Below are 57,671 nucleotides of genomic sequence, written 5' to 3'. Positions count from 1 at the left end.
CAAGCCAAAACAGATGATTCGCTGATACGCGTTTACCTGAAGGCCAACCCTCAGATCAAAGTGCAGAAACACCCCTCCGGTATTTATTACCAGGTTTTATCCGAAGGTAAGGGGAGGAATCCTAACGAAAATTCGTTGGTCACTGTAAATTATACCGCCGCATTGTTAAATGATATGGTAGTTGATAAAGCAAGCGGTTTTTCAAGCTCGTTAGACCGTTTGATTAAAGGCTGGCAAATAGGCATCCCGTTGGTAAAAGCGGGCGGCACCATATTGCTCATTGTACCCTCGGGCCTTGCCTATGGTGCCAATGGCGTAGGCCGCATCCCCGAAAATTCGGTATTGGTGTTCACTGTCGATTTAACAGAATTTAACTAATCTTCCCAAAATAATTTCAATTATTGTAGCGTTCTGTAGCTTTTGCGCGTCAAATTAATCCAAACAGAAACAGAACTATTAACTAATGAAGAAATTTCTATTATTCGTATTCGCCCCATTGGTGATCCTAACCTCGTGCTCAAAAGACAAATTCGATGCCTCAAAACAGGCAGCCACGGATGATGCCGCAATTAAAGCTTATGTCGGTACCGACACTGCTTTTCATGCTACAGCTGATGGATCTGGTGTTTATTACAAGATAGTAACCCAGGGAACAGGTGCAAATCCAACCACTAACTCGACCGTTAAAGTAACCTATACCGGCAAACTATTGGATGGAACTACATTTGACTCGGGCACCATAAACCAAAGCCTGCAGGGCCTTATTAAGGGTTGGCAATCGGGCCTGCCGTATGTCAAAACCGGCGGTCGGATTATTTTGGTGATTCCCTCAAGAGAAGGCTACGGCAATAGTGCGGCCGGAAGCATCCCCGCAAATTCGGTTTTGGTATTTACAATTGATCTGCTTAGTTTTAGTTGATTTAACTAATGCTATAGAAAAACCTTGCTGGTATGGTTTTTACTGCCGGCATGATGTGCTAAACACGGCAACCGGTACTCATACCGGATCAAGCGCCAATAACGAAGGCTATCCCATAAAGATGGTCTTCATTTTTTTATTTCCACGGTAAAAATACCTTTTACCTTTCGCCTTTAACCTTTCACCTCCAAAAACTATCTTTGTACTGTGAGTGAGAAAACCATCCTAAAACTGCAGTTGCCTACCGATCCGCTTTGGGTTAAAAACGTGGTAGAGAGCAATATTGAAGAAATTTTGACCGATCATGCTTTTTGTGAACAAAAGGCTGCCAGCAATGCCATTACCCTTATTGTTCAAAACCCAAACCTGAGCGAATTGGTACAGGAAATGGCCCTGCTGGTGCAGGAAGAAATGGATCATTTTAAACGCGTACATGATATTATATTGGAACGCGGTTATATCCTCGGCCGCGAGCGGAAGGATAACTATGTGAACGAGCTCAGAAAATTTATCATCACCGGCGGTGGCCGCGAAGCCCAGCTAATTGACAGGCTGCTGTTTTCGGCCATGATAGAGGCCAGGAGCTGCGAACGCTTCAAAGTGCTGTCCGAAAATATTAATGATGAACAACTGGCCACTTTTTACCACGAACTAATGGTAAGCGAAGCAACCCACTACTCCATGTTTATTCGGCTGGCCAAAAAATACGCTGAAGAAATTGATGTTGAAGCCCGCTGGAAACAATTTCTGGAATATGAAGCCCAGGTAATTCAGAACTACGGTAAGAGTGAAACTATTCATGGGTAAGTTTTGAGTCAGAAGTCGAAAGTCTGAAGTGTTGATCTGTATACTACCTTGCGACTTAGAACCATAGACTTTTAACTTAAGACTGTTCATAGCCTTTCCACTGTTTTTTTAAATACCCCCGGGCCAGTACAAATATGGCGTAAGCAAGCGCGAACCTGCTGCTATTTATAGCAGGATTAATATTAATGAGCGCAATATTTCATTTTACTGCAAAAACCGGGTCTTTGGTGTACGGCAAAGAGATTACCAGGGTACCGGCATCGGCATAAACATCATCAAACAGCGCATGGAATATTTATATTCCGGCAAGCATTTGTTAAATATAAGCAGCCTGAATAATGAGTATATTGTTCAACTTACTTTACAAACTTAAATTATGGTGCTTAAATGTATCGCCATTGATGATGAACCGCTGGCCTTAAGGCTTGTAAGCGAATATGTATCACGCTTCCCGGCATTGCAAATGGTTAATACTTTTGAAGATGCTATAACCGGCGCCGAATTTTTAAAAAACACCCCAATAGATCTTCTTTTTGTTGATATCAACATGCCCGATGTTACCGGCATTGAGCTTGTGCGCTCTTTGCAGGCAAAACCCATGGTAATATTTACTACCGCCTATAAAAAGTTTGCGTATGAGGGTTTTGAACTGGAAGCGATTGATTATATTTTAAAACCGATAGATATTAAACGCTTTACCAAAGCCGTTGAAAAGGCCATTGATTATTACAAGTACAAAAATAAGCCCGCCGACGACGAAACTGACGAAAGCCTGTATGTATACTCCGAATACCGCATGGTTAAAATAGACCTGGATACTATTGAATATATTGAAAGTATGGAGGATTATATCAAGATCCATATCACTAATGATAAAACCGTCCTTACGCTGATACCCATGAAAAAGGTATTGGAGAAATTGCCCTCCGCCAAATTTCAGCGCATTCACCGCAGCTATATCGTACCTGTTAATAAGATCCGGTCTATCCAAAACCGTAAGGTGCGGCTTACAAATGTTGAGCTCCCGGTAAGCGAAAGCTACAATGATTTTGCACGCAACTGGTCAAAACAGAAGTAAAATGAGCGCAATTCTCTTAATCGGCTTATCAATAATATTAATCAATTGGCTTTAAGCTTTACGCATTTGGCTTTTATATAAATGACTTTAGCAAACAATAAAACAAGGCAACATATTCAGCAGGTTGATTATATCAGGGCAATAGCTTCATTGGCGGTAGCTTTGTTTCATCTTGGCGGCAAATCATTGCCCGGCTTACACTATGGCTGGCTGGGCGTGCAGATGTTTTTCCTGTTATCCGGTTTTATAATTTGCTGGGCTATTCCTGAAAATTATAGCTGGGCCTTATTCCCCAAATACATTTTAAAAAGAATAACACGCATTGAGCCCCCTTACATAGCCTCCATATTATTGACCATTTTGGCCGGGTATTTATTAAACACAAATTACCGGCCCGATATCAGTAACATATTAACCCACTTAGCTTATATCAACAATTTTATTGGTCGCCCTTATTTGAACCCCGTTTACTGGACGCTGGGGATTGAGTTTCAATATTACCTGTTCATCGGTGTTTTCTTTCCAATTATTATAAAAAAGTGGGGCGCCATCTCCCTGCCCCTGATTTGCTTACTGCCTTTATTTATACCCGTGCCCGGATCAACACTGTTAAACGTTTTTCCGTTTTTTGCTCTTGGGATATTATATTACCTGTACCTAACAGGTAAAAGAGGGTTAACTGAAGTTTTGATATATGGCGTAGCTGTAACTGCCATTGGTTTTTATAGTGCAGGGTGGCTTCCTATGGTTGCCGGCCTTCTGGCACTTGTCCTTTTAATACTGCCTTTAAAGCGCCACCCTGCTATTGCCTTTTTTTCCAAAATCTCTTTTTCGCTATACCTTACTCATGATGTTGTTGGGAGTAGTCTTGTAGCTTTTATGGGTATGCACCTGCCAAAAACATTTGGATTCAGGGCGTTTGAGTTTTTAACAGGCATTGCTGTGAGTATCAGTTTTGCTTACCTGTTTTATCGCATGGTGGAGCTGCCCTGTTTACAGCTATCCAAACGGATCAGGTACTGATTACCTGGTTATTTACAGGCGGTTTAAACTTTTTTCCAATCCTTTTTACATTCACCAATACAAAAGCGCTATTCATCGATACATTATTGATAAAAACCGGCTTTGCCCCCATATTTATATCATAAACCAATTATAACCCCATAAATGGTTTATTAGTACCCCTTTTCATAATAGTTGCGATAGTAGCGTCTGTGTGTTAGTAGTTACATGCAGGCGCTTTTTTAAAAACAGTACTCCGTTGGAAGCAAAAAAGTTACTCCCCCTAATCAGCTTTTTTCTCATTTTATTAGTTCGTAAAACAAACGCGCAAAGCCTCGGCGATCCTGTGGTGAGCATCACCTTTGGCTCAGGCAGTTCAACACATTCTGGTGCCTTGCCTGCAGATTCGGGCTCAACCAGTTATACATATAGCAGTGCCAATTTCCCCAGCGACGGCTCTTATACCATTGAAAACACTACCGCGGGTGCAGGCAATGTCTGGTGGTCGGCCACAGACCATACAGGCAATACAGGCGGCTATATGATGGTGGTAAATGCCAGCGTATCCAAAACCGATTATTTTTATAAGCGCGCCATTACCGGTTTATGTTCCAATACCACCTACCAGTTTTCGGCCTGGGTGGTGAATTTGTTAAGAAGCAATGATATCAGCCCGCCTAACATCACTTTCGCCATCGAAAAAACTGATGGAACAATTATTCAAAGCTTTAATACCGGCACCATTGCCCGTACAAGCAACAATTATCAATGGGTGCAGGAGTCGTTCAATTTTACACTACCGGCTGGTGTCGGCGATGTCGTGATCAAAATGATCAATAACAGCGCCGGCGGTGCCCCTGCCAATGACCTTGCCATTGATGATATTGTTTTCAGGCCTTATGGCCCTGTGATAGAGGCCAGCTTCAGCACTTCAAGCTCAGCCAATACAGCATCGGCCTGTTCAGATGTTCCGCAAACCTATACACTCAACACAACCATCCCCAGTGGCTATACCGTTTTATGGCAATACAAAAACGGCAGTGGGGCCTGGACGGATCTTACCGGAGCAAACAGCACCAGTTCAAGTTACCAGATAACATCGCCGTCAGTGGCTGGTACTTATTACTACCGGGCAGTAACGGCGCAGGCGGGTAATATTAATTCGGCACTTTGCCGGTCAGCATCAAATGTGCTTACACTTACGGTTGGCGCACCGCCTCAATCAACAGCAACGGCCAATACACCGGTTTGCGCAGGCACAACGTTAACGCTAAGTGCATCAACCGGGGTGAGTTATCAATGGACAGGGCCAAATGGTTTTACATCGGCCATTCAAAGCCCAACTATCGATAACGTTACTGCTGCAGCAGCGGGTACATACACGGTTACGGTTAAATCATCCTCGGGATGCGAAGTCACAGCAACCGTGCCGGTTGTAGTGAACGCCCAACCTGTTGCTGCTGTTGATGCGGTTGAGCCAATTTGCGAGGGGAGTTCGGTTACATTAAACGCCAGCGGAGGCTCAACCTATTCATGGTTGCCGGCAACGGGCCTTTCAGATGCCAGTATCGCTAACCCGGTAGCCAGCCCAACAGATAATACACTTTATACTGTAACAGTAAGTAACGGCACTTGTACCTCGACAGCCACAGTACAAGTAGATGTTATAAAAAAGCCTATGGCCAATGCCGGGCCCAACAGGTACATTACTCAGGGCCAGTCAACAACACTTAACGGCAGCACCAAAGGAACCAACGTAAGCTATTACTGGACGCCGACCGATAACCTGAGCAGCAGCCTTGAACTTACGCCTACAGCTGCACCAATGGAAGATATCACCTACACCCTGCATGTGGTATCAAACTCAGGCTGCGGTGACGAAGCAACCGACCAGGTATTTGTACGTGTTTATAAAAAAGTAGTTATTCCCAATACTTTTACACCCAATGGTGACGGGGTTAATGATACCTGGGCAATAGAGGCGCTGAATACTTACCCAACCTCGACAACGCAGGTATTTAACCGCTATGGCGGCCTGTTGTTTAAAAGCACAGGCTATCCTGAAGCCTGGGATGGCAGATCTAACGGCCAGGGTATTCCGTCAGGAACTTATTATTATGTGATAGATTTAAAGAATGGGAATGTAATGAGCGGCTGGGTGATGGTGGTTTATTAGTTCATGGTTGATGGTTCATAGTTCATGGCGAAAATACGCAGGCAGGAACAATTCGCAGGCAATCATGATCTATGAACCATGAACGATGATCGGCTTCACCCCCACTACATTCAGTAAATAATTATCCATCATATCAATATCGACCACATCATTTAAAAAACCGATATGCATATCCGGACGGGTGATGAGTGCTTTTTTTTGGTTTTCTTTGATGGCGAAAGCATCGAAAATGTGTTGATTTTTTGTCGAAGGCGGCAGGTAAAAAAAGTTGAGACTGGCCCCATAGTTTTGGGTTATCCATTTGGCGATGGTAAACAGGTCGAGCTCTTTGAGCTTGCCTAAACAGATGAGCGTAAAACCCGGTTTATTGCACCATTCATGCAGATCGGTTTCCACCTCCCGTTTTTCGTCGAAAACTTTGAGATAAGGTAGCCTGTCGCCTGCTTTGATGTGGCTGGCATGGCTTAAGTTAAGGTTTATGGCGCTATCGCGATAGGAGACACCGGTTTGCGATACCCGTTTAAAAAAGGCTTCGCGAAGGTTGGGTTTACTCCATACCCATTTTAAAACAACAGGCAGCAAATATTTCTTCAGTAAGTTAATGAACCAGTTACGCGACAGGATCATTTTAAAGATCCTGTCGGTAGTATTAAGGAGCTCTTTTGCTACCGGCATCCTTTCCTGCGCATAGCTATCTAACACCGATACCTTAAGCTGGTTATTAACCACACCTGCCAGTTTCCAGGCCAGGTTATTGGCGTCCTGCAAGCCGGTATTCATCCCCTGTCCGCCAACCGGCGAGTGGATATGCGCGGCGTCACCAATTAAAAAGCAGCGCTGCTGCCTGAATTTATCGGCCATGCGGTGATGCAGACGGTAGGTAGTGAACCAGTTGGTATGTTCAACAATGATCTGTTGTTGGGTTACATTCCGCAAATGAGGTAACACCTCTTCAATTTGAAGCTCGTCTTTTTTATCAAACTCATCGGGCAGGTTGCCTACCACACGATAGCTCCGTTCATCAGGCATGGGGAAAAAGCCCGCGAAACCTTTTTTTGAGAGGAACAGGTTAACCTTATCGCCAAAGTCGGCCTCTATTTTTATATCGGCCAAATAAAATTGGTGTTGGTAGGTATCGCCATTAAAAGGAATGCTCAGTTGCTTGCGCACGGTGCTATGGGCACCATCTGCCGCAACCAGCCAATCGCAGGTAATGGTTTGTTTATCCTCGCCGCTTTGCAGCTTCAATGTTACCTTACCGGTATCCTGGCTTAGTGACAGCAGCGATGTGTTCCAGTATACCGGGCAGCAGTTGAGGGTAATAAAATCCAATAATAACCGCTCATTTTTGCTCTGCGGGTACATCTGGATAAATGGAAAAACCGTTTGCATTTCGCCAACATTGGCAAGCGAAAGACTGGCAACCTCTTCACCGTCCTGGTTAAACTGTACACCTCCTCCCCGTTTACCATCATTGAGCACTTTATCGATGATGCCCATCTGCCGGTAAATCTCCATAGACCGTGCCTGAACGGCAAGCGCCTTTGAATGCGTGGTTGGCCCCTGCTTGCTATCAATAATTACCGGCTGAACACCATGGCGTAAAAGCTGGGCGGCCATCATCAAACCTGACGGACCGGCGCCCACTATTACAACCGGGGTATGCTGCTGGCTTATGGTCATTTATTGCCGTGATAAAGTAAAAAGATTGTTGGGCGTTTGTGCAGATCAGGCACTTTCTTTTGCCATTCGGCAATGGTTTTGGTTTGCACAAACTCGGTTGCGGAGGTAAGGTCGCAGGCAATGCAAAGCTTGGTTTTGGGATTACCCGCTTTCAGGATCTCCTCAAGCATGGGGTTATTGCGGAAAGGTGTCTCGATAAACATTTGGGTTTGATCAAGCTTTATGGCTGTGCTTTCCAGCTCTTTGATCTTTTTAGCACGAAGCACCTTATCAATGGGCAAATAGCCGTGAAATGCAAAACTTTGTCCGCTGAAGCCCGAAGCCATCAGCGCCAGCAAAATAGAGCTTGGCCCAACCAGGGGTATAACCTTAATGCCCATGCGGTGGGCTTTATCCACAATTTCAGCACCGGGATCAGCAACACCCGGACAGCCAGCTTCGCTCATCAGCCCAACGTCATTACCTGCTTGCAGGCCTTTAAAAAAGTCAGCCTTGCCCATGTCGCGGTTATGCTTGCCATAATCATGGATTACCAGCTCGCTTTGCGGGGTTTTCAAGCCGGCCTCTTTTAAAAAGCGACGGGCGGTTTTTTCATTCTCCACGATGTACTCTTTGATACTGTTTATGGTATCAGTAAGGTATGGTGTAAATGATTTTGCAGCCGCGTCATCGGCCAGCGGTACAGGAATTAAATAAAGGGTTCCATAGGGCATATTGCAAAGTTGGTGTTTTTTGTTTAATTTAAGCTATCAAAAGGAGGCGAAAAAATGAGGCAATTAGGCGCAAACTGGTTTATTGAAGGTCATATTGATTTTGAATACAAAAAATATATCCTGTTAAGTTACCTTCAGGAGATTAACAGTCACTTTGATAACAGCCGGTTATATCCCAACCTGGCCGACCTGATATTTCATTACAGCAACCTCATCGATTTTAAAAAGAATAAATCGCTGTTACAGCAGGCTTTTCCTCAACGCTTAACACAGGCTGATATCGACGCGGTAAAGCTTACTTATCAAAAGATCATTATGGATGATCAAAGCATGCAGGAGATAGAGCAGATCATTACCTATGCCTTAGGCAAAATGGACCCGGCTATAAAAACCGGCAGGGATATTTATGATTTTGTAGAAAGCCATGTGAATATCGATCCGGTGGGCATTACCCCTCTAATGCCTTATCACGGTTATTTTTCGTTACAGAATGGCAAGGAACGCACCAACCGGATCTACGAGTACCAGATCACTATTTTTGAAGGCAAGGATGATAAATACCGCGGCATTAACGTAGCTTTTATTGATGCCTACGAGCAAAGTATTACCAATACCCCAGAAAGCATTAAACTGCATCTCATAAACCGTAACAAGTTTATGCCCAATCCTGCGGTTTATTATGTACGCAGCGATATCACTTTTCCGCTTGAACAAACGCTGCTGCCGGTGGCCAAAAGAAGCCTGGTGAAGTATATTTCGAATGCTGCGTAAGAGCTTATCAAATTATTTTCATTCCGGGAGCAGCGGTAGTGCCGTTGTCCATTACTTTCCCTATCGGGCAAGGATAAAAGCCGGGCAGTTAACAGCGTTACACCCACTTAAGTCTTTGCAACGTTGAAGAGTTTATGACAAGCCCCGGCATTTTAAGATGAGAGTTTTATGAACCGGCCGGAAGGGGAATCATACCCTGGCCGAAATTCAACCTTGAAGGCCCCAACGGGTGGTTAAAAGTGGCCGGTTCAATCGGCACATGTTCGCACATGTCGGGCTCCCACTTTTTTAGCTCCTATTTATCTACCCTTACTTATCTGTAACATACTATCTCTTAGTAAGATCCGAATCCTCTTTGTAATTATTGCTGCTAATTGCTTTTCATATGATTATAAATCATGAAATTATTTGTCTTATCTGGATAAATACTATCTGACATGAAAAAAAACGCAATAATATTGATTACGGGTTTGTGGTTAAGCTGCTTTATCAGTGTGGTTCGGGGACAGGGAATAAAAGATTCTGTACTTAGCCTTCGGTCGCCGGATAACAATATAATATTCAGGTTCCGTCAAAAAGCTGAAGCCGGGAAGCGTACGATGCACTATAGCTTGGATTATAAAAACAAGCCGGTAATTCTGGTGTCAGTCCTCGATCTGCAACTGGATAATGATCTTTCAGAAAAAGCAATGGCATTGAAGGTCGATCAGCATAAAAACTGGTGCGAAAACCTGTTGATCACGGGCGTTGATTCCTCCCGGCATGATACCACATGGGCACCAGTTACCGGAGAGCGGGCTATGATTAGTGATCATTACAACGCAATGAATATTACGCTGGTAAAGGATGACAATCCCATTTATGTGATGCAGGTTCAGGTAAGGGTTTATAACGAGGGGGTAGCATTCCGTTATTATTTCCCCGAAAACCCTAAAGGAACCTACTACAACATCAGGGCAGAAAATACCGAGTTTCACCTGCCTGAAGGCACCCAAGCCTGGTTTGCCAATTGGGCACAAGCGCCATATTACAAACTGCCGCTAAAAAACTGGCCCGGCGAAAGCGAACGGCCGTTAACCATCGAACTGCCTAATGGCCTTTTTGCAGCGCTGGCAGAAGCCAGGCTAATTGATTATGCGCGCACCAAATTTAAACTGAGTGCCGATAAACCATCTACCCTGGTAACCTCTATGTTTGGCGGGGCGCAGCTCATCTCGCCGGTAGGCACACCATGGCGGGCAATCATGATAGCTGAAAAACCGGGCGACCTGATTGAACATAATTACATGATGTTGAATCTTAATGAGCCATCGGCAATAGCCAACACCAATTGGATTAAACCCGGTAAAATCATGCGGGTAATGGCCATGACGACAAATGATGCAAAAACAAATATTGATTTCGCGGTGAAGCATAACCTGCAATATATTCTGTTTGATTGGAAATGGTACGGACCGGCTTTTAGCTTTAGCTCGGATGCTACCAAGGTTGCTATACCTGATTTTGACCTGCCTGGTATAATCAAATATGGCAAGGATAAGGGTGTTGGTGTTTGGTTATATGTTAATCAGCAGGGTTTATTAGCTCAAAGTGACAGTTTATTTGCTGTTTATCATAAATGGGGTGTAAAAGGCGTAAAATTTGGTTTCGTACAGCAAGGCTCCCACCGCTGGACAACCTGGGTGGAAAAGGCGATTCAGCAGGCGGCAGCTGCTCAGATCATGGTAAACATTCATGACGACTGGCGGCCAACAGGCGAGCAGCGTACCTGGCCAAACCTGATGTCGGCCGAAGGGATCCGTGGTAACGAGGAAATGCCCGATGCCACGCACAATACCGTGCTGCCTTTTACACGGTATATTGCCGGAGCAGCCGATTATACCTTCTGTTATTTTAATAAACGTATTAAAACTACTCATGCCCATCAATTAGCGCTGGCCGCAATTTATTACAGCCCGCTGCAAACGCTGTATTGGTATGATAAGCCTTCGGCGGAGCATAATGAGCCCGAACTGGAATTTTGGGACAAGATCCCAACCACATGGGACGAAACAAAAATAGTGCAGGGAATACCCGGCGAATACATTTCTACAGCCCGCAGGAGCAGAAAAGATTGGTTTGTAGGTACTATCACCAACAATGATGCTCGTGAAATTAAACTTGATCTGAGTTTTTTAGAACCCGGTAAAAAGTATAAAGCGACTATTTACAGCGATGACCCGTCGGTGAATACTGAGACGCACGTTAGGGTCAGCAGTAAAAGTGTTAATAGTAAAACAGTATTAAAATTTGCCCTGCTGCCATCAGGCGGAGAGGCGGTGTACCTCACTCCGGAAAAATAATCCATATATATATATCATACATGAGCCAACAGCGTAAAAATAATTATGTAATCAGTGCAGATATCGGCGGTACGCATATTACAGCAGCGGTCATCGATCTGGAAAAAAAGATGATCATTGAAGATACCCGTACCCGGTTAACTGTGGACTCCCATGGAACGGCAACTGAAATACTTAAAACCTGGGCGGAAGCATTAACACAGGCTTATGAAAAATTCGGATCTCCGGCTCAGCAGGTTGCCCTGGCCATGCCTGGCCCATTTGATTATGAAAATGGGATTTCACTGATCAAAGACCTGCATAAGTATGAGGCCATTTATGGTTTAAATATTAAGTTATACCTGTCGGAAGAGCTCAGGATAGATGCTGCAGATATCCTGTTCCGAAATGATGCCGAAGCATTTTTACAAGGGGAAGTTGTGGCGGGAGCTGGCGCCGGCTCCCGTAAGGTTCTTGGGCTTACGCTGGGCACAGGGTTTGGTTCAGCTTTGTGCGTTGATGGTATTGTGAAAGATTTAAACCTAGGCAGCGAACCTTATAAAGATAGCATTGCAGATGATTACTTCTCTACAAGATGGTTCTTAGGGCGATATCATGAAACAACCGGGCTGTCCGTTACCGGAGTGAGTTCGCTGATATCAATGTCCAAACACAGCGCTGTGGTCAGGAACATCTTTGATGAGTTTGCGGTCAACCTTTCTTTATTCCTCCGGGATATTATCCAAACCGAAGGTTCTGATGTAATTGTTATCGGTGGCAATATTGCAAAAGCATCGGGCATGTTTCTGGATGAACTTACCGCCAGGTTAACAGCATATGCTGAAAGTTTAAAAATAAAATTAGCTTTATTGGGAGAAGACGCGGCGCTGATGGGTGCTGCTGCGGCTTTTGATAGCAGGCGAGGACTTAATATCTTATTTAATGCCAATCATCCGGGTAATTAATTTTAACAACAATATGACCAATAAACCAGCTTTTACCGAGAAAAAATTCATCGTGACCTTTGTATTTGTAACCTCGCTATTTTTAATGTGGGGCTTACTGCATTCCATGAGCGATGTGCTGAACAAGCATTTTCAAAATGTGCTTAATCTCTCCAAATCTCAATCCGGCTTAATCCAGTTCTCCGTGTTTGGGGCTTATTTTATTATGAGTATCCCCGCAGGATATTTTTTAAAGAAGTTTGGTTATAAACCGGGCGTAATCCTGGGGTTGATTTTATTTGCCCTGGGTTTATTTCTTTTCGTCCCTGCAGCCAACGCGGCCTCATTTACTTTTTTCAGGATAGCCTTATTTATTATGGGCTGCGGTATGGCTACTTTGGAAACTGTTGCGCATCCCTTTGCGGCCGCCCTGGGCGATCAGCGCCGGAGCGACCAGCGTGTAAACTTCGCGCAAACTTTTAACGCGGTGGGTACCATGATCGGTCCGGCCATTGGTTCATATTTCCTTTTAGGTTCGGACACGGTACATTCAACCGATCTTACTTCCGTAAAAACGCTGTATGTAGCTATCGGCTGTGTGATTATACTTATAGCGGTTGCTTTTATGTTTTTAAAAATTCCGGTTTTAACAGATCCGCATGCAGAAACTTCGGCCATCGATCCTGATGCGGTTAACGTGGACGTGGAACCATCTAAAAAACTATATCAACATTCGCATTTTGTATGGGCAGTTGCGGCACAGTTTTTTAACGTGGCGGCACAGGCCGGCACCTGGGCATATTTTATCAACTACGGTGTGGATATTATGCATTTCAGTAATGAAAAGGCCGGTTACTTTATGATTATTTTTATGGGGATGATGGCGCTGGGGCGTATTGTGGGCACTTCATTAATGACTTATATAGCGCCCAATAAATTATTAGCGGCATTTGCCTGCGGCAGCATCTTAATGTGCCTGATAGTTGCACAGAGCCTGGGCTGGACATCATACATCGCCCTGCTGATGATCAACTTCTTTTTTAGCATTATGTTCCCCACCATTTTTAGCTTGGGGATCAAAAACCTGGGCAGTCATACACAACAGGCTTCATCTTTTATAGCGATGGGAGTAGTAGGAGGCGCGGTATTTCCAATGGTAATGGGGCAGATAGCCAATCATAGTGTGGCTCACGCTTATTACCTTCCGATAATCTGCTACGCGGTGATCTTTTTATTCGGCGCTAAACTTTATAAAGTTAAACATTAATGAAAAGCACCCGGATAGTTATATCAACCCTCATATTATCTGCCCACCATACAATCACACTCAATAATGTAACGATAAAAGGCGAGCCGGTAAATCAGGGTTTCAATAAACAATGGTGTTTTAATATGCCGGCAAGCACCGATACTAAAATTGTATTGAATTAGAATCATGAAAAGGTATTGTCATTATTTTATTTTTTTAAGCTCGCTGATGTTGGCGGATCTGCCGGTAGCACAGGCGGCTGTTTGGCAATGGTCGGTGGCGGTTAAGCCTGCTGGTACCAAGCGGGATCCGTCAAGGGCTTTTTTATGGATATCGCCAAACTGTAAGCAAGTGAAGGCCGTCATATTCGCTCAAAACAATATGGAGGAGCAATCCATATTGGAAGATCCTCAATTCAGAGGGGAGATGGGCAACCTGGGTGTTGCGGAGATCTGGGTTAGCCCAGCTTTCAATCTCAAGTTTTTATTTAACGAAAGAGCCGGAGATCAGTTTAACGCGTTGATCAATGACCTCGCTGATATTTCAGGTTATAGCGAATTGAAAACAGCGCCGGTGATCCCTATTGGACATTCGGCAGCGGCAAGTGCGCCTTATTATTTCGGTGTCTGGAACCCTTCGCGTACGCTTGCTTGCATCTCAGTAAGCGGGCAATGGCCATATGTAAGAAACATTTTTGCTCCCGATATCTGGAGTAAAGATCAAAGCCTGGATTATGTCCCTTGTTTAGAAACAATGGGCGAATACGAAGCTGCCAACACCTGGGGCGATGAGGGATTAAAAGAAAGACAGGAACATCCGCTGCTGCCGTTGAGTATGCTATCCAACCCGGCGCAGGGGCATTTCGCTGCCACGCCTGAAAAAACCGGCTGTCTGGCCTTCTACATTAAAAAAGCCATGGAGTACCGCTTGCCAAAAAATGTACCTCCGGGTACTGTTCCGAAATTGATTGATATCGATCCGACAAAAACCGGCTGGCTGGTTGATAAATGGCGTTATAATGAATTACCCGCCGCGGATGCAGCACCTGTAGGCAGGTACAAGGGCGATGCTTCAAAAGCTTTCTGGTATTTTGATGAAGAAACAGCTCGGGCAACAATAACCTACCAGGCAAGACATCACAATCAAAAACCCCAGTTAATAGGTTATGTACAGCATGGCCAAATGGTTGAACAGCGTAATACGCACCAGCAGGTAAACCTGAAATTTGAACCAGAGGCCGATGGCATCACTTTTAAACTCCATGCTGCATTTTATGATACGGTGCCCGGGGGCAGTCCCCGCTTACCTGTTTGGGCTGGCATGCCGGCTGGTTCCGCTATAGGGCATGCTGCCGGGAATACTCCTATTGCCATTAACCGCATTACAGGCCCGGTTATTAAGTTAAATGATTCCACTTTCAGATTGAGCCCGCAGGCCGGTTTTTGGGAGAACCCGCATAGTTATGAGTTGTGGTTTGCTGCTACCCATTCTGGAGATGCCGAGTATAAACCGGCCGTACAGCAATCACAGATGCTTGTGCCGCCACACAATACAGCAGGGAGGGAACAGCATATTACGTTTTTACCGGTCCCCAACCAAAAGGCACATGCAAAGGGAATAAAATTGGATGCCAGCTCAGATGCACAGGTGCCTGTAGGGTTTTATGTATTAGAAGGCCCGGCGGAGCTATCAGGCAATACATTAAATATTACAGCTATTCCGCCGAGAAGCCGTTTCCCGGTAAAAGTTACCGTGGTAGCCTGGCAATATGGCAACAATCGTGAGCCTAAACTGCAAACAGCAATACCCGTTGAACAATCCTTTTTTATTGAAAAATAATTTATACGCTTAAAATATTAACCATAGTTATGCTTGTTATAAAAACTCAATTGTGATTCACTTAAACCCAAAGGCAATTAGATAAGCAGTATAGTCTTTTATTATACCCTAATTGATCGCCAATAATCAGTTAAGATCAAGAGTTAACGAAATATTTAATGGTGCTGCCCAGCGCGACATGAAACCTAAAGGAATAGAAGTATAGCTCGGGGGCCCTGCCTAATAAGCCAGCAGCCTTTCCATGCTTTCTTCCAATCGCGCCTTGGCCAAAAACTGATCTTCCAAGGCTTTATTCATGGGGATAGCCGTATCGAGGCTACCACAACGCATTACAGGAGCATCAAGATATTTAAAGCAATGTTCGGCCAAATGGGCTGCAATTTCGGCGCCGAAACCATTGGTAAGCGTATCTTCATGCAAAATCAGCACCCGGCCTGTTTTCTTAACGCTGGTTTCCACCGCTTCCTGATCCCAGGGCTGCAGACTGCGCAGATCGATGATCTCTACGGATTGATCGGGATGTTTGTCTGCATACTCCAATGCCCAGTGTACACCAAGGCCAAATGTAATTATAGTGGCCTTTTCGCCTTGCTTAATCACATTAGCGTTGCCTATCTCTATCATTACATCATTATCAGGCACATCGGCGCTGATACTGCGGTACAGGTATTTGTGTTCAAAATAAATTACCGGGTTAGGATCGTCAATAGCGGCAAGCAGTAGTCCCTTGGCATCTGCCGGAAAAGCCGGGTAAACCACTTTTAAGCCGGGAGTTTTGGTAAACCAGGCTTCATTGCTTTGCGAGTGGAAGGGGCCTGCCCCGGTACCTGCACCCGCGGGCATCCGTATTACTACATCAACCCCCTGCCCCCAGCGATAATGCGTTTTGGCCAGGTTGTTAATAACCTGGTTAAAGCCGCAGGTAACAAAATCTGCAAATTGCATTTCAACCACAGCTTTGTAGCCGTTAAGCGCAAGTCCCATGCCTGCACCAACAATTGCTGATTCGCAAATGGGGGTGTTACGTACACGGGCCTTACCAAACTCCTCAACAAAGCCCTGGGTAATTTTAAATGCGCCGCCGTATTCGGCAATGTCCTGCCCCATGATCACCAGGTTGGGGTGTTTGCGCATAGCTTGTTTAAGCCCGTCGCTAATGGCATCTATATAGCGCTTACTGGTAACCGGCGATGATTTTGGCTGTACAGCAGGAAAGCTGTAAGGCTTGTACATATCCTGCACTTCGGTGGCCACATCCGGTATAATATCTGTTTCGGCATAAGCCTTTTCAATTTCGGTTTCAATAAGGGCGGCGAACTCCTTACGGACAATAGTGATCATGTCTTTAAACAAAACCCCTTCGGTAATCAGGTACTTTTCAAAGTTTGTAACCGGGTCCTTTCCTGCCCACCACTCAAATAAATTAGTGGGAACATATTTGGTGCCTGATGCTTCCTCATGGCCACGCATCCTGAAGGTCATACATTCCAGCAAAACAGGGCGCGGATTTTCACGAATAGCTTTATTAAGTGAGGTTATGGTGTTATAAACTTCAAGCAGGTTATTGCCGTCAATACGGCGGCCTTCAATACCGTAGCCTACGGCTTTATCAACCAGTTCGCGGCAATTATATTGTTCGTTGGTTGGGGTTGAAAGGGCATAGCCATTATTTTCGATCAGAAATATTACCGGCAGTTTCCAAACAGAGGCTATGTTAAGTGCTTCGTGAAAGTCCCCTTCACTGGTGGCACCCTCGCCTGTAAAAACAAGGGTTGATTTTCTTTTACCCGATAATACATCCGCTAAGGCAATGCCATCGGCCAGGGCAAGCTGCGGACCGAGATGGGATATCATCCCAATGATCTTATACTCCTGGGTACCGAAGTGGAAGGAGCGGTCGCGCCCTTTAGTAAAGCCCGAGGGTTTGCCCTGCCATTGCGCCATTAACCGCGACAAGGGGATATTTCTCGATGTAAAAACACCGAGGTTGCGGTGCATAGGCAAAATATATTCGTCGGCATTCATAGCAAGGGCGCTGCCAACTGCTATGGCTTCCTGGCCAATACCCGAAAACCATTTGCCAATGCGGCCCTGCCTCAGCAGGATCAGCATCTTCTCTTCAACCATGCGCGGAAACAGCATTTTTTTATAAAATTCCAGCAAAGTATCATTATCGAGGTTTTTCCTGTCAAAAATCATAACGTAAAACTACTGAAGTTTTTAAAACTTTGTATGTTTGGTGATACTATCCAAAAACTATGAAGCGCACCTCTATTTTCATCATTATATTACTGCTCATGATAGGCTTTGCGGCCAGTTCGCAGGATTTTTTCTTATTGCCACATAATTTTTACGTTCACAAAGGCGATAAGCTTAACCTGCATTTGTTGAGCGGCAACGAGTTTAAACCCGAAAATGAATTTAAACTTGCCACAGCAAAGGCAACTAAATTTATGCTGTATGAAGGCTCAAAGAAAACGGACCTTTCAAAAGTCAGTAACTCTGCCGATAGCAGTCTGCTTGTCTATGAGCTGCAAAACTCCGGTCTTGCACTTTTTGAACTGGTAAGGGATGATGAAACAGAATCGGAAAGGAATAAATTTATCAGAGCACTTGAAAGTGAAGGCCTCGATAAAATGGCCGAAGAAGCCCGGGCCAGCAGTCAGCAATACTTTGTTGAAAAGTATCACCAGTCAAGCAAAACCCTTATTTCTGTTGATAAAGCTAACGGTAAGGACTTTGATAAACCCCTGGGTGAGGAATATGAAATTGTAATACAACAAAATCCCTATAAATCAAGCTATGGCGATGATGTTACCGCTCAGGTGCTTTTTAGAGGCAAACCCATGAAGGATGCTGTGGTGATGCAATATGTGCGTACTTTGAACGGCACCATCGTTCCGCAAAAATTATTGAGCGACAGCAATGGCCTGGTATTTTTTAAACTGAGCCGGGAGGGGGTATATATGGTCAGTTCAACCCATGTTGAACCATCGCAGGATAAAAAAGCCGACTATGAGAATTGGAGTACTACTTTCACCTTTGCCTTCAGCAATACCGATGACGTACCAAATTCATACAGAGAGTTTGGATTTGGGAATAAGCATTGATTTTTTAGCGGCAGTTGCAGGTTTAGTAGCGGATTAAAAATATGGAGACGTCATTGTAAGTCTTCCCTTTTTGGGGGAGATTTAGAGGGCGCAGAACGTTGATTACCTACCTGCTCGCTGAAACCGCGTTAGTAAGTTTTACAAAATCCTCTACGCTCAATCTTTCCGCACGCAGATCGAGGACAGGTTCATCAGTCAGTTTTTCTTTATTGATGAGTGACGATATGGCGTTGCGCAGGGTTTTGCGGCGCTGATTAAAACCCGCTTTTACTATCTGCCAAAATAGCTTCTCGTCGCAATCAAGTGTTTGTTTATCGTTGCGTGTAAGCCTGATCACTGCCGAAAGCACCTTGGGCGGAGGATTAAATACACCGGCCTTCACCGTAAACAGGTATTCCACTTTATAGTAGGCTTGTAAAAACACGCTGAGTATACCATATTCCTTGCTGCCTGGTTTGGCGGCACAACGTTCAGCAACCTCTTTCTGGAACATGCCCACTACCTCAACCACCTGCTGGCGGTTGTCAAGCACCTTAAAAAGTATTTGCGATGAGATGTTATAGGGAAAATTACCGATAATGGCAAAGTTTTCGGGAAAAATGCTTTTAAAATCAAGCTCCAGAAAATCGGCATTGATAAGGCGGGTACCTAATTGCGGGTATTTTTTTTTCAGAAAATCGTACGATTCGGTATCAATATCAATGAGTGATGTTTCGTACTCGCTTTTTTGCAGCAGAAAATCAGACAGTACACCCATGCCCGGCCCCACCTCAAGCACATGGCCGAAACGCCCTTCGGGTTTCAGGCTGTCCACTATCTTTGCTGCTATGTTTTTATCAGTAAGAAAATGTTGCCCTAAATGTTTTTTTGCCCTTACCAATGTCATTATTAATCAAATATTTGAGCAAATTAAATCATATTTGTGCTTTTATCAGGAACTATAAGCTTAAAATCTTTTATTTGCAGGTGTAAAGATAGGTTAAAGGCGAAAAGTTAAAGGCAAAAGGTTTGCCTAAGTTGAAGGTTAAAGGCGAAAGGCAAAAGGCAAAAGGTCGTTTAGCTTTATAAACCATTAATAATCATCACTGTTAAAATATTGAAATCACCGCTTAAAAAAATCGGTGAAATCATAAAACTCGGTGAAATCATAAAAAATAATGAGCGATAAATTAAAAATTGGGATCAGCATTGGCGATGTAAACGGCATCGGTTTAGAGATAATTATTAAAACTTTGGCCGATAGTAAGATTTATGATTATTGTACGCCTATTGTTTACGGGCATACCAAGGTGGCTTCGTTCCACCGTCGCGCAACCCAGGTTAATGAGCTCAATTTTTTGGTGATCAATGATCCTTCGCAAACGCATTTCCGCAAACCCAACATGATCAACTGTTGGGAAGAGGACGTGAAGATTGATATAGGGCAGGTTACGGAAGCAGGAGGCAAGTACGCTTTTAAATCATTGGAGCGTGCTGTTTATGACCTGAAGGAAGGTTATATAGATGCCCTTGTAACGGCTCCTATTAACAAGGATAATATACAGAACGATAAATTCCACTTTCCCGGCCATACCGAATATTTACAGCAATACGATGGTGCTGCCGAATCGCTGATGTTTTTAGTAAGCGATACTTTACGTGTTGGCGTGGTTACAGGTCATATCCCGGTATCAAAAATTGCCGAAAGTATTACCGCCGAAAAAATATTGGCCAAGTTGAAGCTAATGAACACAAGCTTGCAAAATGATTTCTGGGTGCGCAAGCCAAAAATTGCGGTATTGGGGCTTAACCCGCATGCCGGCGATAACGGCCTTATCGGCAGCGAAGAAAAAGATATCATCATACCCGCTATTGAAGAAGCCCGTTCAAACAATATCCTGGCATTTGGCCCGTACTCGGCCGATGGCTTTTTTGCCAACGGCACTTACCTGCAGTTTGATGCCGTACTGGCCATGTACCACGACCAGGGCCTGATCCCTTTTAAACAAATTGCCTTTGAAACGGGTGTTAATTTTACAGCCGGGTTAAGCTTTGTACGCACTTCGCCCGATCATGGAACTGCGTATGATATAGCAGGAAAAAACCAGGCTTCTGAGATCTCCTTCCGCGAAGCGCTGTTTACAGCTATCCACATTGTAAAGAACCGCAAGGAAGGGCTGGAACTTAATGAAAATCCACTTTTATTCAGCAAGCTAAGCCGCGACAGAGATTAAAAAAGCCTTGTAATAGTAATGTTTCAATTTAATTACCGTTAAATTAAAACATTTACGCTGCTTGTTGCATTTACATGACTGAATGAATAATTTTCTTAGCCGCATACGTTCAATAGATGCATTCCGCGCTGTAACAATGTTCCTCATGATATTTGTGAATGACCTGGATGGCATTCCGAATACCCCAACATGGCTTAAACACGCGGGCTCAAATGTTGATGCGCTGGGTTTGGCCGATACTATTTTTCCCGCGTTTTTATTTATAGTCGGGCTTTCAATTCCCTTTGCTTTTCAAAACAGGTTAAAGCAGGGCGACAATTTCAAGCTACTATCACGAATAGTGAGCCGCTCGTTCGCGCTCATTTTTATAGGTTTTTTTCATGCCAACATGGAAACCTATAATGAAGCTACCACCCTGTTACCCAAACCCGTTTGGGAAAGCCTGGTTACATTCAGTTTCTTCTTCATTTTTTTAGATTACGGCAAGGACACGTCACCAACTAAACGCTATATGTTGCAGGGCTTCGGTATATTGTTACTTGCAGGCATGGCAGCCCTCTATCGTACCAGCGACCCCGGACATACCTGGCTTCACTTTACCTGGTGGGGTATTTTAGGCCTGATAGGCTGGTCATACATGCTTTGCGCGCTTATCTATTACTATTCCGACGGGCATTTATGGGTACAGCTGGCGGCCTGGATGTTCTTCATTTTCTTTAACCTGGATGTGCACTTCGGCTTTCTTGATTTTATCGACAAGCTGCAGGGCTATATCTGGATAGCCGGCAACGGCGCTATGCAGTCGTTCACCATGGCAGGGGTATTTATTTCCGTATTGTACATGCGCCTCAAGGCCAATAACGAAATGAAGATGCTTTGGGTGGCCATGATCCTGATTGCTATCATCCTGTTTAACCTGGGCTTTATAGTGCGCTATTTCAGTGGCGGCATTTCCAAAGAGCGCGATACCCCTTCATGGGTGCTCATTTGTACCGGCATTAGTTTGGTGGTGTATGCTTTCTTTATTTTCCTGGTTGATGTTAAAAATAAATACAACTGGTTTAAGGTGATAGAGCCCGCCGGCACCAACACTTTTACCTGTTACATAGTGCCCTTCCTGTTTTATCCAATATATGAAATGAGCAGGATAGGCTACCCCGAATACCTGAGCCAGGGCACCGGCGGCTTAATCAAGTGTATTGTATTTGCTTTTGTAATGGTATGGCTTACGGGGCTATTGGATAAAATCAATATCCGGATCAAGATATAAACAAAGCTACTTTGTTTGATATGTTCTGATAACATTACCGGTTTGCGGATCTATGATAACAGCGGTATCGCACCAGTTAAATAATACAAATTCGTTTTGCTTATTGACAAGTGCTCCTATAAAGGGGCAGAAATCGCCGTTGTGATAGAGCGGTACATCTTTTATCTGCCATAAAAAATCGCCGGTTCTGCTAAAGGCAAAAACATTACGACGATCACGAACATTGTTGGGTATTTTCAATGTAACAACTAAAATACCGTCAACTTCAAAAATTTCCTCGATTGGATATTCAAAATCGATGCTATTATCCTCGGAAAACGTTATTTGATTGCCATTTTTAGAATAAGCCATTGTTAATTTTTGAATTAAATGGACACTATCAGTTTTTTTTCGATTTTAAATGTAAAATATATGTATTAAAAATCAAACCAATACCACGGTTAATTGCATTTAACACATTAGTGTTTATATTTGCGTTCGCAAAAAAACATCATTTTACTATAATGAGAGAAATACAATTCAGAGAAGCGCTAAGAGAGGCCATGGTCGAAGAAATGCGCAGCGACGAGAATATATACCTGATGGGTGAAGAGGTTGCCGAATATAACGGCGCGTACAAGGTAAGCCAGGGAATGCTGGACGAATTTGGCGCAAAGCGTGTTATAGATACGCCCATCTCTGAATTGGGTTTCGCCGGTATCGGCATCGGCTCGGCAATGAATGGCTTACGCCCTATCATCGAGTTCATGACTTTCAACTTTTCACTGGTAGCTATCGACCAGATCATCAATGGCGCTGCCAAAATGATGTCAATGAGCGGTGGCCAGTTTTCAGTTCCAATCGTTTTCCGCGGCCCTACCGGTAATGCAGGTATGCTTAGCTCACAGCACAGCCAGTGCTTTGAAAACTGGTATGCCAACTGCCCTGGCTTAAAAGTGGTTGTACCATCAAACCCATACGATGCTAAAGGTTTATTAAAATCAGCTATCCTTGATCCCGATCCGGTTATTTTTATGGAGTCGGAATTAATGTATGGCGATAAAGGTGAAGTGCCTGAAGAAACTTACTATATCCCATTGGGTAAAGCAAAAGTTGTTAAAGAAGGTGCTGACGTTACTTTAGTTGGCTTTGGCAAGATCATGAAAGTGGTTATCGCTGCTGCTGCCGAACTTGAAAAAGAAGGTATCCACGCTGAAGTGATCGACCTGCGTACTGTACGCCCTATCGATTATGCTACAGTTATCGAATCGGTAAAGAAAACAAACCGTTTGGTAATTATTGAAGAAAGCTGGCCGTTAGGTTCAATTGCTACCGAGGTTGCTTTCAAAGTACAAAAAGACGCGTTTGATTACCTTGACGCTCCTATCCTGCGTATCATGGGCGGTGACGTTCCGCTTCCTTACGCTCCAACTTTGATCCAGGAATACCTGCCAAACCCTGAAAGGGTGATCAAAGCGGTTAAAGAAGTAATGTACGTTACCAAGTAATCGTTTTAATATAAAATATGTAAAGAGCCCGATATGAGAATACCGGGCTCTTTATTTTTTGAAACTTTATTTTAGCTGCCCGCTTTGCCACATTTCAATCATCTTAATAGCTATTATTGGGGGATTTGTAAAAAATGCCTACTTTTAAAAATTAACATTTTTGAACATGCGATACACCTACTTTAAAGCATTTAAACCCTTATTTTTTATTGTATCGGCGCTGGTATTCACCGGCAATGTTGCCTTGGCACAAACCCAGGCGACCGCTGCCACCGCAACTTCGGCCGCGGCTTCGGTAACCGGGGTACAAACCTTTATTGATAAGTTTTTTAAAGAATACGACAAGCAAGGCACAGCCCGCGCAGTGATTGATATTTTTAAAAGCAACAAGCAGATGGATTCAACCCGGCTTACCGGGATTATTGTCAAAATAGATTCTATGCGAAGTGTAATAGGCAAATATCTCGGCAAGGACCTGATCATGCAACGCAAGGCTTCAAACAGCCTGGTACTGTACAGCTATCTGCTTAAACACGAAGGCCAACCGGCCCGCATGACGTTTATGTTTTACAAACCCAAAAATGAATGGGAGATCTACCGCCTCTACTTTGATGTAGACGTTGACGGTGAACTTGCCGAATCATCAAGAGTAACGGGGAAACCTTAGTTTGAGCTGAAAGCCGAAGGCAGAAAGCTAAAAGCTTTTTAACTTACAGATTAGCTTTAAGCATTCTGCTATTTTTCTCCAAAGCTTTAAGCCTTCGGCTTTCTGCTTTAAGCTTAATCTACTAATATATTCTCGCCAAACTTTTGCGAAACCGTGGTGTCCCCGCGGTTTTCAATTTTTATCACCAGCGAACTGTCGTATGGGATTTTTTCAATCAACTGAATTTTTGTTCCTATACCTATGTTCAGCCGTTGAAGGTATTGCAAAAATGAACTGCTGGTATCGCGCACAGCGGCAACATGGCTTTGGGAACCAGGTTTAAGCTCAGAAAGGCTTACAGAATAGGATTTGGGCACTTTACCGTTCGCCTTTGGTATAGGGTCGCCATGCGGGTCATATTCGGGAAAGCCCAGGAATTTATCCAGCCTGTCGGCAAGGGTGGCATCGTTAATGTGTTCCAGTTCTTCGGCAATATCATGGATCTCATCCCAGTGATAACCCAATTTCTCCAGTAAAAAAACTTCCCAGAGTCGATGGCGGCGTACAATTAATGTAGCATCCTTTAAGCCCTGCTGGGTTAACCTTACACCATTCTTTTTATCATATTCTATCAATTGTTTTTCGGTAAGCTTACGGATCATATCTACCACCGAGGCTGGGTTATTGCTGAGTGATTCGGCAATGGCGGTGGGCGTTATTTTAAAATCCTTTCCTTGTAATGCAAGGCGATAAATAGCTTTTAAATAGTTTTCTTCCGAAAGCGTATACATCAGTATTCAATTTGATAAAATACAAACATAAGCAAAAGTAAAACGCTTATTACATCCTGAACGTTAGGTAGTGCCTCAGCTTAAAAGAAAATACTCCGGATAAAACTTTTGAAGATTGGTTTGTATTATAATTGTATATGGATATTCAACTTTGTATTCGCCTTCAAAATCCTCCGGAGGGGGTAGATTTCGGAATTCAAAAGGGTAGCGGAACCGGATATGAAACCATTCAGACACAACGATCCGATGGGCTGGATATCCAATTTAATCTGACGATTCAATTAAAAAGCGATCCGCAGAAGATTAATGAACCCCGATTTTCGGGGCCGTTTGTACAGGGAAAGCCCGCAAGTCAATTCCTTTATATCGACGTGGGTGAATATGCAGGCCAGGTGGGAGGCTGGAGCCGCAGGGTTAAAATTCCACTTTCCGGAGTAACCTGGGACATGATAACCCAGCTTAGCCATCATCCAACTGCATTCCTTATAACGAGCTTTCCGGGAACAACAAAAGACGGCAGTCCCATTTGTGCTACGGTTAAACCATTTGAAGGCTGGAAGGTAAATATGCCTTAAACTGAGCCTCAATGAACTTATAGATACGCCCTGGAAACAAAATAGGCCTCCTTTTCGGGAAGCCTATTTGTTAAATAATAATGTTTATTAGTGATGTCCGTGACCACCGCCGTGACCATGTCCGCCGTCACCACCGTGACCGCCACCATGACCATGATCACCGCCACCGTGCCATCCGCCTCTGTTTGGGTTACCTCCATGCCATCCGCGGTCGCCGCCGCGCCAGTGATTGGCATATCTTACATCACGACTGTTACGGATAATCACCTGATCATGACGGCCGCGATAGCCGGAATAATGATCCCTGTAGTATGCATTGCGCATCCATGGGTTACGATCATTTATTACAACCTTGTAGCCATTGTAAACATTGTAGTTACGATACCTTACAGGTAAATACCTGCGGTGTACCCATACATTGTTTTCATAGTAAACATAATTATGGGTTGGCACATCATAGTAAGCATCAATATCAGGCATATAATAATAGTCAACATGATCATAGCCTACAGGCCCCCAATCGGGCTGACTGCCTATGTTGATCCCTAAACCAATACTAACCTGTGCAGAAGCTATTTTTGCAGAGAAGCAGCTTAACAAAATAACTGCCGATAAAATCATCTTTTTCATAACGCGTGTAATAAGTTATATTTATATGACTATAGTTAAAGCCCGTGGTTTAACCTGTCTTAATATCTGTTGCCCCATTTATTCAAAACAAATGCCATTGTAATGGTAACCTTAGTGTAATGAAGCAAGCTCAATTAATTGTAACACAGCAAATGCTGGTTATTTTCCGTCTTAATTAAATGAGCAATATTCCAAATTAAAAAAACTGTGTTTTGTTATCATTCGGTTAATAATTATATGGAAAATAAAAGCTTTCCGGGATTCCCGTAACCCTGTTTTAGCCTTTGCAATACTGTCTGCAAAAACATACGAAAATAGCTGCATAAAAAAAGCCACCCTAACCGGGTGGCTTGAAATATTGATAGCTAAACTACAATTATTGTTTAGGCGGCGCGGGCTGATCGGCCGGTGCTTTGCCTATCAGGTCCATAAACTGATCCAATTTTGGTGTTATGATAATTTGAGTACGCCTGTTTTGTGCTTTACCACTCGGGGTTGAGTTATCCGCGATAGGATTATACTCACCGCGGCCACCGGCAGTTAAACGTTTAGGATCAACCTGGTAAGTGGTTTGCAGGGCCTGCACTACTGATGAGGCACGTAAAGCACTTAAATCCCAGTTGTTACGGATATTTTTCTGCGAAATAGGGACATTATCTGTGTTACCTTCAATCAGCACGTCATAATTGCTATAGTCCATAATGATCTTGGCTATCTTGCTTAAAGTAGCACCTGCCTTATCAGATATTTCATAACTGCCCGATTTATACAACATGTTATCAGATAATGAGATGTACACAACTCCTTTCAAAACCTTTACATCAACATCCTGGGTTTCCTGCGGAGTTAATGAGCGGGTAAGATTGTTGGTCAACACCATGTTAAGCGAATCGCTTTTGTTTTTAGCGTTAACCAGTTGTTGTATGTAGCGGTTTGAAGCATTGATCTCATCAACCAGCTTTGATATGTTCACATTGCCCTGACTGCTTGAGTTTAAACATTTGTTCAAAGCATCCTGCAAAGCGGTTACATTTGTTTTTTGCTGCTCAATTTGCTCTTCAAGGCTTTTGTTACGGCTACGTGCTACGGCAAGGGCCTGTTCGCTGGTTTGGTACTTAATGCTTAGGTCTTTGGTACTGTTTTGTAATTGGGTGTAATTAGCATCCAGTTCTTTGTACTTTTTGCTGCTTACACAGCTTTGGCCTAATACTGCTACTACAAGCAGTGCCAAAATGGATATTCGGTATTTCATGGTGTAATTTGATTTAAATCGGTTAACAATAAATCGGTTAACTAAGTAACGAATATAATGTTTGTTTATAGCTAAACCTAAGTAAACAAACTATAAAAGTTAACCCAAATGTGACATAAACGGGCAACTTTTGTGCCGAAGACCAACTATGCCCCTAAGGGAAGATATAAGGGGAATTGCAAGAAAAAAGGGCTGTCCTTTTTGGGGGACAGTCCTTCATAAAAACAATCAAAATTATAACAATACAAAAACTTAATCGCGGTGGTCATTGCCGTGATTGTCATGACCATCATGTCCGCGTTTATTACCATTTGATTTTTGTTTTACGTCAACCCTGCGCACGGTTTTACGTTCAACCCAATGGTTACGGTATTTTTCATCGTGGCTATCACGAATTACAACCTGATCATGACGGCCTTTGTATGAAGCATATTTACGTTTGTAAACATCGTTCCTAATCCAAGGGGTGCGCTCATTAACTACTACCTTGTAGCTGCGATATACATCATAGTTACCAAAACGTGGCGGCAACATAGCCCCATGAACCCAAACATTATTATCAAAATAAACATACTGGTGGGCATTGATATCGTAATAAGAATCAATATCGGGCAGGTAATAATAATCTACATGGTCATAACCTACGGGGCCCCAGGCAGGTTGGCTGCCTATGTTGATATTTAAGCTTATTTGCGCGCTGGCTATTTTTACGGTTAAGCTGCTTAATAATATAGCAGCTGTTAAAATTATCTTTTTCATTTGGTGTTATTGTTTGTTTGTAAGTATATGACAATAACAGGCCATAAAAGTTTAACTCCCTTACCTATTGCAAGGGGTAACTAATTGGATACAATGTGTGTTTTGAATTGAAACAGACTGGTGTTCAACCTATTCGTCGTCGTCATCTTTATCGGCTGCTTTTTTAGCTGCCATGGCCAATACAGGTTTTCCGATAACTTTATAGCTGCCTTCGCCTTTTAATATTGATGCCAGCTGGGCTTTGTCTTGCATGGTTTTTACGCTCTGCGCAAGTTCTTTATCGTATTTAAAGTTGGTTTCGTAACGGCCTTTTTCGTAGTAATAGCGCGACGCTATTTCGTTTTCAAGTACTTGCTTTATTTCGTCTTTATGTTGAACAAGATCGTTCTTTTTGCTGGCAATAAGTTTGGTTTTCAAACCTTCATACTCGGCCTGGATATCGTTGAACTGTTTATCCTTCGTGGCTTCAACTTTTAAAGTGGTTAATAATTTTTCGGATGCGGTGGTGTAGCTATAGTTTTTATCGGCCAGGTATTTTATAAAGTCATTGTATTCACCGTCAGATAGCGTAAACGAACGGGCATCGGCAATTTTAGCGTGCTTATCGTGGTAAACTGTGGCATAATCAAATATCAGCAGTTTGCCCACCAATGCCTGGGTAACATTGGCAAATTTTTCCTGTTTAATAAAGAGGTCTGGGTAAATGCCGCTGCCGTCATAAACAGAACGGCCGTTCTTTGTTTTAAATTCATGGATCAGCGAATCGGCCACTTTTACCACACTGCCATCATCCTTACGGTGGGTATAATCCAGCTCCTGAATACAACGGCCCGAAGGCACGTAGTATTTGGCAATGGTAATTTTTACCAGGCTATTGTATGGTAAATTGAAAGTTTGCTGTACCAGGCCTTTGCCATAACTGCGCTGCCCGATGATCACCGCGCGGTCGAGGTCCTGCAGGGCGCCGGCAACAATTTCACTTGCCGATGCCGAATGGCTGTTTACCAATACCACCAAAGGCAAATCGGGTTCGAGCGGTGCGCTGATGGTGCTGTAAGTAAAGTTCTTTTCCTTTATCTTCCCTTTTTGAGATACAATTTCCACATCTTTCTGCACAAAAAGGTTCACTATTTTTACAGCTTCCTGTAATATACCGCCGCCGTTTGAGCGAAGATCAAGAATGATACCGCTGGGATTTTTCTTTTTTAGCTCCACGAGGGCATTGGTAACTTCGGCAGCCGAATTTTCAAGAAACTTATCCAGTTTAATGTACCCCATGTTGCCATCAACCATGCCAAAGTACGATACATTGGGCTGTTTGATCTCGTCACGAACCAGGTTCTTTTCAAATGGCTGAGGTGTATTATCCCGTTTGATGAACAATTTTATGGCCGCACCCTTTGAGCCTTTCAGCAGTTGGCTCACCTGGTCATTATTCTTGCCGTTAAGGTCAACATCGTTTATCTTCAGGAGCTGATCGCCGGGGTGTACATCTCCTTTTTGGGCTGGGAAGCCCGCAAACACTTCCGATACAAATACTTTACCGTTACGCAAAAAAATACTGGCGCCAATGCCGCCATACTGGGTACTTACGTAATGCAGCTTATAATCTTCAATTTCCGATTCGGGCACAAACTCGGTATAAGGGTCAAGGCCATCGAGCATGGCATCAACACCGGTTTTTACCAGCTTGGCCGAATTGATATCATCAACATAATTGATATTAACCTCTTTATAAACAGAGGCAAAAACATCAAGGTTCTTAGAGATCTGGAACAGGTCGTCATTAAAACCCACTATACCCGCGGCCAGCAAGGCAATACCTGCAAATAAGCCTGCTCTTTTGTATTCTTTTTTGAACACTAAACCCTGTTTCATCATTTATCCTCGAAAAAAATAAAAATACAAAAAAGCTATCCAGTTTGTATAACCGCAGTGTCTATTTTACAGTCGGTTGGTATCAATATTCACCAGGGCCTTTTTTAGGGTAAAAACCACATATTTGCGATCGCGGTTTACCAGGTCCATCAGTTTGGTAATCAAGCTTTCTTCCTGTCCTTCACTGTATTTTAACTGCTCGTCTGTAAGGTGGTTGTATTTACGTTGAATCTTAATTTTTACGCGTTCCCAATCCTTGTTGGTAATACTGATTTCAGCCATGTTCAATTTATTTTCAGCAAAAATATAAAAAATACCAAGTTGCTACTGCTAATTGTTTGGCTCGTGTATTGATAATACGTAATACGGCTCAAATATGGGCCGGGTTATAACCAAAGTAAATTAATAGCGTAGGGCCGTATACAATTTAAAGGATAACGTGCGTTTATGGCTTTACATTTAACATCTAAAATCATGAAAAAGTATCTATTAAGTGCAGTATTGCTGATAGCTGTAAGCATCAGTGCAAAAGCACAATTTTCTTTAGGCGTAAAAGGGGGTGTCAATTTTTCAAAAATTGGCTCCGATAATTTTAACGACAAAAACCTGACCGGCTACCAGGCTGGTTTATTTGCCCGCGTAGGCAACGGCGTTTACTTACAGCCAGAGCTTTACCTGAGCGGCACCGGCGGTAAATTTGAATCAAATGATAATAATACCGCATTTAGTGGCAAGGTAAGGTTCACTAACCTGAATGTGCCATTATTGGTAGGTAAGTCATTTGGCCAAAAAGATCTGAACTTCCGCATTATGGCAGGGCCTATTTATACTTACACGCTTGATCAAAGCACCAGCGTAAGTAATAACGTAGGTAATGCATTCAATGATTTTAACAAAAGCAATATTGGTTTCCAGGCCGGGGCCGGTGTTGATATAGGTTCAATCACTGCCGATTTGCGTTACGAAGGCGGCTTAACCAAAGTGAGCGACAGTTTTGCTAAACGCCAAAACCTTTGGGCACTAAGTGTGGGCTTTAAGATTTTTTAAAGATTATAGAGAGTTCGTGGGGACACGAACTTTGGGAATGTAAAACGGCCCGGCAGATTAACCTGCCGGGCCGTTTGTTTTTATCTCCCCCCCCGCGTAATTGCTATGACGGGTGGTTTAGGGCTCTTGCCCCTACTTCGCACTAAACACAACTGATGTTACCCCTGCTGTCATAGCGGCTTTACTTGCCGGTTTGTATATGAAGAACAGCTTATGCATTTTACCGTCAGTTACCGGCGTAAGTACCAGGTGAACAGCGCCGCCTTTAGCATCCTTAGCAGGCACAGGCATACTTCCTTTACCTGCAAGGGTTCCTGTTTCCGAATCGATCCTTAATTCAAAATTAAGCGGAGCAGTAGGTGGTGCTTGCCAGAAATTGGTTAGGTTAATGGAGCGTACGCCTGTTAAATCGATATTCTCCAATGCAAACCAACCGTCGGTAGCCGGATAGATCATCAGGTTAATGCCATTGTATTTAAAGGCGGTAAACCCGTTGAATTTTTCGGTGCCTTTAAACTGGTAAGTACTGCTGTTTAACGATACAATGCTGCTACCTGTTAATTTCTTAATATCGTTACCGCCATCATCAGTGTATTTGGCCGATAATACTAAGGCTGCCGACTGCTGTTTTTCAGGCGGAGCAGGCATAATAGTGCCAGATGCAGCTAAAGAAGGTTTTTGATTGCTGTTATCGAGCGAAAGTACCCAGTTAATGATCTGATCAAGGTCGCCCTGCTTAATGTTTGGATGGGCAGACATAGCTGTTTCACCCCAAACACCGGCACCACCTTTAATTACCTTTTGGGTGAGTTTGGCCATGGCATTAGGATCTTTTTTGTATCTGGCCGCAACCTGAACAAATGACGGGCCTATTGATTTACCGTCTTCCTTATGGCAGCTTTTGCAATCCATAGTTAACATGAGTGTTTTACCGCGGTTTTCGGGTTCGCCTTGCTCGTGCTGTGCCGCTGATTGCGCCTTGTCGAAACCCTCAATATAATCAAGCCCAACATAAATACGTTTTGGATCTATCGCTTTGGTGTCAGGTCCATCGGTTACGTTAACCGCATATTTGAACGGCACGCCAGGCAGGTAGAACGATTTATTACCACCACTGATATTGATGCTAACAGTTGGTTGCTCGTTACCTGCGTAAACACTAACCGGCGCGCTTTTACTTGCTGCACCTTTATCGTCTTTTGCTTCAACAGTAATTTTGTAATCGCCAACTGTTGTGTAAGTATAGCTAAGCGATGGGGTGGTTGTTTCTTTAGTTACACCATTACCCAGGTTCCAGGTGTAAGAAATATTATCTTTTTCCGGATCAGCGGCTTTGGCAGTCAACTTAACAGTAAAAGGCAGTACGCCAGATGTTTTATCAGCTTTGAAAGATGAAATTTCGGGAGGACGGTTGCCTGAAATATAGTCAATACGGAACAGGCCAGCATCCGGGTTATGTGAAAACCAACCGCTGCCGTACTCCAAACCATAAAGCCTGCCATCTGGGCCAACTTCCATATCAATCATGGAGTTTACCTTCAATTTAGGGAAGAAAGGTTCCATCTTATCAAAATCACCTTCAGGAGTTAGCGTGATGGCCTTTATCCATCCGCGCATCCAATCGTATGCTAAAAACTTGCCGTTGTAATAATCAGGCAGGCGGGTTTCTTCCGGGAACATATCTGTATAATAAACCGGACCAGCCATAGCGTTACGACCGCCGGTACCAACCTGCGGAAAATCTGCCGATGGGCCATAAGGATACCAGATAAATGCAGGTTGCGCCGGCGGCAGATCGGTTAAACCTGTGTTATTACGCGAGTTATTAACCGGGTGCTTAGGATCAAACGCCGGGCCCGATTTGCCTGTGGCATAATCATAAAGGTGGTACGGTTTGTTATCGCCTACAAAATATGGCCAGCCAAAGTTACCCGCTTTTTTAGCCTGGTTAACCTCGTCGTATCCCATGGGGCCACGGTTGTCAAGGCTGTCATTGTGCGCATCCGGACCCACTTCGCCCCAGTACAGGTAGCCGTTTTTCTGATCTACCGAAATCCGGTATGGGTTCCTGTCGCCCATTACATAAATCTCCGGGCGGGTTTTTGGCGTACCTTTCGGGAACAGGTTGCCTTCGGGGATTTCATATGTGCCGTCATCTTTAAGGTTGATACGCATAATTTTACCGCGAAGGTCATTGGTATTACCAGCCGAGCGGCGGGCATCAAACTGCAGGTGACCCGGCCTGTCATCAAGCGGTGCATAACCGCTGCTTACGTACTTTTGTCCTTTTTCGTCAAACGGAGTTGAGTTATCTCCGGCCGAGAAGAACAGGGTTTTATCAGGCCCCGGACCGAATGCTATCGAGCCACCTGTGTGGCAGCAGATATCACGCTGGGCTTTCACCTCCAAAATAACCTTCTCCGTTTTTTTATCCAGGGTATCGTTTTTAAACGTAAACCTCGAAAGGCGGTTTACCGAACTATCGGCAGGACTATAATAAATATAAATCCAGTTGTTTTTTTCAAACTCAGGGTCTTTAGCCAGTCCAAGCATCCCTTCTTCGGCATTTACATTGGGCACATGTGCTTTCCAATACACATCAAAAAAACCAACCTGTTTCACCTTCTGGGTATCGTGTTTGTACAGCATGATCTCGCCGCGGCGCTGGATCACCATAATATCCAGGTTCGGCAATATGGTCATTTCGGTAGGCTCAAAAAATTCGCCGGTTGATAATTGTGTCTTTTTAAAGCGATCCTCATCGGGTGGCAGTTGGGTTTTAGCCTTGCTGTAATCCAATTCCTTATTTTCGCCTATGGCATATTTAATACCGGCAAGCAGCATTTTCAGGTAGCCTGTTTCTTTATAACTTTCGTCGGTATGGCCCATGGCTGTATAAAATGCACGGCCCCCGTCAAAATCATGATACCAGGTGGCAGGGTGGTTACCCATACGCTTCCCTCCTTTGTAACTGTTTTCATCAAGGGTAATGAGTACATGTACATCTGTGGCCAATGGCTTGCGGAAACTATAAAACTCATCGGTGCGTTTCCATACTTTAGGCAGATCTTTAGTTGCATCGTTGTTGGCATCAACTATATTATAAGTGCCGGGCTGTACATTCGGGTTTTTATCATGGATACCCGGGTGGTCATAAAACCAGGCGCCAACCAGGCGACCATACCACCCCCAGTCATATTCTGTATCGGCGGCAGCATGAATGCCTACATAACCGCCTCCCGCCTGAATATAACGTTCAAAGGCTGCTTCCTGCCTGTAATCAAGTACATCGGCAGTAGTGCTTAAGAAAATAACAGTTGAATACTTTTTGAGGGTATCCTCGTTAAACATTGCCGAGTTTTTTGTAGTGTCTACCTCAAAGCCATTTTCGGCGCCAAGCTTTTTGATAGCGGCTATACCTGCATCGATGGATGCATGGTGAAAGCCCATTGTTTTTGAAAAGATAAGCACGCGCGGTTTATTGGGGCGTGTTTTGTTACAGGATAAGTAAATGCAGCTGAATGCCACAAGAACCATCAGGACGATTTTTTTCATATCGACTTAATTGCAGATTGGGTTAATTGGTGTTCGGATCGGTTTCAGGACTCAAGGCAGCAATATACCACAATCGATTGCAATAAATTGGTGCCTACCAAATTTATAACTAAATCTTTACGAAACAATATGCAATGTGTAAAAATGACACATTATTTTTTACTGTGATTTTGACGGTTTTTGCTGCGTCCGGTCATATATAGAAAGGTTATTTCCTTTCCTGCTTTTTTCGGCAGGTGCCCGTGAAGCTATCCGGATGATGTTATGCGAATTGGCTTAGGCTGATTACAATATTTTGGAGAATGCAAAATAAAAAAGCTGTAAAAACAGCAAAGCCCCTGATGGGCAGGGGCCTTTACTAACCAATTATAAACCTAAATTATGAGAAGAGCTGTAGGAGAAGGAGTCGAACCTTCACGGAGTGGTTATTTTTATCGCTAAAAGTTTCCCAATTTCTCCGCCACCGCGACAAGGAGGTGTGTCTGCCAAAAATTTCACCATCCTACAGTGTTGTAAGTCTTAAGTCGTTAGTCTGAAGTTCTAAGTCTTTTGACTTAAGACTTCTGACTTTGTACTTAAACTTGCTGTTGGGGAAGGATTCGAACCTTCACAGAGTGGTTAGCCCGCTTCGGGTTTTCCATGATCTCCGCCACCGGGACAAGGAGGTGTGTCTGCCAAAAATTTCACCACCCAACATTGTTTTTACTTTAAAGAACATTAAGCATTTCCCTTTTGCTTGATACAAATTTAATAGGACTATCTATTTCTTGCAAATATTTCAACAAAAATATTTTATTTTTAATCGAATTTTAATTAAACTTGTATTTCAATATAGATATTCAAATTTATGTCCCACAGAAAAGCTCAAAATTTAGAAATTGATAATCTTGACATCCAGATTTTATCAATATTAATGAAAAATGCTACCACTCCATACACCGAGATAGCTAAAGAGTTGATTGTTTCTGGCGGAACCATACACGTGCGGATGAAAAAGTTAGAGGAGATGGGTGTAATAAAAGGGGCCAGCCTTGAGGTAGATCCGCAAAAGTTAGGATATGACATCACTGCATTCCTGGGTATTTACCTCGAAAAAGGATCACAGTATAATGAAGCTGTAAAGCAATTAAAAACAATTAAAGAAATTGTCGAGTTGCATTACACTACCGGCGAATGGAGCATTTTTGCTAAAATTGTATGTCATGATACCACTCACCTGCGTGAAGTTTTGAACGAGCAGATCCAGGGTGTAAGAGGCATTCAACGTACCGAAACCTTCATTTCGCTTGAAGAAAGTATCAGGAGGCAAATAACGCTGGAATAAATTTTTACTCAAATTATTGAAACGCCTACAGCCTGGTTTTTACCGGGCTATAGGCGTTTGTTTTATGAAAACCTCAAATTGATTACCAAAAAACGGACTATCGAGCGTTAAAAGGGAATATTCATGACCCGATTACCATGTCACCCTAACTGTAGTGAAAGATTTTCCGGCATAATCAACATCATAATAATTTTGATTCACATTATCCTGGCTCCAAATCAACGCGTTATTTTCCGTTGCACTGGTCCTGTAAATCCTTATTGTACTTATATTGCCGCCAAAGTACAGCCTAACCCTGTTTTGGGGATCGGTATTCCAGTTAACTACATGAATATCGGCCTTGTTTGAGGTTGTAAAAGCGCTTACGTTATCCGCTCCAAAGTTCGTTATGCCGGTTAAGGTTGTCGGAATATAATTTTCGTTAAGCAGGTTAGCCGTATATTGTTGAAAAACGTAGTAATTTTTCTTTCGTACCGCCGGTGCTCCCCAGGGAGTATACAGCAGCCCGCCAAAATTAGTTTCAGGATTACCCCATTCAAAATACAGCCAGCCTTTGGCTCCGCCCCTAAAGGCATCATGAAATTTATTAACAAGGTCAAGGGCAGCCGTTAATTCATCCGGTGTAGTTCCCATACCAAAGCCAGCGTGCCACTCCGTCATATACAGGCCCTTTGCACCCGCTGATGAAGAGGCTGATGAAAAGTTAGCAGCAGAACTATTGAAATATTGATGAGTGGTGAAAAGACTTACGTTCCCCGAGGCATTAAGCCCCGAAACATATGATCCGGTATGGGTTACATCAATACAATCCGGAGATGCAAAAACAGGTACAGAGATACTCAATGACTGTAATTTAGTTTTAAGCCATCCGGCAGTGCTTGTATATACACTTTGGGCTTGCGCTGTGGTAAACTCCGCCGATTCATATGCTATACCCGAAGACGGGTAATCGGGCTCATTCATTAAGCTCAAATAATTAACTGTTATTCCATTGTCTTTTAGATTTTTAATATGAGCATACAAAAATTCGCCGAATTCGCTATAAGCATTTGTTACACCTGCATTAAGCGTTCCTCCATTATTAACGCTATTGTTAGTTTTCAAATATTTAGGCGGAGATAATACAATGGCCCAAACTTTAATAGCCGGATTTATAAGCTGCGCTTTTTTTAACGCTGTTATCTGGTCAACCAGGTTAGAATTGCCGGTAAAATTAAATTTAGAAAAATCGGTGTTATTCGGGTCTGTATTATCATTCACATCCTCCACTCCATCAGCTCTAAGTACAATTTTAAAAACATTTACATTAAGGTCATGCCAAAGCCAGTTGCTTGCATCAGTAAAATTAGTTATCCCGTTTACCAGGTGCCCACTATAAAAATAGCAGCCCGCCCCTATAAGGTCAATCTTCTGGAGGGGGCTTCCTATTCCTACAGTTATACTTCCCCCGCTTTGAACGGAATTTATAACTGGCTGATTCACGCGTTGCTGTGCAGGAGGGACAGCATTTTTACGACAGGACAAAACAGCGCAAGCCAGTGTCACAGCTATCGCTGAAAGGATTTGATTCTTTCTCATAAACTTTTCTTTGATTGATAATTGGTCCGTAATTTTCGATAATAAAACAAGCTGATAAATGGACATAATCAGGTTTTATATGGACTATATTACTTTCAGGATATTCAACACCATATCCTGCTGAAAATTTATAAAAGCAGAGGAAAAAAGATATTTTATTTCGATGTTGCTTCAACACTATCCTCTTAAGTTAGCGCTTCTGCCCGCTTTAACTCTTTTTATCATTTAAGTGTTAAAAAATGTCAAAATCAGTTAATTATATTAATTAAAAAGCCTTTTTCATCTCAATTTCATAAAGCGCCGCTACTTTAGTTTTTGTAAAGGAGTGATGTAGCGTAATTGATCAAACTCGCGTAAGGTAATTTACGGTGCATTGTGTGTTCATTTTTAGATACTTAAAAGATTATTATTATGCTGGCTATAAAAACTTTAACCGATAATTTAACAGTCTACAAACGCAACATACGTTTAATGGGCGATAAATTTGAGATTAGTGTAGTGGGCAATAACCCCCTGCTGGCCGATGAGCAAATTGACATTGCCATTGATGAAATTAACAGAGTTGAAAAACTGCTTTCGGCTTTTAGCGATGACAGCAGCATCAACCACATAAACCGTAATGCCGGTATTGCCCCGGTTAAAGCCGATGGTGAAACATTCAGGCTCATTAACAGGGCACTGCAAATATCAGAACTTACTTACGGCGCTTTTGATATTACCTACCTGGCTGATAACGCATTTAACGAAACCACAGCCGAAAACGCTTCGGTAAAAACCGCCAAACGTACGCTTCCACTGGCCAGCTACAAAAACATAGTGCTTGATGCTGTAAAACAAACTGTTTTTCTGAAAGAAAAAGGGATGCGCATCGGCTTTGGCGCAAACGGCAAAGGTTACGCTGCCGATCGGGCTAAATATGTATTGCAAATGAACGGTGTGAGCAGCGGTGTGATCAATTTTGGCGGTGACCTGCTTGCGTGGGGCTTACAACCAAACCTGCAGCCCTGGACTGTTGCCGATGCCGACATTAGCCAGCTAAACCAACCCTTTGCTGATTTGGAGATCAGTAATCTTGCTTTTGCTACATCGGTTAACGCCGAAAAATATGCAAGTATCAGCAATAAAAAATTCACCAACGTATTTAACCCTAAAAAAGGTTTTCCGGTTAGCGGTATTACAAGCGTAAGCATCCTTAGCCCTACCGCCGAATTTGCCGACGCTTTGGCCACACCAATACTCACCATAGGTGTTAACGCCGGCTTATACATGATCAATCAGCTTAACCAGGTGGCCTGCGTTATTATTGATGATCAAAACCGGGTTTATCCGTCAAAAGACATTGCTCTCTGACTTTCAAACATTAAAGTACACTCATAAACCTTTCGTCATAATTGTGATCTGGTATAATTCATTTGCATCGGCATTTTTACAAGTGCTCCTGCAAATGAATTGTTATTTGTTGTACCTTTCTCATTTTGGTGTAAACATTTAAATTGTCCTTTATTTGAGCCTTATTTTTACCTTTTCTTCCCCTCAATGATAAAGTGGTTTGCGTATATTGTCCTGTTATTGATATTTGCAACACGTATATCATTTGCCAATGCCCTTACAAAAAACATTGATGCACTTGCTCATGCCGGTAACAAAAAACCGGGTGCGTTGTCGTATACTTTATTAGCGGCTGATACTACGACTAAAACCAAAAAGCAACTGGAGGATGAAAAGAAAAAAATCAAAGAAATAGCCAAAGCAAAGCGGCAGGCTAAGCCGGCTACCGTTGACGAAGATGCCGTACCGCCTAAGCCCAAACCAAAAAGGCAGCGCCGCCCCGAAGGCATGGAGCGCCCGCCCGAAATACCGAGGAGAAATGGCAGTTAAACCGGTTAAACAATTTACCATATTGATGAAATACCTTTGCTTACTTTTTTTTATGGCTGCAAGCGGTACCGTATTTGGTGCGGATACTGATTTGCGCCTTTTTGCCGGTAAGCACCCCTTAGTAGCCGATTCTGATACTATTATTCGTAAGCGGTCAATTTCGGCCGGGGTAAGTTATGGCAGCGACGTGCTGTTTTTTGGTCGTACCGGCCCGGTAAAATATCCTTTTGTTACTGCCGATCTGATTTATAATACCAAGTCGGGTATCTTTTTATATGGCTCGGCCTTTAAAGTTTTGGGGTATGCCCCTGTTGATGAGGTTGATTTGGGCGGGGGATATTTTTACAAGTTTTCAAAAGCATTTTCCGGCTCAGCAAGTTATACGCGGTTCTTTTTTGCCAGGGATGCAGCGCAGGTTATCAAGTCGGCCTCCTCAAATGATATCAATTTTAAAAACTCATACGATTGGCATTACCTGAAAACAAGTGCCGTGCTCGATTATCTTTTCGGCAAATCGAACGACATTTTTTTAACGATAAGCAATTCAAAATACTGGGAAAGCAGCTGGAGCATTTTTGACGACCAGGATTTTCTTTCCTTTAACCCTTCCTTTAATTTCATCCTGGGCACGCAGAATTTTGTTCAGCGGTATTCGCTTGATCATCATTTCAGGGATGAGGCCGCCAATATTTCTATACAATATGACCCGCGTTATGCGAGCCGTAACCGCCGGTTCAACATGCTTAATTACAGCTTCAAAATCCCGGTGGCTTATAACCGGCCGCATTATACGTTTGAATTTTCGTACAAATATTCTATCCCAGTTAACGTAGAAGGAGTATTGCTTAACCGGCGCGAGTCATTTTATAATTTAACTTTTTACTACGTTTTTTATTAATCATATTACATGAATGTTTTAATAATAGAAGACGAAACAGCACTTGCCCACGAACTTGAAATTTTTCTTTCAAACTATAACTATATCTGCGAGGTTTGTTTTGACGGCACTTCGGCATCCGAAAAAATTGCCACAAACCTGTATGATTTTATATTGATAGACCTGGGCCTGCCCGATTATGACGGCCTTGATCTGCTCAGGGAATCAAAAAAGACTAATTCGGAGGCGGCATGTATTATACTCACCGCGCGTGCAGAGATCAACGACCGGATCAAAGGCCTCGACCTTGGCGCCGACGATTATCTGCCTAAGCCTTTTTCGTTGCTTGAGCTGCAAAGCCGTATGCAGGCAATCATCAGGCGTAAGTTTGGTGTTAAAAATAACATTGTTGAACTGGGTGGTTTCCTGATCGACCTTACCGCACGTACTATATCCTATTATAACAGCGTTGTTAATACCATTACCAAAAAAGAATTTGACCTCATAGCCTATTTAATTTTACATAAAAACCGTACGCTTACCCGCATGCAGCTGAGCGAGCATATCTGGGGCAGCGTGGTGAATAATGACTATGACAGCAATTATATTGACGCGCATATTAAAAATATCCGTAAAAAATTAAATGCCTATGCCCCGCCCGACTGGCTGGAAACGGTACGAGGTTTGGGTTATAAAATAAAGATCAACGCCTGAGTATTTGAAATTAGGAACAAAACTTACCCTTTTTAACGCCATCTCCAAGCTGGTTATCGTGATACTGTTTGTATTGCTTGTTCCTGTATTGATCAAAAATATCAGCCGTAATTATGTCGACAGCAAGCTTATCAAACAAAAAAACAAGCTGCTGCAAATTGTAAAAAGCAAGGGCATTGAAACCTACATCGAAAACGGCGAAGGCTACGGCAGCTACCTCCCGCTGAAGGAAGAATATATCAGCCTGGACGAAGTTGATCCCGATTATTTCCTGGATACTATAAAAAGAGGCAAGCGCCTTTTTAGTGAAGGGGATACATTAGAGTATCGCATACTAAGCCACACCTTTAAGGTTAAGAACAAAAATTACCTGCTGGAAATTGGCAAAAGTGTAGATACTTTGGATGAAACCAGCGTCCCGCTACAAAACATAGCTTTCCAGGTATTGCTGGGAATGATCTTGTTGACCGTATTAGCCGACCAGGTATATTCAACCTATGTACTTAAGCCTTTACGGCTTATTATTAAAACCAAGCTTGTAGGGCAAAAATTCCCTAATTTTCATACCTACCGGCAGGTACGTACTACCACATCAGATTTTCAGCACCTGGATATCAGTATCCATAACATGATTGAAACCATTGCGGATAAATTTCATAAAGAGCGGGAGTTTATTTCCAACGCATCGCATGAGCTTATGACACCTATCTCTATTCTTCAGTCAAAAATCGAGAATATGTTTGAGGAGGAGGATATCAACGATGAGCTTAAAGGCAGGTTATTGGAAATGCAAAAGATCCTGAACCGGTTGAAGAGCATTACGAAAACGCTGCTGCTCATTTCGCAGATAGAGAACGAACAGTTTTTAAAAGAAGACAAGATATCGGTATCCGAACTGTTACAGGAGGTTTATGACGAGATCTCCATTCGTCTGCAGGATAAAAATATCAGCTACGAGATGTTGATGCCAGACAACTGGCATTTTGTCAACGTCAATAAATTTTTACTCTTTAACCTGTTTTTTAATCTTATTAACAATGCCATTAAATATAATCATGAGGGCGGCAGCATTAAGGTAACAGGCACTGCTGTAAATGATAAATATATGATCAGTATAGCTGATACTGGCGTCGGTATAGATGAAGCCGCCATCCCACTGATCTTTAACCGCTTTAAAAAATTCAGACAGTCATTACAACAAGACAGCTTTGGATTGGGCCTGCCTATTGTAAAATCAATAGCGGCCTTTCATGATATTGAAATCAATGTAATTTCTGAAAAAGATAAAGGGAGCACCTTCAAACTTATTTTCCCGGCCACGTTGATAGTAATTTCCTAAACTTCAAAAAAGCATGCCAAATTGTACTGTAGCAAAAATTTTACTACTGCTTTGTACTAAAAATCGGGCAGTGTTGTAAAAATCAATAATCCTGCATTCTTTACTCCACTGAAATTAACTTTACTTATCATTAAAAAAATGTTGCTATGATTGATGGAGGGTGTTCTTTTAAAGGAAGCAGTCTATAATACTGCCATCAGGTTTTTTTGGCATCTGCTTTGTAAAAAGTACGGTATAACATAATTATACAAGTACGATGAGAACGCTTAAATTAAAAGTAGCCACCCTTGCTATAGCATTAGCTACAGCAGGCATATTAGGCTCAGGATGTAATTCACTTACAAAAACACAAAAAGGTGCTGCTATTGGCGCGGGTGCCGGTGGTACAGTAGGTGCTTTTATTGGTAAAGCTGCCGGTAATACCGCTTTAGGTGCTATTATAGGTGGTGCTGTAGGTGGTACCGCAGGTGCTTTTATCGGCCGTAATATGGACAGACAAGCTGCCGAAATTAAACAAACAGTGCCGGGCGCCACAGTAACCCGCGAAGGTGAAGGCATTTTGGTTAAATTTGATTCAGGTATTTTATTTGACACCAATAAATCAGATTTGAAACCTGCTGCGGAAACTAACCTGCAAAACCTGGCTGCCTCATTACAGAAAAACCCTGAAACTAACATTACCATCATCGGCCATACCGATAATACCGGATCTGACAGTTATAATCAAACACTTTCAGTCAAAAGGGCGGATGCTGTAAAATCATATTTAGTTGCGGGTAACGTAGCCTCATCACGTATGACAGTGACCGGCAAGGGCGAAAGTGAACCAATTGCCGATAATACCACTGCCGATGGCCGCGCACAAAACCGCAGGGTTGAGATCACCATTGTGGCAAACGAAAAAATGAAGGAGCAGGCAAAACAGGCTGCCCAGTAATACAGCGTAATAATAAGATCAGTTAATAGTTTAAAGAGAAAGTCCCCGGCGCAAAGCCGGGGCTTTTTGGTATATGCCAAAATCACTATTTGCACATTTGTTAAACAATGTATTATCCCAACTGATAAAAACATTTTGTAATCAACAAGTTAATCACCTACTTTTGCAGTATGGTAAAAAGATCAGGAGCGATATTACTCACTATGCTGTACACAGTTACGGTATTGGGCTTTGCTCTTAATTTCCATATTTGCGGCGACTATGTAGCATCTGTAAAAATTGATGCCCCGGCGGTTAACTGCAAAATGGACCAAAAAGGCGGCAAAATGAAATGCTGCAAGGATAAACAGGTTGAAGTAAAAGTAAAAGACGCTCACCAGGGCGAATCAACTTCCTTTTTAGCAAAGATGTTTGGCTTTGAACTGCCAAGCTGGTCGTTCGATAGCCTATTTCCGGCCTTGCCATCTTCTTCTTCCGACAAATTTTATGACCGCAGCCCTCCCGATCCATCGGTTCAGGGCATCGCCACATTTATCCGCAACTGTATCTTCCGCATTTGATCTGTTAATTGTTAAACCCGGTAAACCTTATCAATAGTTTATTCTCTAACAATTAATTATACGATCAATATGAAAACTTTAAAAATATTCATCATCATATTTGCGCTTTCTGTAACAGCAGCTAAAGCCCAATTTACCAAAGCCGAACTCCAGGTTAGCGGCCTTACCTGCGCACTATGCGCCAAATCAACAGAAAAAGCATTACGCACCCTGCCGTTTATTGGCGAAATCAAAACTGATCTGATCCGTAACACTTACCTCATTACCTTTAAAGATCACGTTCCGGTAAATTTTGAGCAGATCAGCAAAAAGGTTCAGGGTTCTGGATTTTCGGTTAACAGTTTAAAAGCCACTTATAATTTTGCCAATACCAAAGTTGCCGAGAATGCATTTAACTACGGGGGCGATACTTACCGCCTGCTTAACGCTGCCGATAAATCATTCACCGGCGATGTGAGCTTTACCGTGGTTGACAATGGTTTCGCACCCAAATCGGTATCAAAAAAATACCTTGGCCAGGTTACGGATACTGCCCCTGCAAGTGGCCGCGTTTATCATTTAGCTATCTAAGTTCTTCATTTAACATCATTTTTTATGAAGAAGATATTATTGGCTGTTTGCCTTATGGCAATGGCACGCCCTGTATTGGCGCAGGAACTGTATGTAAATACAGAACCTGCCAGCAATATGGCAACCGGCTCATTGGGCATTCGCGTGGAAAACCAGGGATACTTTAAGCCATCGTACAAAAACCGCAGTACTATTGAGGCCATGTATGGTGTTAGCCGACATTTGATGGTGCATGGCTCGGTTTACATGTCTGATTATTATAATTCGAGCCAGCACTTTGAAGGTGGCAGCGTGTACGCCAAGTACCGGTTCCTATCTATCGATACCGTTCAAAAGCATTTCAGGGGCGCATTTTTTGCCAAGCTATCAAGTATTAACAATCCTATAGTGAACCGGGAGATCACTTTAGAAGGTGATAACAGCGGTGCACAGGGCGGTGTAGTTTTCACCCAGCTACTGCATAAGCTGGCGCTTTCAGGTTCGGCAAGCTATTTGCGGGCGTTTAATAACAGCGGTAACTATGAAATTTCAACCAATAGAGTACGTAATGCCGCGGCTTATACCTTATCTGGCGGCTATTTGCTTTTGCCACGTAATTATCGCGACTACAAGCAGGTAAATTTAAACTTGTATTGTGAACTGCTGGGCAAAACCAACCCAGGGCATAGCGAAAGTTATCTGGACGTTGCACCCGCTTTGCAACTGATCTTTAACAGTACCTGCCGGCTTGATTTCTCGTACCGTACACCTATCTATAATGATATGCAACGGAATACTAAAAACATGTACCTAATCAGGCTGGAGTACAACTTTTTTAATCTTTAACCCAGCTTTCGTTCACCATCATGTATGTGATATTGGGTGGGGCTTTTGCCCAACATCATTTATGACAGCACACCAATTGGATTTGAGGTGTATTTAAGGATAAGCCCGGCGCTGATGAAAATTTAATGATGACTAACTTTTCGAATTAAATCAAATTACACGAATTGGAGTAATACATAATTCCATCTTTATTGTAGTAATGTTCTTTTGGAATATCAAACACAAGAAGAGGCCCGGTTTGTTACGCAAACCGGGCCTCTTCTTGTAATTCGTGAAATTCGACCTAAATCGAAAAATTAGTGCCGATAATTATTTAAGCGTTACACCTGTTTTACCCATAGTACCACCATCAGCATAAAGCATAATGGTATAAGTGCCTTTCTGGAATGGCAGGGTTGGGTTTATCCAGTCGATGGTGTATTGTGTGCCATCATCCTTAAAATCAATGGATGTTTTGTAGGTGTATTGCAGGTCCTGGCCATCGGCGCTGAAAGTTCCTGAATCAGGTGCCGTGATCAGGTTTCCGGTTGGATCAATCACGCGTACATAAATATCATGCATAGCTTTTGTAGCCAAAGTATTGCTGGCCACAGTGAAGTTGATCTTCAGTTTTTTGGCTGGGTTTGCACGTGTTACGTCAACCTCTTTTCCGCTGCCTTTTATTTTATAGGCAACCACATCTGAAGTTGCTAGCTTGAGCGCCTGGGCTACTTTCACCTTAGCACCAAGATCCTCATTTTGTTTGGATAGCGTATCTACCTTTTTGGCAACCGTTGCCAGGTTGGTTTTTAAAGTATCCCTTTCGGTGGTGAGCGATGTGTTCTGTTTTTTGAGCTCATCAATGTCGGCAGTATACTTGGTTACAAAATAACGGAGTTGTTTTACATCCTCCTGTACTTTGGCCAGTTCCTGTGCGGTAAGTTTACCTTTGGCCAGTTTAGCCCTCAAGACTTTAATGGTCGATTTTAACGAATCGTTTTTGGCGGTTAGTGCCGCTGTCATTTTGGCTTTGCCTGCAGTGACCTGTTCAACCTGCGATTCAAGACTGTCGAGCTCTGTTTGCAGCCTTGTTTGCTCATCATGCTGATAAACTATTTTTTTATCGGAGTTGTTTTTTTGCAGGTACAGATACACATCGGTACCCAATAAAGCAAGCACTACTACAATAAGAAAATAAATGACGTTTGAGTTTTTCTTAGGTTGTTGTTGCCCAGATTGGTTTTCCATAGCAATTAAATGTTAAGTTTTAGCATAGTTAAGCAAGTGGTATAACAAAAGCTTAGCTATAGTGTTTAGTTTTTAACGAAATATCAACTGTTAATTGATGTAAAGCGCTTTCCTGCAAGTATATACAGATGCATTTATCCTTAATGGTTAACATATTGAACGTTAAAACACTAAAAATATGATTTTTTAAAAAATTATTACATCAATTGTTTTAGGCGTTGAGCTAAAATAACTACAAAATGTTTAAAACACAATAAGGCTTCAATTTTTATACTTCATAATAAACCTGCTACGTTATGAGTTTATATCTTTGCAACTTTCAATTTAATTCTATTTGATGCATATATACCAACGGTTCATACTCCTGATTATAATCCTGTTTACAAGTTTAACAGTCAATGCGCAACCTGCCGATCTTGTACCGGCACCGGTTGATGTAAAAATGCAGCCCAAACGCGAATTCAGGGGGGTATGGATAGCCACCGTGGTTAACATCGACTGGCCAACCAACTCCAAATCGCCTTCAGAAAAGCAGAAACAAGAGCTTATCGATATACTAAATTCGCACCAGGAAACCGGGATCAATGCGGTTATGCTTCAGGTGCGGCCCGCTGCCGACGCATTTTATGCCAAAAGCCGTGAGCCTTGGTCGAAATATTTAACCGGTAAACAGGGCCAGGCCCCAAGCCCCAACTATGACCCGCTTGAATTTGCAATCACCGAAGCACATAAACGCGGCATGGAACTGCACGCCTGGTTTAACCCTTACCGCGCTACTTTTGACGGCAACTTTGCAGCGCTTAGTCCGCAGCATATTACTAAAATAAAGCCTGAATGGTTCTTTACCTACGGCGGTATTAAAACTTTTAACCCCGGCCTGCCCGAAGTGCGCGATTATATTGTACAGGTAATTCTGGATGTTGTAGATAATTACGACATAGACGGCATACACATGGACGATTATTTTTATCCCTATCCAATTGCAGGTCAAAAAATAAACGACGAGGAAACATTTAGAAAGTACGGCGAAGGTTACGATAATATTAAAGACTGGCGCCGCCACAATGTGGACCTGCTGATACATATGATTGCCGACAGCGTTCATGCGCATGATCCTAACATCAAATTTGGCGTAAGTCCTTTTGGCATCTGGGCTAATAAAGCGCAAAATGAGGAAGGTTCCGAAACCAATGGCGGTTCCTCATATTATGAAAACTATGCCGATACCCGCAAGTGGGTAAAAGAAGGCTGGATAGATTATATCAATCCGCAGCTTTACTGGCAGATAGGCAACCGTGCTGCCGATTTTCAAAAGCTGCTCGACTGGTGGGGCGACAATACTTATGGCAGGCATTTATATGTAGGCCAGGCGGCTTACCGCATCAACGAGCGCAAAGTTCAGGCTTTCAGAAACCCGGCTCAGCTACCTCAGCAAATAGAACTTATTCGCAACAACCCAAGGGTTCAGGGCAGTGTTTACTTTAGTTCCAATTCGCTCACCAGCAACCCGCTTGGCTTTACCGACTCGCTACGCGACAACTATTACCAATACCCTGCACTGCCGCCGGTAATGCTATGGCGCGATTCGATACCGCCTAACGCCCCTCAACAGGTTACGGCCAAAGCCGTAGGTAGAAGTGTAGCAGTAAGGTGGCTTACTCCAACTTTAGCTAAAGACGAAGAGCCGGTTTATGGCTATGTGATCTACCGCTTTAACGATGGTGAAAAGATAGACATCGACAATCCTAAAAACATTCTCAAAATCAAATATGATCCCACGCTGGGGTATGACGATAATACTGTTATTAAGGGTAAAACTTATCTTTATGTAGTCACAGCATTAGATAGGATGAAGAATGAGAGTGAAAGGTCGCCAACGATAGCCGTCACGGTTCCGTAGGAATCATACTGATCATTGTCATTTCGAAACGAGGAACGAGTGAGAAATCTTATGCACTATATCAAGCGGCTATCCAAGGCGTTTAAGCCGGGCATATAAGATTTCTCTTTCGCCCCAATGTTCAGCCCCTCTCTGCTCAGTCAGGAAATGACACAATTTATAACTCTATCAACTCTTTTTCCTTCAGTTTATTGAGATAGATATCGATCTCGCTATCGCCCATGCCAAAAATACTTTCATTTTTCCAAAAGGCGTGGTAAATGGCCGTCTTGGTTTTAGCGCCGTTATTATAAATATCCAGTAGTTTTTGTTCGATATAGCTCAACCCATCCGCATTGGTTTGCATCCGTTTCAGGTGTGCCTGTAGTGCAGGCTTAAGCAGCGGAATGCCGCCCCAAAAGGTATTTTCATTAAGCCATTTTTCTAACCCGGCGAGGTCATTATTAACATATAGCCTCCAGGCATCGGCGGCCAGGCCAAGCTCCCATTCGTTCAGGCGTTCGCGGGCATCATACAATTCTTCAAATTGTTCGCCGGTTAATTCACCCAAGCCTTTCTTATTATCAAACTGAACACAATCTGCCAGGCAAATGAGGTAAATGGCCGGGGCCGACATATCGGTTTTCAGCGAAAGCATTTCCAATACACCCAGCAGGTTTACCTGGCAATGCAAATCAAATTCAAACCACAGGTTAATCTCGGTATACCGGCTGTTTAGTTTGCCAAGCTCATCTATCACTTTATGCTGATATTCATTTGCCGGGGCATCGAATGTTCTCCCAATCCAATCGCGGCGCTCACTCCAGAAACTTCCTGAAAGGATATTTTCCTGTAAAGGGCCTTCAGAAAACACCTCGCGCCAAACCATAACATCGCCGTCGAGCCCAGTTTGATCAAAACCATCTAACGCGGCATCGCCATTTAATATATGTAGGATAGCGTTCATAAAAGCTAAGTTATAAATAAAACCAAGGCCTTTTGTAAAGGGAAGTTTGTCAATCTTAATTTTAAATTCAGATTGCAAAAGTAGGCCGGCTTATGATACAGACTGGTGTTTTACATGCCGTTGCGCGGTACCCAGGCCTGGCTTTTAATGAGCCATTTACCGCTCACTATCCTTAATACGAACGAAAAGGCCCCCTGTTCTTCAAAATGTTCGCCATTCACAAGGCCGGTATATTCAACAGGAGCTATGAGGTAAACTATTTCGTCGGTTTGCTGAAAAGTTTTGATACGCTGCAAATCGACTTTAAAATCTCTGATCTTAAAATCCTTAACTGCTTTTTGTACCGAATTTATCCACTGTACACCGGCCAGTTGCCCGTTCCACGAAAAAGGGGGCTGTTCATCGGCTACTACGGCATTAGGAGCGTAAAGATCAGATACTGCTTCGATACTGAAAGTGCCGGAAGCTTTTATTACCGTTTCAACAACCTGGCGTACCTCGGGCTTTAATTTAGCTACCGTATCGGCAGGCAGCATCATTTTTGCCGAAGCTGCAATACCAGGCAAACTGCTCATAAACATGCACAGGCATAAAAGGGGTAGTAAATGCTTTTTCATGATCTTAACAATTTCACACTATGCTATTAAAGCCGTTCAATATACGAATAAGCCGCTGTAAAAATACTTTTTGATCGCTATTGTTTCAGCTAAATTAAAAAGAGCTATAGGGTACTGAGTAACTTATTTCTTGTTGTTCATGTAATCAATGGTCATATTACACAAGGCTTTTACACCTAAACTAAAGCCGCTTTCATCAATATAAAAATCGGGTGTATGGTGCGATGGTGCTTTCAGCGGATCGCCTCCCTTTGGCATACCGCCCAAAAATATGAACAAGCCCGGCACCTTTTCCTGGTAAAAGCTAAAATCTTCGGCACCGGTTACCGGCGGGCGTAATAGTACGTTAGCAGCGCCGGCAGTTTGCTGCAGGCTTGGCAGCATTTTTTGAGTGAGCTCAGGATCGTTATAAGTTACGGGATAGTGGTTGCTGTAGGGTATTTTTACGGTAGCTGTTGCTCCCTGGGCTTCGGCTGTTTTGGTGGCAATTTCGGTTACCCTGGTAACCAGCATTTTTTCATCAGCAGGGGTGAAGGAGCGGAGGGTACCCAGCATTTCAACCGATTCGGGGATGATGTTTGAGCGGTTACCTCCCTTTATGGCGCCAATAGTTACCACCGCCGGGTTTTCGGTTACATTGATATTGCGGCTTACTATAGTTTGTAGGTTATTGATGATCTGTGCTGATGTTACAATCGGATCAACGCTCGACCATGGATAAGCTCCGTGGGCCGACCGCCCCTTTACGATGATCTGCATGTCATTAACCCCTGCCATGGTACCACCCGGCCGGTAGGTTATTTTGCCAACCTCCGTTTGCGAATTAATGTGCAGCCCGAAAACCACATCCACTTTGGGGTTTTCCAGCACGCCCTCTTTTACCATTTGCTCGGCCCCGCCTTTTTGACCGGGTTCAACGCCCTCTTCGGCAGGTTGAAAAATGAATTTTACGGTGCCGTGTAAATCTGCTTTCATTGACGATAGCACCTGCGCAACCGCCATCAGTATGGCCATGTGCGAATCGTGCCCGCAGGCATGCATCACGCCAACCTCCTGTGCGTTATAAGTAGTTTTTACTTTAGATGCAAATGGCACAGGTGTACGCTCAATAACCGGCAACCCGTCCATATCCGCCCTCAGAGCCACAACCGGGCCCGGATGCCCGCCTTTCAATACCCCAACCACACCAGTGGTCGCTATGCCGGTTGTTACCTCGATACCTAACAATTGTAGATGTTTGGCGATAATGGCCGACGTGCGTACCTCATGGTTGCCCAGTTCGGGATGTTCATGAAAATCCCGGCGCCAGGTTATTACCTGTTCCTGCAGGGCATCGGCTTTAGCATTTACCTGCTGGCGCACCTCATTTTTTTGTGCCAATGCCTGCAATGAAAAAATACATAAGGATAAAATAAGGCTTGCTTTCATACGGGTTGTTTGGAGATAGTAATATAAGCACAATAGTTTGAATATGGTAGATTGGGGAGTACTGGCTATGAGCCCCAATAAAAAAGGTAAGCAAGCGTGGTTCTTTTCTTGAGATGACAGAGCTGTTAACTTGGGGTTGCAGGGGGGTTAACAGGGTTAACACAATTTCGATTATAAGAACACAAATTATTGAAAATCAACTATTTAATAAATATACAGGGTTACATAAATCGTCGGTAAACTGGAGCCGGGTGGCCATCAACTTAAGTAAGAAAAAGCGCATAATCGCGTGCTCTCGCATAGAAGTCAGCGGGAGGGACTATGTTTAGCAGCGCTGTGAACATTGAAGCTCCATCGTTATTCCAAAGTTCCCGCTCAAGAGGGGAATTAATCTCTTATTTTAATGCCTTCCAACATTTTTATTACCTTAAGCCCTCACATCAACAAAATATCTTTAAATGGCACTTTTAGGCAATTTAGGCAATTATAAAAACTTTGGGCTCCTGATTATCCGGATTGGGCTTGGCATCATGTTTATTTATCATGGCTACCCTAAATTGATGGGCGGCACAGAAAGCTGGAAACATCTTGGAGCATCTATGAAATATATGGGCATTCATTTTTGGCCGGTGGTTTGGGGATTACTTGCAGCAGTTACAGAATGTTTTGGAGGCTTTCTGCTGATCATCGGGTTGGCTTTCCGGCCGGTTTGTATCCTATTATTTGTAAACATGATAGTAGCCGCCTTAATGCACCTGGGCACCGGAGGCGGGCTGGGCGATGCCGCTCATGCCATTGAAGATGCTGTTACGTTTGCCGGTTTAATATTTATTGGGCCAGGGAAATATAGCGTTGATAAAAAATAATTACATTAATTTAATATTAAGATACCCCGAAATCTCTATCAACATTTGACATCACTTTCGCCTCAAAAAGCAAGCAAATTTGGATGCATAGTTTTTGCAACCTCATATTGAAAGCAAAAGTAAAAGCCGATAGCTATTAAAGCAAAACAGGTCGCCGATTGGCGACCTGTTTATTAATCCCATTAAATAATTTTATTTATAGTAAGTATCCTGAAGCGACCTATCCGATCCGTTATCATTATTATGAACCTTAAACTTGAAAATAAATTTCTGAGCTATAGGATCAACAGATACTATTTCGGCAGGCGAACTGATCGATATTTTTGCTCCGGCCAAAGTTCCATCAGCCAAAGCAGCTGCGTCATCAGCATTTATCGCTACTGCGAAGTTAGAATAAGTACCCGCATTCTGCGTAAATGTAACTTCATAGCGTAATCCCAGGTATCCGGAAGCAACTTCAAATTGAGTTGGAGTAACCGGAGACAAAGTGGCCGACTGTCCTTTGGAATCAGTTGTTGGAGTTCCTGTGCCTGAACTGTTATTGTAACGTAAATAATCCCATTTATAAACGCCGGCAAAGTGGTTACCAATTACGTGATAATAATGGATACCGAAGTTACCGCTGATAGTAGTTCCTGAAGCATCTTTTATTACAATTGGAAGCATGTAACTTAAAGACGGATCTAACTTATTTTTATAAATAGTAACCGAAACAATTTTTGTGCGGGTACCTTTTGCTATAGTTACAGAGACATCGGTAAACACAAAAGCGTTTGCAGGCATAGCTACATAAGAAACGCTGTTATCAATTTTCGCGTAAGCTGCAATAACCGAGTTATCAACTGCCAAAGTTACTTTCGTATCAGTTGTCGGAATTGACGGCGATGCAATATTAACTGCAAACTGCCTAACAATAGTATCGCCCGCTTCGGTGAACGCATCTTTACTAAAATTTGTCAAACCGCTTATCGGTAATTCGGCAATAGGTTTTGATGCCCCAAAGTCTACGTACCTGTCATCTTTAAGGCACGAGCTAAGTAATGTTACACCCGCCAACAGGATAAGGCCCGTTAGCTTCGAATATATAAAATTTTTCATATCTATCTCGTTTTAAATTATTTAGCCCAGAAAATCTTTGATTTGAATGGGTCAATGGTTCCTTCTTTACCTACGTTATCGGCGTTTTGCTGATACTCAGAAGTTGGATAAAACACCCTGGTTGGTAAACCTGTACCAATTGCTTTTGAATCAATTGATCTTGGTACAGCAGGGTAGCCTGTTCTCCTGATCTCGTTATAAGCTTCAAGGCTTCCGTAACCGGTTAATGAAATCCATTTTTGAGTAATGATAGCCTGAAGTTTATTAGTGCTCGCGGCCCAGCTTACATTAGCAATTGGCTGATTGTAGTAAGTTTTGGCATCATCCGCACTAAGGCCCAAAGCAACAAACGATGCTGTTATACCGCTTTCGTACAGAGTTTGCGCGTTACCTGTAATAGTTCCATTCAATACAGCTTCAGCCTGAAGAAAGTATGACTCGGCCGATGACATCATGATACCATCCTGTGTAGCTGATTTCAACAAGCCCGGGCCGATGGCGCTTGTACCCGCATTCGGAACAGCAGAATCATCGCCAAATATGATACCAACACGTTTGATTTTCTTTGGATCATTGGCTATTGCAGCATAAAACGCCCTGGCCCTTAATGTATCATTAGTGGCTGTTAAGATACCTAATTCGTATGCATTAGCACGGTAGTACGCGTTGTTACCGGTTGGGTTACCGTTTTGATCAAAACCAAAACTTCTCCAGAAAGGGCTTTGCTGACCACCTACCGCGTCGCTATTGGCATAACCAGGTTGAGTAGCGGCTTTCACACTTGCGTTAAGATAGTTAGCATCACCCGAAGCTGGTAATGTAGCAGTTAGTTTACCGCGAACAGCCAAACGTAATTTTAAAGTGTTGGCAAACAATTTCCATTTAGCCATATCGCCCTTAAATACGATATCTGAAATATCAGGGTTGGTAGCTGAAGCGTTACCGTCAATTAATGCGATAGCTGCATCGATTTGTTTAATCAGGTCGGCATAAATATCAGCACCTTTATCATATTTGGGAAACAACGTTTTTGACGAGTTAAATGCCTCTGTGTAAGGAACATTGTTATAATTATCAACCAGCTGTTCAAAATCATACGCTTTCATGATTTTAGCAATCGCCCTGAATTTTGCAAATGAAGCATCAGCAGAAATAGTTTCCAGCGTGTTAAAGTTGGTTAAGTTTGCATATAGCGGGGCAAATACCTGATAGTTATCCGTAGTGAACTGGTATTGCTGCAATTGCGGGCTCGGCACGTAGTTACCGCTTGGTGATAACTGACCTGCCCAAACGCCGTAGTGAGGGTAATTGATGTTAACGATATCCGACGCTACTTTAAGTGCACCGGCCAACGTAAATTGCGGAGTGGTGACCGACGGCGTATTCGGGTTCACCGAAAGTTCTAAGAAGTCTTTCTTACAACCGGATAAACCGATGGTAACCAGACCTACCATTATATAAAAATATTTTTTCATCTCTTTATTTTTTAAACTAATTAAAACGTTACGTGAAGATCAGCACCGTAAACACGGGTTGCAGGCGTTTGCGAAGCACTGTTTGTACCAACATCGTTACCAACAGAGTTACTGAACTCAGGATCGCCCCAAGGGTTGCTTTTCGGAGTCCATAACGCCAGGTTACGACCGGTTAATGCAAAGCTTAAACCTTTGATGAATCCTGTTGTACGGATAAATTTAGTTAAGTCAAAATTAAGTGCGATTTCACGGATTTTCCAGAATGCAGCGCTCGATACCCTTGGGCCGTTTGCGGTGTTATAAGCAGAACTTTGCCAGAAACCATAGTTACCATCGGCAACAGTGACATTGGTATTTGGAGTGTAAACACCCGGCGAAGTTTGGATAACCGAATTAGGATACACAAAACGTGAACGGCCTGCTTCGGTTGAAATTTGTGATGAACCGCCAAAGTTTAAGGTTGAACCAACACCGTTGTAGATGATGTAACCGCCGCGGAACTCACCAACACCCGATAAGGTTACGATATCGTAACTAACCTGGGCATTAACACCAAGGATGTATTTAGGCGTTGTACGGCCAAAGTTTCTTTGAGTAGGATCAACCGATGGCAAACCGGTAGTACCGCTTACAATTACACGGCCCTGAGGATCACGCAACAGATCTGAACCTTTGTAAACCGGGAAAGGCTGCCCCACCACTGCAAAAACGTTGTTATTAATTTGTAACGAGTTGATACCTGGCAATAACGATATAACTTTCGAATCGTTAATTGATAAGTTACCACCTAAACGTAAACCAACTTTGTTTTTAGCTTTGGTTAACACATCGGCGGTTAATTCAAATTCACCACCCTTTGACTCAATTTCACCAGCATTCAATAATACTTGCTGATAACCTGTAGCCGCAGAGGTACTAACTTTAAGGGTTTGATTTTTACTATTTTGTTTGTAATATGTGGCTTTTGCACTAACGCGGCCGTCAAAGAATGAAGCCTCAGCACCAAACTCAATCTCATTGATCGACTCTGGTTTCAAACCGTAGTTATAGTGAATTGAACCTGCAGTTAAAGCACCTAACGAACCATAAGGGAAACCAGAGGTAACGCTGTAGGTATCAGTTAAGTTGTAAGGATCAATTGAGATGTTACCCACGCGGCTAACCTCGCCGTATAATTTTAAGTAGCTTAAAACTTTGTTATTTTTCAGGAAGTCGAGGGCATCAGTGGGGATGAACGACACTTTACCTGATGGATAGTAAAACGACCTGTTTGCAGTACTTAAACGAGAATCACGCTCATTCCTTACTGTACCTTCAAGGAACAGGTAATTTTTGTAGCTTAAGTTTAAAGCCGCATAATATGCAACCTGGCGAATTTTTTGCTCACCCTCTGAAGCAGAGGCAATGCCACCGATTGTGTTAATATTATAAAAGTCTTTGATCAACAGGTTATTGCTACCTGTGCTCATCGCTTTACGGTATTTTTGAGTAATGGTATTACCTAAAAGTAAGTTAACACCAAGGTCGTTATTGAAAAATTTATGGTGGATAGTCACTATCGCATCTCCTTGTAACCTCGCATAGCCATCGCCATTGGCGGTACCGTCACCGTATTGGTAGTAATCATTTACCTGGCCCGGGGCTTTACCTGTAGTAAAGGTACTTTGTACACTACCTGCACCCAGCGGATCGCTGATGCTGTAAGGCGTAAAGTTTACCTCGCGGCGGGTGTATTTCTCCTGGTCGATACCAAAGTTATGTGAAACCCTGTAGTTCAGATCAACCCATTTGTTCACGGTGTATGACAAGGTTAAGTTTGACAAGAACACATCCCTTTGTTTGTTGATCCTTGAATTGTCAGTGATCCAGTATGGGTTGATGGCGTAAGCATCATAAAAATCGCTTGGATTTGAGAAGGTACCATTGTTTGAATCCCTGAAATCTTTAATATTCAGGAATGATGGCCACTGGATAAGGTTGGTGAACAACAGCGAGCCATTGTAGCCTGTACCGTAAGTGCTGATATCTGTACGGGTGTATTCAACCGAGAAATCGGCTTTGAAGTTTCCGTAACTTTTAGCGCCACGCACACTCACCGACGTACGGTTGTTTTTATCGCTTGGCACTACACCTTTTTGGTAAGCGTTCTGAGCAGAAAAATAAAATGAGCTTTTGGAATCGCCCTGAGAGAAGCTAATGTTGTTTTGTTCAACAATACCTGTGTTGAAGAAAGCTTTGATAGGATTTTTTTTCTGAGCAGAGTATGGAACCATCAATACCGGACCATTAGGACCGCCTGCAGGGTAACCAACCTGCACCATGTGACCGTCATACAGCGGACCATATTGCTGGTTTTCATAAGGAGTGTACAGCGAGAAACCGGTGATAGGATCAACATAAGGAGCGCCTTCACCCCCGTAGATACCGTATTGGTTTTGTAGTTTAGGGAAATAACCAACGTCCTGAAGCTGGAACGAATTGCTGTAAGTAATTACAGGCTTGGCATCCGTACCTCTTTTAGTAGTGATGATCATCGCACCGTTTGCTGCCTCCGAACCATAAAGCGCGGCTGCACCGGCACCTTTAAGGATGTTAATGTCGGCGATGTCGTTCGGGTTGATTGATGATAATGATCCGCCCGGGATTGGCACACCATCAACAACGATAAGCGCGGTGTTGTTACCCAGGGCCGACCTGTTACCACGTAAGGTAATCCTCACCTGAGGGTCGATACTGTTATCAATGGTTGATACCGCCAAACCGGCAACTTTTGCAGTTAAACCGTTAGCAACGTTAA

General features: G+C 43.1%; 51 protein-coding genes and 1 tRNA gene (2 of these 52 running past the window's edge). 31 read left to right on the top strand and 21 right to left on the bottom strand.

Translation table 11 applies throughout. From position 1 onward, the window contains the following. The 6 genes from BLS28_RS12450 to BLS28_RS12425 all read left to right on the top strand — a co-directional run. Positions 1-378: the 3' portion of an FKBP-type peptidyl-prolyl cis-trans isomerase gene (locus BLS28_RS12450; RefSeq protein WP_091167334.1), read on the top strand. The gene continues 87 nt to the left of window position 1, outside the view; only the last 378 of its 465 coding nucleotides appear in the window; the start codon falls outside the window, past its left edge; the stop codon is at positions 376-378. A gap of 85 nt (positions 379-463) precedes the next feature. Continuing rightward, positions 464-919, top strand: coding sequence for an FKBP-type peptidyl-prolyl cis-trans isomerase (locus BLS28_RS12445; protein WP_091167332.1), 456 nt, complete (start codon positions 464-466; stop codon positions 917-919). A gap of 207 nt (positions 920-1,126) precedes the next feature. Continuing rightward, positions 1,127-1,726 (top strand): MiaE family protein, encoded by a 600-nt coding sequence (locus BLS28_RS12440; RefSeq protein ID WP_218134403.1) that lies wholly within the window; start codon positions 1,127-1,129, stop codon positions 1,724-1,726. 376 nt (positions 1,727-2,102) lie between these two features. Continuing rightward, positions 2,103-2,804: a LytR/AlgR family response regulator transcription factor gene (locus BLS28_RS12435; protein WP_091167329.1), complete on the top strand. Its 702-nt coding sequence runs from the start codon at positions 2,103-2,105 to the stop codon at positions 2,802-2,804. An 81-nt stretch (positions 2,805-2,885) separates the two neighbouring features. Next, positions 2,886-3,827, top strand: coding sequence for an acyltransferase family protein (locus BLS28_RS12430; protein WP_091167326.1), 942 nt, complete (start codon positions 2,886-2,888; stop codon positions 3,825-3,827). 238 nt (positions 3,828-4,065) lie between these two features. After that, the gene (locus tag BLS28_RS12425) at positions 4,066-5,982 is read left to right on the top strand and encodes a T9SS type B sorting domain-containing protein (protein ID WP_091167323.1); all 1,917 of its coding nucleotides are present in this window, start codon (positions 4,066-4,068) and stop codon (positions 5,980-5,982) included. Between the two features lie 69 nt (positions 5,983-6,051). Here BLS28_RS12425 and BLS28_RS12420 read toward each other — a convergent pair whose 3' ends face one another. Both BLS28_RS12420 and BLS28_RS12415 read right to left on the bottom strand, forming a co-directional pair. After that, a complete protein-coding gene (locus BLS28_RS12420; RefSeq protein ID WP_091167321.1) occupies positions 6,052-7,665 on the bottom strand; it encodes an FAD-dependent oxidoreductase in 1,614 nt (537 codons plus the stop codon). Beyond that, positions 7,662-8,378 carry an SAM-dependent methyltransferase gene (locus BLS28_RS12415; RefSeq protein WP_091167319.1) on the bottom strand — a complete coding sequence of 239 codons (717 nt, stop codon included), beginning with the start codon at positions 8,376-8,378 and terminating at the stop codon, positions 7,662-7,664. Before BLS28_RS12415 ends, BLS28_RS12420 begins: the two co-directional genes overlap by 4 nt. Before the next feature lie 54 nt (positions 8,379-8,432). Between BLS28_RS12415 and BLS28_RS12410 the strand changes: the two genes are divergently transcribed. From BLS28_RS12410 to BLS28_RS12390, 6 genes are all read left to right on the top strand, one after another. Then, complete coding sequence (locus BLS28_RS12410) at positions 8,433-9,149, top strand: hypothetical protein (protein WP_091167317.1); 717 nt, start codon at positions 8,433-8,435, stop codon at positions 9,147-9,149. 437 nt (positions 9,150-9,586) lie between these two features. Continuing rightward, entirely contained in the window at positions 9,587-11,491 is a 1,905-nt protein-coding gene (locus BLS28_RS12405) for a glycoside hydrolase family 97 protein (protein WP_091167315.1), read from the top strand. A 20-nt stretch (positions 11,492-11,511) separates the two neighbouring features. After that, positions 11,512-12,435 carry an ROK family protein gene (locus BLS28_RS12400; RefSeq protein WP_091167313.1) on the top strand — a complete coding sequence of 308 codons (924 nt, stop codon included), beginning with the start codon at positions 11,512-11,514 and terminating at the stop codon, positions 12,433-12,435. A 13-nt stretch (positions 12,436-12,448) separates the two neighbouring features. Beyond that, on the top strand, positions 12,449-13,681 hold the full coding sequence (gene fucP / locus BLS28_RS12395; RefSeq protein WP_091167639.1) for an L-fucose:H+ symporter permease: 1,233 nt from the start codon (positions 12,449-12,451) through the stop codon (positions 13,679-13,681). After that, positions 13,681-13,845: a hypothetical protein gene (locus tag BLS28_RS30800; RefSeq protein ID WP_176844443.1), complete on the top strand. Its 165-nt coding sequence runs from the start codon at positions 13,681-13,683 to the stop codon at positions 13,843-13,845. The genes fucP and BLS28_RS30800 overlap by 1 nt, the downstream gene beginning before the upstream one ends. A 4-nt stretch (positions 13,846-13,849) precedes the next feature. Beyond that, the gene (locus BLS28_RS12390; RefSeq protein ID WP_091167310.1) at positions 13,850-15,502 is read left to right on the top strand and encodes a hypothetical protein; all 1,653 of its coding nucleotides are present in this window, start codon (positions 13,850-13,852) and stop codon (positions 15,500-15,502) included. A gap of 219 nt (positions 15,503-15,721) precedes the next feature. Here the strand turns inward: BLS28_RS12390 and BLS28_RS12385 are convergent, their stop codons facing one another. Then, positions 15,722-17,701 (bottom strand): alpha-ketoacid dehydrogenase subunit alpha/beta, encoded by a 1,980-nt coding sequence (locus tag BLS28_RS12385; protein WP_091167307.1) that lies wholly within the window; start codon positions 17,699-17,701, stop codon positions 15,722-15,724. Between the two features lie 59 nt (positions 17,702-17,760). On the opposite strand from BLS28_RS12385, the gene BLS28_RS12380 reads away from it, so the two are divergent. After that, a complete protein-coding gene (locus BLS28_RS12380) occupies positions 17,761-18,612 on the top strand; it encodes a DUF4198 domain-containing protein (protein ID WP_090532114.1) in 852 nt (283 codons plus the stop codon). A 106-nt stretch (positions 18,613-18,718) separates the two neighbouring features. Here the strand turns inward: BLS28_RS12380 and rsmA are convergent, their stop codons facing one another. Next, entirely contained in the window at positions 18,719-19,498 is a 780-nt protein-coding gene (gene rsmA / locus BLS28_RS12375) for a 16S rRNA (adenine(1518)-N(6)/adenine(1519)-N(6))-dimethyltransferase RsmA (protein ID WP_091167303.1), read from the bottom strand. Between the two features lie 271 nt (positions 19,499-19,769). Here rsmA and pdxA point away from each other — a divergent pair, with 271 nt between their 5' ends. Both pdxA and BLS28_RS12365 read left to right on the top strand, forming a co-directional pair. Continuing rightward, positions 19,770-20,825: a 4-hydroxythreonine-4-phosphate dehydrogenase PdxA gene (gene pdxA, locus BLS28_RS12370; RefSeq protein ID WP_091167301.1), complete on the top strand. Its 1,056-nt coding sequence runs from the start codon at positions 19,770-19,772 to the stop codon at positions 20,823-20,825. An 82-nt stretch (positions 20,826-20,907) separates the two neighbouring features. Next, entirely contained in the window at positions 20,908-22,095 is a 1,188-nt protein-coding gene (locus BLS28_RS12365; RefSeq protein WP_091167298.1) for a DUF5009 domain-containing protein, read from the top strand. A gap of 6 nt (positions 22,096-22,101) precedes the next feature. On the opposite strand, the gene BLS28_RS12360 is transcribed toward BLS28_RS12365, so the two are convergent. Next, complete coding sequence (locus tag BLS28_RS12360) at positions 22,102-22,446, bottom strand: DUF7957 family protein (protein WP_091167295.1); 345 nt, start codon at positions 22,444-22,446, stop codon at positions 22,102-22,104. A gap of 152 nt (positions 22,447-22,598) precedes the next feature. On the opposite strand from BLS28_RS12360, the gene BLS28_RS12355 reads away from it, so the two are divergent. Next, positions 22,599-23,582: a pyruvate dehydrogenase complex E1 component subunit beta gene (locus BLS28_RS12355; protein ID WP_091167637.1), complete on the top strand. Its 984-nt coding sequence runs from the start codon at positions 22,599-22,601 to the stop codon at positions 23,580-23,582. Positions 23,583-23,748: 166 nt separating this feature from the next. Further along, positions 23,749-24,249: a hypothetical protein gene (locus tag BLS28_RS12350; RefSeq protein WP_091167292.1), complete on the top strand. Its 501-nt coding sequence runs from the start codon at positions 23,749-23,751 to the stop codon at positions 24,247-24,249. A gap of 113 nt (positions 24,250-24,362) precedes the next feature. On the opposite strand, the gene BLS28_RS12345 is transcribed toward BLS28_RS12350, so the two are convergent. After that, positions 24,363-25,019 (bottom strand): metal-dependent transcriptional regulator, encoded by a 657-nt coding sequence (locus BLS28_RS12345; RefSeq protein ID WP_091167289.1) that lies wholly within the window; start codon positions 25,017-25,019, stop codon positions 24,363-24,365. Between the two features lie 137 nt (positions 25,020-25,156). On the opposite strand from BLS28_RS12345, the gene BLS28_RS12340 reads away from it, so the two are divergent. Continuing rightward, positions 25,157-25,594, top strand: a complete 438-nt coding sequence (locus BLS28_RS12340; RefSeq protein WP_091167286.1) for a DUF5990 family protein — start codon at positions 25,157-25,159, stop codon at positions 25,592-25,594. Positions 25,595-25,681: 87 nt separating this feature from the next. Here the strand turns inward: BLS28_RS12340 and BLS28_RS12335 are convergent, their stop codons facing one another. The 5 genes from BLS28_RS12335 to BLS28_RS12315 all read right to left on the bottom strand — a co-directional run bounded on the left by BLS28_RS12335 (position 25,682) and on the right by BLS28_RS12315 (position 30,395). Continuing rightward, on the bottom strand, positions 25,682-26,224 hold the full coding sequence (locus BLS28_RS12335; protein ID WP_091167284.1) for a hypothetical protein: 543 nt from the start codon (positions 26,222-26,224) through the stop codon (positions 25,682-25,684). A gap of 376 nt (positions 26,225-26,600) precedes the next feature. Continuing rightward, a complete protein-coding gene (locus BLS28_RS12330) occupies positions 26,601-27,476 on the bottom strand; it encodes an OmpA/MotB family protein (RefSeq protein WP_091167282.1) in 876 nt (291 codons plus the stop codon). A 252-nt stretch (positions 27,477-27,728) separates the two neighbouring features. After that, positions 27,729-28,235 carry a hypothetical protein gene (locus tag BLS28_RS12325; RefSeq protein ID WP_091167280.1) on the bottom strand — a complete coding sequence of 169 codons (507 nt, stop codon included), beginning with the start codon at positions 28,233-28,235 and terminating at the stop codon, positions 27,729-27,731. A 129-nt stretch (positions 28,236-28,364) separates the two neighbouring features. Further along, positions 28,365-30,116, bottom strand: coding sequence for a S41 family peptidase (locus BLS28_RS12320; protein ID WP_369596625.1), 1,752 nt, complete (start codon positions 30,114-30,116; stop codon positions 28,365-28,367). 63 nt (positions 30,117-30,179) lie between these two features. Next, complete coding sequence (locus tag BLS28_RS12315; RefSeq protein WP_090532134.1) at positions 30,180-30,395, bottom strand: hypothetical protein; 216 nt, start codon at positions 30,393-30,395, stop codon at positions 30,180-30,182. A 192-nt stretch (positions 30,396-30,587) separates the two neighbouring features. On the opposite strand from BLS28_RS12315, the gene BLS28_RS12310 reads away from it, so the two are divergent. Further along, on the top strand, positions 30,588-31,160 hold the full coding sequence (locus BLS28_RS12310) for a porin family protein (protein ID WP_091167635.1): 573 nt from the start codon (positions 30,588-30,590) through the stop codon (positions 31,158-31,160). 132 nt (positions 31,161-31,292) lie between these two features. Here the strand turns inward: BLS28_RS12310 and BLS28_RS12305 are convergent, their stop codons facing one another. Continuing rightward, positions 31,293-34,715, bottom strand: a complete 3,423-nt coding sequence (locus tag BLS28_RS12305; protein ID WP_091167274.1) for a ThuA domain-containing protein — start codon at positions 34,713-34,715, stop codon at positions 31,293-31,295. 584 nt (positions 34,716-35,299) lie between these two features. Next, positions 35,300-35,411 (bottom strand) — tRNA-Asp (locus BLS28_RS30795). 151 nt (positions 35,412-35,562) lie between these two features. On the opposite strand from BLS28_RS30795, the gene BLS28_RS12300 reads away from it, so the two are divergent. Continuing rightward, positions 35,563-36,039, top strand: a complete 477-nt coding sequence (locus BLS28_RS12300) for an Lrp/AsnC ligand binding domain-containing protein (protein ID WP_090532141.1) — start codon at positions 35,563-35,565, stop codon at positions 36,037-36,039. A 132-nt stretch (positions 36,040-36,171) separates the two neighbouring features. Here BLS28_RS12300 and BLS28_RS12295 read toward each other — a convergent pair whose 3' ends face one another. Beyond that, entirely contained in the window at positions 36,172-37,617 is a 1,446-nt protein-coding gene (locus BLS28_RS12295) for a glycoside hydrolase (RefSeq protein WP_176844442.1), read from the bottom strand. Positions 37,618-38,028: 411 nt separating this feature from the next. Here BLS28_RS12295 and BLS28_RS12290 point away from each other — a divergent pair, with 411 nt between their 5' ends. The 9 genes from BLS28_RS12290 (at position 38,029) to BLS28_RS12250 (ending at position 45,317) form a co-directional block, all read left to right on the top strand. Continuing rightward, on the top strand, positions 38,029-38,967 hold the full coding sequence (locus BLS28_RS12290; RefSeq protein WP_091167267.1) for an FAD:protein FMN transferase: 939 nt from the start codon (positions 38,029-38,031) through the stop codon (positions 38,965-38,967). Positions 38,968-39,153: 186 nt separating this feature from the next. Continuing rightward, positions 39,154-39,495: a hypothetical protein gene (locus BLS28_RS12285; RefSeq protein WP_091167264.1), complete on the top strand. Its 342-nt coding sequence runs from the start codon at positions 39,154-39,156 to the stop codon at positions 39,493-39,495. Continuing rightward, complete coding sequence (locus tag BLS28_RS12280) at positions 39,485-40,393, top strand: hypothetical protein (RefSeq protein ID WP_143020747.1); 909 nt, start codon at positions 39,485-39,487, stop codon at positions 40,391-40,393. Before BLS28_RS12285 ends, BLS28_RS12280 begins: the two co-directional genes overlap by 11 nt. Before the next feature lie 9 nt (positions 40,394-40,402). Further along, a complete protein-coding gene (locus tag BLS28_RS12275; RefSeq protein WP_090532151.1) occupies positions 40,403-41,086 on the top strand; it encodes a response regulator transcription factor in 684 nt (227 codons plus the stop codon). Between the two features lie 4 nt (positions 41,087-41,090). After that, entirely contained in the window at positions 41,091-42,425 is a 1,335-nt protein-coding gene (locus tag BLS28_RS12270) for a sensor histidine kinase (RefSeq protein ID WP_091167260.1), read from the top strand. A 256-nt stretch (positions 42,426-42,681) separates the two neighbouring features. After that, positions 42,682-43,362, top strand: a complete 681-nt coding sequence (locus BLS28_RS12265; protein ID WP_091167258.1) for a YiaD family glycine zipper/OmpA-like lipoprotein — start codon at positions 42,682-42,684, stop codon at positions 43,360-43,362. Positions 43,363-43,532: 170 nt separating this feature from the next. Next, a complete protein-coding gene (locus BLS28_RS12260; RefSeq protein WP_091167255.1) occupies positions 43,533-43,922 on the top strand; it encodes an HYC_CC_PP family protein in 390 nt (129 codons plus the stop codon). Between the two features lie 69 nt (positions 43,923-43,991). Then, positions 43,992-44,492, top strand: a complete 501-nt coding sequence (locus tag BLS28_RS12255; RefSeq protein WP_091167252.1) for a heavy-metal-associated domain-containing protein — start codon at positions 43,992-43,994, stop codon at positions 44,490-44,492. A 24-nt stretch (positions 44,493-44,516) separates the two neighbouring features. Next, positions 44,517-45,317: a hypothetical protein gene (locus tag BLS28_RS12250; RefSeq protein ID WP_143020746.1), complete on the top strand. Its 801-nt coding sequence runs from the start codon at positions 44,517-44,519 to the stop codon at positions 45,315-45,317. Positions 45,318-45,626: 309 nt separating this feature from the next. Here BLS28_RS12250 and BLS28_RS12245 read toward each other — a convergent pair whose 3' ends face one another. Beyond that, positions 45,627-46,544, bottom strand: coding sequence for a DUF8428 domain-containing protein (locus BLS28_RS12245; protein WP_091167247.1), 918 nt, complete (start codon positions 46,542-46,544; stop codon positions 45,627-45,629). A gap of 337 nt (positions 46,545-46,881) precedes the next feature. On the opposite strand from BLS28_RS12245, the gene BLS28_RS12240 reads away from it, so the two are divergent. Then, positions 46,882-48,444 (top strand): glycoside hydrolase family 10-like protein, encoded by a 1,563-nt coding sequence (locus BLS28_RS12240; RefSeq protein ID WP_091167245.1) that lies wholly within the window; start codon positions 46,882-46,884, stop codon positions 48,442-48,444. 157 nt (positions 48,445-48,601) lie between these two features. Here BLS28_RS12240 and BLS28_RS12235 read toward each other — a convergent pair whose 3' ends face one another. The 3 genes from BLS28_RS12235 to BLS28_RS12225 form a co-directional block, all read right to left on the bottom strand. Next, entirely contained in the window at positions 48,602-49,390 is a 789-nt protein-coding gene (locus BLS28_RS12235; protein ID WP_143020745.1) for a DUF1835 domain-containing protein, read from the bottom strand. Positions 49,391-49,500: 110 nt separating this feature from the next. Continuing rightward, entirely contained in the window at positions 49,501-50,007 is a 507-nt protein-coding gene (locus BLS28_RS12230; protein ID WP_112656106.1) for a Cif family virulence factor, read from the bottom strand. Between the two features lie 123 nt (positions 50,008-50,130). Further along, positions 50,131-51,435 (bottom strand): amidohydrolase, encoded by a 1,305-nt coding sequence (locus BLS28_RS12225; protein ID WP_091167238.1) that lies wholly within the window; start codon positions 51,433-51,435, stop codon positions 50,131-50,133. Positions 51,436-51,893: 458 nt separating this feature from the next. On the opposite strand from BLS28_RS12225, the gene BLS28_RS12220 reads away from it, so the two are divergent. Then, entirely contained in the window at positions 51,894-52,301 is a 408-nt protein-coding gene (locus BLS28_RS12220; protein ID WP_091167236.1) for a DoxX family protein, read from the top strand. A 192-nt stretch (positions 52,302-52,493) separates the two neighbouring features. Here BLS28_RS12220 and BLS28_RS12215 read toward each other — a convergent pair whose 3' ends face one another. The 3 genes in view from BLS28_RS12215 to BLS28_RS12205 are tightly spaced (at most 20 nt apart) and all read right to left on the bottom strand, a layout consistent with a single transcriptional unit that may run on beyond the window. Next, positions 52,494-53,399, bottom strand: coding sequence for a DUF1735 domain-containing protein (locus tag BLS28_RS12215; RefSeq protein ID WP_091167233.1), 906 nt, complete (start codon positions 53,397-53,399; stop codon positions 52,494-52,496). 17 nt (positions 53,400-53,416) lie between these two features. Beyond that, positions 53,417-54,874, bottom strand: coding sequence for a SusD/RagB family nutrient-binding outer membrane lipoprotein (locus tag BLS28_RS12210; protein WP_091167231.1), 1,458 nt, complete (start codon positions 54,872-54,874; stop codon positions 53,417-53,419). A 20-nt stretch (positions 54,875-54,894) separates the two neighbouring features. Beyond that, a protein-coding gene (locus BLS28_RS12205) for a SusC/RagA family TonB-linked outer membrane protein (protein WP_176844441.1) crosses the window boundary here: on the bottom strand, positions 54,895-57,671 show its 3' portion. Its footprint extends 367 nt past the window's final position; the window shows 2,777 of its 3,144 coding nt (coding positions 368-3,144); its start codon lies off the right edge, out of view; it ends in the stop codon at positions 54,895-54,897.

Source organism: Mucilaginibacter gossypii, assembly GCF_900100945.1.
Taxonomy (GTDB): domain Bacteria; phylum Bacteroidota; class Bacteroidia; order Sphingobacteriales; family Sphingobacteriaceae; genus Mucilaginibacter; species Mucilaginibacter gossypii.
The sequence above is the reverse complement of the archived record's forward strand: the minus strand, read 5'-3'. Positions and strand labels throughout refer to the sequence as shown.

Bases quoted from the DNA above. Each gene is read 5' to 3' on its own strand.
- pdxA (WP_091167301.1), top strand. From the start codon at position 19,770: ATGAGCGATAAATTAAAAATTGGGATCAGCATTGGCGATGTAAACGGC.
- BLS28_RS12330 (WP_091167282.1), bottom strand. From the start codon at position 27,476: ATGAAATACCGAATATCCATTTTGGCACTGCTTGTAGTAGCAGTATTA.
- BLS28_RS12410 (WP_091167317.1), top strand. From the start codon at position 8,433: ATGAGGCAATTAGGCGCAAACTGGTTTATTGAAGGTCATATTGATTTT.
- BLS28_RS12265 (WP_091167258.1), top strand. From the start codon at position 42,682: ATGAGAACGCTTAAATTAAAAGTAGCCACCCTTGCTATAGCATTAGCT.
- BLS28_RS12290 (WP_091167267.1), top strand. From the start codon at position 38,029: ATGCTGGCTATAAAAACTTTAACCGATAATTTAACAGTCTACAAACGC.
- BLS28_RS12225 (WP_091167238.1), bottom strand. From the start codon at position 51,435: ATGAAAGCAAGCCTTATTTTATCCTTATGTATTTTTTCATTGCAGGCA.
- BLS28_RS12400 (WP_091167313.1), top strand. From the start codon at position 11,512: ATGAGCCAACAGCGTAAAAATAATTATGTAATCAGTGCAGATATCGGC.
- BLS28_RS12275 (WP_090532151.1), top strand. From the start codon at position 40,403: ATGAATGTTTTAATAATAGAAGACGAAACAGCACTTGCCCACGAACTT.
- BLS28_RS12350 (WP_091167292.1), top strand. From the start codon at position 23,749: ATGCGATACACCTACTTTAAAGCATTTAAACCCTTATTTTTTATTGTA.
- BLS28_RS30800 (WP_176844443.1), top strand. From the start codon at position 13,681: ATGAAAAGCACCCGGATAGTTATATCAACCCTCATATTATCTGCCCAC.
- BLS28_RS12390 (WP_091167310.1), top strand. From the start codon at position 13,850: ATGAAAAGGTATTGTCATTATTTTATTTTTTTAAGCTCGCTGATGTTG.
- BLS28_RS12235 (WP_143020745.1), bottom strand. From the start codon at position 49,390: ATGAACGCTATCCTACATATATTAAATGGCGATGCCGCGTTAGATGGT.
- BLS28_RS12340 (WP_091167286.1), top strand. From the start codon at position 25,157: ATGGATATTCAACTTTGTATTCGCCTTCAAAATCCTCCGGAGGGGGTA.
- BLS28_RS12215 (WP_091167233.1), bottom strand. From the start codon at position 53,399: ATGAAAAATTTTATATATTCGAAGCTAACGGGCCTTATCCTGTTGGCG.
- BLS28_RS12230 (WP_112656106.1), bottom strand. From the start codon at position 50,007: ATGAAAAAGCATTTACTACCCCTTTTATGCCTGTGCATGTTTATGAGC.
- BLS28_RS12430 (WP_091167326.1), top strand. From the start codon at position 2,886: ATGACTTTAGCAAACAATAAAACAAGGCAACATATTCAGCAGGTTGAT.
- BLS28_RS12310 (WP_091167635.1), top strand. From the start codon at position 30,588: ATGAAAAAGTATCTATTAAGTGCAGTATTGCTGATAGCTGTAAGCATC.
- BLS28_RS12250 (WP_143020746.1), top strand. From the start codon at position 44,517: ATGAAGAAGATATTATTGGCTGTTTGCCTTATGGCAATGGCACGCCCT.
- BLS28_RS12420 (WP_091167321.1), bottom strand. From the start codon at position 7,665: ATGACCATAAGCCAGCAGCATACCCCGGTTGTAATAGTGGGCGCCGGT.
- BLS28_RS12285 (WP_091167264.1), top strand. From the start codon at position 39,154: ATGATAAAGTGGTTTGCGTATATTGTCCTGTTATTGATATTTGCAACA.
- BLS28_RS12210 (WP_091167231.1), bottom strand. From the start codon at position 54,874: ATGAAAAAATATTTTTATATAATGGTAGGTCTGGTTACCATCGGTTTA.
- BLS28_RS12445 (WP_091167332.1), top strand. From the start codon at position 464: ATGAAGAAATTTCTATTATTCGTATTCGCCCCATTGGTGATCCTAACC.
- BLS28_RS12280 (WP_143020747.1), top strand. From the start codon at position 39,485: ATGGCAGTTAAACCGGTTAAACAATTTACCATATTGATGAAATACCTT.
- BLS28_RS12295 (WP_176844442.1), bottom strand. From the start codon at position 37,617: ATGAGAAAGAATCAAATCCTTTCAGCGATAGCTGTGACACTGGCTTGC.
- BLS28_RS12435 (WP_091167329.1), top strand. From the start codon at position 2,103: ATGGTGCTTAAATGTATCGCCATTGATGATGAACCGCTGGCCTTAAGG.
- fucP (WP_091167639.1), top strand. From the start codon at position 12,449: ATGACCAATAAACCAGCTTTTACCGAGAAAAAATTCATCGTGACCTTT.
- BLS28_RS12385 (WP_091167307.1), bottom strand. From the start codon at position 17,701: ATGATTTTTGACAGGAAAAACCTCGATAATGATACTTTGCTGGAATTT.
- BLS28_RS12320 (WP_369596625.1), bottom strand. From the start codon at position 30,116: ATGATGAAACAGGGTTTAGTGTTCAAAAAAGAATACAAAAGAGCAGGC.
- BLS28_RS12220 (WP_091167236.1), top strand. From the start codon at position 51,894: ATGGCACTTTTAGGCAATTTAGGCAATTATAAAAACTTTGGGCTCCTG.
- BLS28_RS12355 (WP_091167637.1), top strand. From the start codon at position 22,599: ATGAGAGAAATACAATTCAGAGAAGCGCTAAGAGAGGCCATGGTCGAA.
- BLS28_RS12335 (WP_091167284.1), bottom strand. From the start codon at position 26,224: ATGAAAAAGATGATTTTATCGGCAGTTATTTTGTTAAGCTGCTTCTCT.
- BLS28_RS12325 (WP_091167280.1), bottom strand. From the start codon at position 28,235: ATGAAAAAGATAATTTTAACAGCTGCTATATTATTAAGCAGCTTAACC.
- BLS28_RS12300 (WP_090532141.1), top strand. From the start codon at position 35,563: ATGTCCCACAGAAAAGCTCAAAATTTAGAAATTGATAATCTTGACATC.
- BLS28_RS12415 (WP_091167319.1), bottom strand. From the start codon at position 8,378: ATGCCCTATGGAACCCTTTATTTAATTCCTGTACCGCTGGCCGATGAC.
- BLS28_RS12255 (WP_091167252.1), top strand. From the start codon at position 43,992: ATGAAAACTTTAAAAATATTCATCATCATATTTGCGCTTTCTGTAACA.
- BLS28_RS12315 (WP_090532134.1), bottom strand. From the start codon at position 30,395: ATGGCTGAAATCAGTATTACCAACAAGGATTGGGAACGCGTAAAAATT.
- BLS28_RS12380 (WP_090532114.1), top strand. From the start codon at position 17,761: ATGAAGCGCACCTCTATTTTCATCATTATATTACTGCTCATGATAGGC.
- BLS28_RS12245 (WP_091167247.1), bottom strand. From the start codon at position 46,544: ATGGAAAACCAATCTGGGCAACAACAACCTAAGAAAAACTCAAACGTC.
- BLS28_RS12360 (WP_091167295.1), bottom strand. From the start codon at position 22,446: ATGGCTTATTCTAAAAATGGCAATCAAATAACGTTTTCCGAGGATAAT.
- BLS28_RS12240 (WP_091167245.1), top strand. From the start codon at position 46,882: ATGCATATATACCAACGGTTCATACTCCTGATTATAATCCTGTTTACA.
- BLS28_RS12260 (WP_091167255.1), top strand. From the start codon at position 43,533: ATGGTAAAAAGATCAGGAGCGATATTACTCACTATGCTGTACACAGTT.
- BLS28_RS12365 (WP_091167298.1), top strand. From the start codon at position 20,908: ATGAATAATTTTCTTAGCCGCATACGTTCAATAGATGCATTCCGCGCT.
- rsmA (WP_091167303.1), bottom strand. From the start codon at position 19,498: ATGACATTGGTAAGGGCAAAAAAACATTTAGGGCAACATTTTCTTACT.
- BLS28_RS12305 (WP_091167274.1), bottom strand. From the start codon at position 34,715: ATGAAAAAAATCGTCCTGATGGTTCTTGTGGCATTCAGCTGCATTTAC.
- BLS28_RS12405 (WP_091167315.1), top strand. From the start codon at position 9,587: ATGAAAAAAAACGCAATAATATTGATTACGGGTTTGTGGTTAAGCTGC.
- BLS28_RS12345 (WP_091167289.1), bottom strand. From the start codon at position 25,019: ATGTATACGCTTTCGGAAGAAAACTATTTAAAAGCTATTTATCGCCTT.